Annotated in this window: 54 protein-coding genes and 1 rRNA gene (1 of these 55 running past the window's edge); 24 read left to right on the top strand and 31 right to left on the bottom strand. The window is 55.7% G+C overall.

What is annotated here, in order from left to right; all coding sequences use genetic code 11:
• The 3 genes from G565_RS0101285 to zapE form a co-directional block, all read right to left on the bottom strand.
• Positions 1–113: ribosomal RNA gene (locus G565_RS0101285) — 16S ribosomal RNA — on the bottom strand; the annotation flags it as partial.
• Positions 114–569: 456 nt separating this feature from the next.
• Positions 570–1,664 (bottom strand): glycosyltransferase family 4 protein, encoded by a 1,095-nt coding sequence (locus tag G565_RS0101290; protein ID WP_157599972.1) that lies wholly within the window; start codon positions 1,662–1,664, stop codon positions 570–572.
• Complete coding sequence (zapE, locus tag G565_RS0101295) at positions 1,642–2,745, bottom strand: cell division protein ZapE (RefSeq protein ID WP_028669354.1); 1,104 nt, start codon at positions 2,743–2,745, stop codon at positions 1,642–1,644. The genes G565_RS0101290 and zapE overlap by 23 nt, the downstream gene beginning before the upstream one ends.
• A 198-nt stretch (positions 2,746–2,943) precedes the next feature.
• Here zapE and G565_RS0101300 point away from each other — a divergent pair, with 198 nt between their 5' ends.
• From G565_RS0101300 to cysN, 3 genes are all read left to right on the top strand, one after another.
• The gene (locus G565_RS0101300) at positions 2,944–3,444 is read left to right on the top strand and encodes a Z-ring associated ZapG family protein (protein ID WP_028669355.1); all 501 of its coding nucleotides are present in this window, start codon (positions 2,944–2,946) and stop codon (positions 3,442–3,444) included.
• Positions 3,445–3,533: 89 nt separating this feature from the next.
• Positions 3,534–4,442, top strand: a complete 909-nt coding sequence (cysD, locus tag G565_RS0101305; RefSeq protein WP_028669356.1) for a sulfate adenylyltransferase subunit CysD — start codon at positions 3,534–3,536, stop codon at positions 4,440–4,442.
• 80 nt (positions 4,443–4,522) lie between these two features.
• Positions 4,523–6,142, top strand: coding sequence for a sulfate adenylyltransferase subunit CysN (cysN, locus tag G565_RS0101310; protein WP_028669357.1), 1,620 nt, complete (start codon positions 4,523–4,525; stop codon positions 6,140–6,142).
• Between the two features lie 53 nt (positions 6,143–6,195).
• On the opposite strand, the gene G565_RS0101315 is transcribed toward cysN, so the two are convergent.
• From G565_RS0101315 to G565_RS0101350, 8 genes are all read right to left on the bottom strand, one after another.
• On the bottom strand, positions 6,196–6,945 hold the full coding sequence (locus G565_RS0101315) for a Nif3-like dinuclear metal center hexameric protein (protein ID WP_028669358.1): 750 nt from the start codon (positions 6,943–6,945) through the stop codon (positions 6,196–6,198).
• A 52-nt stretch (positions 6,946–6,997) separates the two neighbouring features.
• Positions 6,998–8,812: a maltodextrin glucosidase gene (gene malZ, locus G565_RS22475; protein ID WP_157599973.1), complete on the bottom strand. Its 1,815-nt coding sequence runs from the start codon at positions 8,810–8,812 to the stop codon at positions 6,998–7,000.
• 113 nt (positions 8,813–8,925) lie between these two features.
• Positions 8,926–10,029, bottom strand: a complete 1,104-nt coding sequence (hisC, locus tag G565_RS0101325; protein ID WP_028669359.1) for a histidinol-phosphate transaminase — start codon at positions 10,027–10,029, stop codon at positions 8,926–8,928.
• Positions 10,022–11,329: a histidinol dehydrogenase gene (gene hisD, locus G565_RS0101330; RefSeq protein ID WP_028669360.1), complete on the bottom strand. Its 1,308-nt coding sequence runs from the start codon at positions 11,327–11,329 to the stop codon at positions 10,022–10,024. Before hisD ends, hisC begins: the two co-directional genes overlap by 8 nt.
• Positions 11,330–11,403: 74 nt before the next feature.
• Positions 11,404–12,081: an ATP phosphoribosyltransferase gene (gene hisG / locus G565_RS0101335; protein WP_037337154.1), complete on the bottom strand. Its 678-nt coding sequence runs from the start codon at positions 12,079–12,081 to the stop codon at positions 11,404–11,406.
• 78 nt (positions 12,082–12,159) lie between these two features.
• Positions 12,160–13,422, bottom strand: a complete 1,263-nt coding sequence (gene murA, locus G565_RS0101340; RefSeq protein WP_028669362.1) for a UDP-N-acetylglucosamine 1-carboxyvinyltransferase — start codon at positions 13,420–13,422, stop codon at positions 12,160–12,162.
• A 3-nt stretch (positions 13,423–13,425) separates the two neighbouring features.
• Positions 13,426–13,668: a BolA family protein gene (locus G565_RS0101345; RefSeq protein WP_028669363.1), complete on the bottom strand. Its 243-nt coding sequence runs from the start codon at positions 13,666–13,668 to the stop codon at positions 13,426–13,428.
• Positions 13,669–13,783: 115 nt separating this feature from the next.
• Positions 13,784–14,446 (bottom strand): MlaC/ttg2D family ABC transporter substrate-binding protein, encoded by a 663-nt coding sequence (locus G565_RS0101350; RefSeq protein WP_028669364.1) that lies wholly within the window; start codon positions 14,444–14,446, stop codon positions 13,784–13,786.
• Positions 14,447–14,664: 218 nt separating this feature from the next.
• Here G565_RS0101350 and G565_RS0101355 point away from each other — a divergent pair, with 218 nt between their 5' ends.
• The 12 genes from G565_RS0101355 to G565_RS0101410 all read left to right on the top strand — a co-directional run bounded on the left by G565_RS0101355 (position 14,665) and on the right by G565_RS0101410 (position 23,182).
• A complete protein-coding gene (locus G565_RS0101355) occupies positions 14,665–15,636 on the top strand; it encodes a KpsF/GutQ family sugar-phosphate isomerase (RefSeq protein WP_028669365.1) in 972 nt (323 codons plus the stop codon).
• Positions 15,636–16,202 carry an LPS export ABC transporter periplasmic protein LptC gene (lptC, locus tag G565_RS0101360; protein WP_028669366.1) on the top strand — a complete coding sequence of 189 codons (567 nt, stop codon included), beginning with the start codon at positions 15,636–15,638 and terminating at the stop codon, positions 16,200–16,202. Before G565_RS0101355 ends, lptC begins: the two co-directional genes overlap by 1 nt.
• Positions 16,189–16,740 (top strand): lipopolysaccharide transport periplasmic protein LptA, encoded by a 552-nt coding sequence (gene lptA / locus G565_RS0101365; protein WP_028669367.1) that lies wholly within the window; start codon positions 16,189–16,191, stop codon positions 16,738–16,740. The genes lptC and lptA overlap by 14 nt, the downstream gene beginning before the upstream one ends.
• Complete coding sequence (lptB, locus tag G565_RS0101370) at positions 16,741–17,466, top strand: LPS export ABC transporter ATP-binding protein (protein WP_028669368.1); 726 nt, start codon at positions 16,741–16,743, stop codon at positions 17,464–17,466.
• 28 nt (positions 17,467–17,494) lie between these two features.
• Positions 17,495–19,003 carry an RNA polymerase factor sigma-54 gene (locus tag G565_RS0101375; RefSeq protein WP_028669369.1) on the top strand — a complete coding sequence of 503 codons (1,509 nt, stop codon included), beginning with the start codon at positions 17,495–17,497 and terminating at the stop codon, positions 19,001–19,003.
• Between the two features lie 163 nt (positions 19,004–19,166).
• Complete coding sequence (gene hpf / locus G565_RS0101380) at positions 19,167–19,472, top strand: ribosome hibernation-promoting factor, HPF/YfiA family (RefSeq protein ID WP_028669370.1); 306 nt, start codon at positions 19,167–19,169, stop codon at positions 19,470–19,472.
• Between the two features lie 2 nt (positions 19,473–19,474).
• Positions 19,475–19,930 (top strand): PTS sugar transporter subunit IIA, encoded by a 456-nt coding sequence (locus G565_RS0101385; RefSeq protein WP_028669371.1) that lies wholly within the window; start codon positions 19,475–19,477, stop codon positions 19,928–19,930.
• 5 nt (positions 19,931–19,935) lie between these two features.
• Positions 19,936–20,814: an RNase adapter RapZ gene (gene rapZ / locus G565_RS0101390; RefSeq protein ID WP_028669372.1), complete on the top strand. Its 879-nt coding sequence runs from the start codon at positions 19,936–19,938 to the stop codon at positions 20,812–20,814.
• Complete coding sequence (locus G565_RS0101395; RefSeq protein ID WP_028669373.1) at positions 20,811–21,080, top strand: HPr family phosphocarrier protein; 270 nt, start codon at positions 20,811–20,813, stop codon at positions 21,078–21,080. Before rapZ ends, G565_RS0101395 begins: the two co-directional genes overlap by 4 nt.
• A gap of 240 nt (positions 21,081–21,320) precedes the next feature.
• Positions 21,321–21,845, top strand: a complete 525-nt coding sequence (gene yjgA / locus G565_RS0101400) for a ribosome biogenesis factor YjgA (protein ID WP_028669374.1) — start codon at positions 21,321–21,323, stop codon at positions 21,843–21,845.
• A gap of 120 nt (positions 21,846–21,965) precedes the next feature.
• A complete protein-coding gene (locus G565_RS0101405; RefSeq protein WP_037337240.1) occupies positions 21,966–22,544 on the top strand; it encodes a sigma-70 family RNA polymerase sigma factor in 579 nt (192 codons plus the stop codon).
• Complete coding sequence (locus G565_RS0101410; RefSeq protein ID WP_028669376.1) at positions 22,541–23,182, top strand: ChrR family anti-sigma-E factor; 642 nt, start codon at positions 22,541–22,543, stop codon at positions 23,180–23,182. The genes G565_RS0101405 and G565_RS0101410 overlap by 4 nt, the downstream gene beginning before the upstream one ends.
• 54 nt (positions 23,183–23,236) lie before the next feature.
• Here G565_RS0101410 and G565_RS0101415 read toward each other — a convergent pair whose 3' ends face one another.
• Positions 23,237–26,050 (bottom strand): FAD-binding and (Fe-S)-binding domain-containing protein, encoded by a 2,814-nt coding sequence (locus tag G565_RS0101415; RefSeq protein WP_028669377.1) that lies wholly within the window; start codon positions 26,048–26,050, stop codon positions 23,237–23,239.
• A 184-nt stretch (positions 26,051–26,234) separates the two neighbouring features.
• Between G565_RS0101415 and G565_RS22480 the strand changes: the two genes are divergently transcribed.
• Positions 26,235–26,972, top strand: coding sequence for a FadR/GntR family transcriptional regulator (locus G565_RS22480; protein WP_037337158.1), 738 nt, complete (start codon positions 26,235–26,237; stop codon positions 26,970–26,972).
• Between the two features lie 7 nt (positions 26,973–26,979).
• Here the strand turns inward: G565_RS22480 and G565_RS0101425 are convergent, their stop codons facing one another.
• The 3 genes from G565_RS0101425 to G565_RS22485 all read right to left on the bottom strand — a co-directional run bounded on the left by G565_RS0101425 (position 26,980) and on the right by G565_RS22485 (position 28,863).
• Positions 26,980–27,456: a GNAT family N-acetyltransferase gene (locus tag G565_RS0101425; protein WP_051207113.1), complete on the bottom strand. Its 477-nt coding sequence runs from the start codon at positions 27,454–27,456 to the stop codon at positions 26,980–26,982.
• Positions 27,453–28,064, bottom strand: a complete 612-nt coding sequence (locus G565_RS0101430) for a riboflavin synthase (protein WP_028669379.1) — start codon at positions 28,062–28,064, stop codon at positions 27,453–27,455. Before G565_RS0101430 ends, G565_RS0101425 begins: the two co-directional genes overlap by 4 nt.
• Positions 28,065–28,125: 61 nt before the next feature.
• Positions 28,126–28,863: a glucosaminidase domain-containing protein gene (locus G565_RS22485; protein WP_169579604.1), complete on the bottom strand. Its 738-nt coding sequence runs from the start codon at positions 28,861–28,863 to the stop codon at positions 28,126–28,128.
• A gap of 243 nt (positions 28,864–29,106) precedes the next feature.
• Here G565_RS22485 and G565_RS22490 point away from each other — a divergent pair, with 243 nt between their 5' ends.
• Complete coding sequence (locus G565_RS22490) at positions 29,107–30,303, top strand: MFS transporter (RefSeq protein WP_037337162.1); 1,197 nt, start codon at positions 29,107–29,109, stop codon at positions 30,301–30,303.
• Positions 30,304–30,733: 430 nt separating this feature from the next.
• On the opposite strand, the gene G565_RS0101450 is transcribed toward G565_RS22490, so the two are convergent.
• The gene (locus G565_RS0101450) at positions 30,734–31,060 is read right to left on the bottom strand and encodes a DUF1820 family protein (protein ID WP_028669380.1); all 327 of its coding nucleotides are present in this window, start codon (positions 31,058–31,060) and stop codon (positions 30,734–30,736) included.
• Positions 31,061–31,304: 244 nt separating this feature from the next.
• Between G565_RS0101450 and miaB the strand changes: the two genes are divergently transcribed.
• From miaB to G565_RS0101475, 5 genes are all read left to right on the top strand, one after another.
• Complete coding sequence (gene miaB, locus G565_RS0101455) at positions 31,305–32,669, top strand: tRNA (N6-isopentenyl adenosine(37)-C2)-methylthiotransferase MiaB (RefSeq protein ID WP_028669381.1); 1,365 nt, start codon at positions 31,305–31,307, stop codon at positions 32,667–32,669.
• A 523-nt stretch (positions 32,670–33,192) separates the two neighbouring features.
• A complete protein-coding gene (locus G565_RS0101460) occupies positions 33,193–34,200 on the top strand; it encodes a PhoH family protein (protein ID WP_051207118.1) in 1,008 nt (335 codons plus the stop codon).
• 8 nt (positions 34,201–34,208) lie between these two features.
• Entirely contained in the window at positions 34,209–34,691 is a 483-nt protein-coding gene (ybeY, locus tag G565_RS0101465) for an rRNA maturation RNase YbeY (protein ID WP_028669383.1), read from the top strand.
• Positions 34,692–34,775: 84 nt separating this feature from the next.
• Positions 34,776–35,645 carry a CorC family transporter gene (locus tag G565_RS0101470; protein ID WP_028669384.1) on the top strand — a complete coding sequence of 290 codons (870 nt, stop codon included), beginning with the start codon at positions 34,776–34,778 and terminating at the stop codon, positions 35,643–35,645.
• Between the two features lie 112 nt (positions 35,646–35,757).
• On the top strand, positions 35,758–37,134 hold the full coding sequence (locus G565_RS0101475) for a class II fumarate hydratase (RefSeq protein WP_037337165.1): 1,377 nt from the start codon (positions 35,758–35,760) through the stop codon (positions 37,132–37,134).
• Between the two features lie 4 nt (positions 37,135–37,138).
• On the opposite strand, the gene G565_RS0101480 is transcribed toward G565_RS0101475, so the two are convergent.
• The 7 genes from G565_RS0101480 to rplU form a co-directional block, all read right to left on the bottom strand.
• Positions 37,139–39,742 (bottom strand): efflux RND transporter permease subunit, encoded by a 2,604-nt coding sequence (locus G565_RS0101480; protein WP_028669386.1) that lies wholly within the window; start codon positions 39,740–39,742, stop codon positions 37,139–37,141.
• A gap of 54 nt (positions 39,743–39,796) precedes the next feature.
• A complete protein-coding gene (locus G565_RS25675) occupies positions 39,797–40,249 on the bottom strand; it encodes a methyltransferase family protein (RefSeq protein ID WP_051207121.1) in 453 nt (150 codons plus the stop codon).
• 125 nt (positions 40,250–40,374) lie between these two features.
• The gene (locus G565_RS0101490) at positions 40,375–40,971 is read right to left on the bottom strand and encodes a DNA-3-methyladenine glycosylase I (protein ID WP_028669387.1); all 597 of its coding nucleotides are present in this window, start codon (positions 40,969–40,971) and stop codon (positions 40,375–40,377) included.
• A gap of 112 nt (positions 40,972–41,083) precedes the next feature.
• Positions 41,084–42,217, bottom strand: coding sequence for a glutamate 5-kinase (gene proB, locus G565_RS0101495; protein ID WP_245584101.1), 1,134 nt, complete (start codon positions 42,215–42,217; stop codon positions 41,084–41,086).
• 85 nt (positions 42,218–42,302) lie between these two features.
• Positions 42,303–43,505: an Obg family GTPase CgtA gene (cgtA, locus tag G565_RS0101500; protein ID WP_028669389.1), complete on the bottom strand. Its 1,203-nt coding sequence runs from the start codon at positions 43,503–43,505 to the stop codon at positions 42,303–42,305.
• A 594-nt stretch (positions 43,506–44,099) separates the two neighbouring features.
• Positions 44,100–44,354 (bottom strand): 50S ribosomal protein L27, encoded by a 255-nt coding sequence (gene rpmA, locus G565_RS0101505; RefSeq protein ID WP_028669390.1) that lies wholly within the window; start codon positions 44,352–44,354, stop codon positions 44,100–44,102.
• Between the two features lie 12 nt (positions 44,355–44,366).
• Positions 44,367–44,678: a 50S ribosomal protein L21 gene (gene rplU / locus G565_RS0101510; RefSeq protein WP_028669391.1), complete on the bottom strand. Its 312-nt coding sequence runs from the start codon at positions 44,676–44,678 to the stop codon at positions 44,367–44,369.
• A 258-nt stretch (positions 44,679–44,936) separates the two neighbouring features.
• Between rplU and G565_RS0101515 the strand changes: the two genes are divergently transcribed.
• Entirely contained in the window at positions 44,937–45,905 is a 969-nt protein-coding gene (locus G565_RS0101515) for a polyprenyl synthetase family protein (RefSeq protein WP_028669392.1), read from the top strand.
• A 16-nt stretch (positions 45,906–45,921) separates the two neighbouring features.
• Here G565_RS0101515 and G565_RS0101520 read toward each other — a convergent pair whose 3' ends face one another.
• From G565_RS0101520 to G565_RS22505, 5 genes are all read right to left on the bottom strand, one after another.
• Positions 45,922–46,587 carry a flagellar brake protein gene (locus tag G565_RS0101520; protein WP_169579605.1) on the bottom strand — a complete coding sequence of 222 codons (666 nt, stop codon included), beginning with the start codon at positions 46,585–46,587 and terminating at the stop codon, positions 45,922–45,924.
• Positions 46,588–46,664: 77 nt separating this feature from the next.
• Positions 46,665–47,843: a hypothetical protein gene (locus G565_RS0101525; protein ID WP_157599974.1), complete on the bottom strand. Its 1,179-nt coding sequence runs from the start codon at positions 47,841–47,843 to the stop codon at positions 46,665–46,667.
• Between the two features lie 20 nt (positions 47,844–47,863).
• On the bottom strand, positions 47,864–48,775 hold the full coding sequence (locus tag G565_RS22500; protein ID WP_051207125.1) for an SDR family oxidoreductase: 912 nt from the start codon (positions 48,773–48,775) through the stop codon (positions 47,864–47,866).
• 12 nt (positions 48,776–48,787) lie between these two features.
• Positions 48,788–49,363 carry a single-stranded DNA-binding protein gene (locus tag G565_RS0101535; protein ID WP_028669395.1) on the bottom strand — a complete coding sequence of 192 codons (576 nt, stop codon included), beginning with the start codon at positions 49,361–49,363 and terminating at the stop codon, positions 48,788–48,790.
• Between the two features lie 262 nt (positions 49,364–49,625).
• Positions 49,626–50,867 (bottom strand): MFS transporter, encoded by a 1,242-nt coding sequence (locus G565_RS22505; protein WP_051207127.1) that lies wholly within the window; start codon positions 50,865–50,867, stop codon positions 49,626–49,628.
• Between the two features lie 413 nt (positions 50,868–51,280).
• Here G565_RS22505 and uvrA point away from each other — a divergent pair, with 413 nt between their 5' ends.
• Entirely contained in the window at positions 51,281–54,130 is a 2,850-nt protein-coding gene (gene uvrA, locus G565_RS0101545) for an excinuclease ABC subunit UvrA (RefSeq protein WP_028669396.1), read from the top strand.
• Between the two features lie 10 nt (positions 54,131–54,140).
• Here uvrA and mazG read toward each other — a convergent pair whose 3' ends face one another.
• The 3 genes from mazG to cysM form a co-directional block, all read right to left on the bottom strand.
• On the bottom strand, positions 54,141–54,962 hold the full coding sequence (gene mazG, locus G565_RS0101550; RefSeq protein ID WP_028669397.1) for a nucleoside triphosphate pyrophosphohydrolase: 822 nt from the start codon (positions 54,960–54,962) through the stop codon (positions 54,141–54,143).
• 39 nt (positions 54,963–55,001) lie between these two features.
• Positions 55,002–57,248, bottom strand: a complete 2,247-nt coding sequence (relA, locus tag G565_RS0101555; protein WP_028669398.1) for a GTP diphosphokinase — start codon at positions 57,246–57,248, stop codon at positions 55,002–55,004.
• Positions 57,249–57,415: 167 nt separating this feature from the next.
• Positions 57,416–57,671, bottom strand: the 3' end of a protein-coding gene (gene cysM, locus G565_RS0101560) for a cysteine synthase CysM (protein WP_028669399.1). 635 nt of this gene lie beyond the right edge of the window; 256 of the gene's 891 nt are visible here — the last part of the coding sequence; the start codon falls outside the window, past its right edge — the gene reads right to left on this strand; the stop codon is at positions 57,416–57,418.

The following is a 57,671-nucleotide window of genomic DNA, read 5'->3' on the forward strand; positions in this document are numbered from 1 at the left end:
CACCCGTCCGCCGCTCGTCAGCGGGTAGCAAGCTACCCCTGTTACCGCTCGACTTGCATGTGTTAGGCCTGCCGCCAGCGTTCAATCTGAGCCATGATCAAACTCTTCAGTTTAAATCGTTCGGCAGATACCCGAAGGCATCCGCCCAATCTTGCTCGACGCAAGCTACCCTCTGGCCGAAACCAAAAGGCGCCTTTCAACAAATGAATTCATTGACAGGTCGCTTACAGATCGAGTGTCTTTCTAGGAAAGACAATTCTTTATGCTTCCTCTTTCACTTAAGACTTCTCACCGGAGTGATCCGTACTAAAGCGTCCGATTCAGCGTCGACCTACAAGCGCCCACACGAATTACTTGATTCCCAATGTTAAAGATCGACGACAGCGCGTTTGGCTTGCCGTTTGAAGAGGCGCGTATTCTACGCCTCCGCTCCAATGTGTCAACTCTTTTTTTAAGAAATGTTCTTTAGAATCAGTTCTTTAGAGTCTTCACTTCATCTGGCATCCGAGCCGGTTGGAGCCGCTGTTCGGTGACAGCGGAGGCGCATTATAAAGATGCAGCCTAGCCAGTCAAGCTTTGTGTGAAGCCTTATGCCATAAACTTTCATAGACCCGGGAAATACCCGCTACTTCGATATCCAGACTAAACTGGTGACGCACCTTAGCGCGACCTGCCTGCTTCAATCGATCCAGTAAGTCAGGATCAGACAACAAGCGTTCGATCGCATCAGCTACCTGGCTAGAGGAATCAAGATCAACCAGAAAACCCGTACCACCTTCATCCACCATAGCCTCGTAGGCACCAGTGCGACTGGCGATAATTGCCGTCCCAGACACCATGGCTTCTATCGGCACCAGACCAAACCCTTCATAACGCGCTGGCGCACAGACGATATCAAGCTGCCCGTATAGTTCCGGCATCTGTTCTGAGCCAACCTCATCCAGAAAAAACACACGATCCAGGATTCCGGCAGCAGCCAGCCTACGCCTAAGTTGGTCAGCAAACCCCTTATATTTGGATGTCACCTTGCCGGCCACAACAGCGCAGGCCAGCGGATGATTTGGTAATGTGCTACAGAGGGCGTCAACAAAGAGGTCAGTACCTTTTTCAGGCCGTACCCGACCAATCATACCCAGCCTCACTGGGTACCGGGCCCAGGCTTCTATATCGCTGGCCATGCCATTCGATTCATGCTTCTCAAACCGTTCGATGTCTACACCATGGGGCACAACTGCCGCCACGTCCGACAGGTATTCGGCTGCCCGATCGCTTGTCGCAATAACGGCGTCCATGCGGGCAATCAATTGTCTCGGATACCAGCTGTGACTGCGGATAGCCGCACTGGTAAATACCAATTTCACCGGCAACCTACAAACATCCCGGGCCAGGATTCCCCAGAACATTTCATTGTTCCGGCGCACATGCCAGATACGAAATGGCCGACCGACGGGTGCCCGGGCCATTTCGCGAAAACCACTCCACAATGAACACGCGGTAACACTACCTTCAGCGCGGCGGGCCAAAAACATCAATGGGTAATGCTCACCCAGTTTTGGCAGTACAGCGCGTATAGACGCACTGACTCCAGTTATCCGGTGGTGCAAATCGGAAAGAACCAGCTCAGGCGTTCCATCAGACAAATTAACCCCGGTGCGCTTTGGCAAGGTATTCCTCCGATTGCATTTCCTGTAGACGGCTGACGGTTCGCCTGAATTCAAACCCAAGACGCCCGTCCTGATAGAGTGACTCAATGTCTGCCTCTGCACTCATCAACAACTTAACCTGGCGATCGTAAAATTCATCGACCAGATTAATAAAGCGCCGGGCCTTGTCATCATTCTTGCCATGAAACACAGGTACATTACTGATCAGCACCGCATGGAAGCATTGAGCTATCTCTATATAGTCGTTCTGGCTTCTGGGCCCGTCGCAAAGGGCATCAAAATCAAACCAGACAACATCTTCGCACAATCGCTGGGTTTCGATGTTCCGTCCAAGGACATCCAGCGGCTGCCGTTCTTCAACTTCTTCCAAATCCGGCGCAAGCTTTTCGAAGCTGGAGGCCAGTGATGCCTCGGCATCAGCATCAGCAGGGGTGTGGAATATCTTCACCTGGGTCAGGGTCCGCAACCGGTAATCAATCCCCCCATCGACATTCATCACCCGCGTATACTTCTTAACCAGCTCAATCGCGGGCAAAAACAAAGCGCGCTGCAGGCCATCTTTATAGAGCCCATCCGGTTCAATGTTGGAGGTGGCCACGAGCGTGACACCTCGTTTGAACAATGCGCGAAGCAGATTAGCCAGAATCATGGCATCACCAATGTCGGAGACAAAGAACTCGTCAAAACAAAGAACGCGCGCCTCGTGACTGATCTCTTCTGCCACCCCTTCCAGTGGGTTGGCCTGCCCGCGATGATCCGTCAACCCGCGGTGCACGCGACGCATAAAGTGGTGAAAATGCATGCGTCGCTTATCGTCAAATGGCAGGGTGTCGAAAAAGGTATCCATTAAATAGGTCTTGCCGCGACCCACGCCACCCCAAAAATACAAGCCAGTGACTGGTTCTTTTTGCTTGATGAACAGGCGGCTAAAGCGACCTGTAATACTGGCTTCTTCAGCCCGCTGCGCTATCAATTGGTCGTAAAGTTGCTGCAATGCCTTGACGGCTTCTTCCTGAGCCGGATCATGGGAGAAGCCCTCTTTGTTAAGATCGGCCTGATAACGCGTCCAGGGTGTACTCATCCGGTGCTCCGGGCAGGGTGTGGAAGGGTCGGAATTTTACGGGAACCATTTGCACAATCAATGACTGTCAGGCACAAATGTTTCTCGCACCACGCATTTTTAAAGGCTTTATACTGACATACCTGCCCTCCGGGGCAGCACGAAAGGCGCTTCGCTTCATCTATACTGTGTCTTAGAAAACGTTTAATGGAGAACACAATGCTTGAATTGGACTGGATCACCTTTATCGTCATTATCGTCATTGCGCTGCTCGCCGGTGCAGTCTTAAGCCGCCTTTGGGGAAAAGCGCAGGGAGAGGATCCAACTGGTCTGAAGCGTCAACTGGAGGACCTGAAGCGTCAACATCAGAACTATCAGATCAATGTAACCGAGCATTTTAGCCGCACCACTGAACTGATCGACAACCTGAACCAGAGTTACGCCAGCATTCGCGATCACCTGAATCAGGGTGCCGATCAGTTGGTTGCACCGGAATATCGTCTGGAATCGGCCAGAGCCGGCGGTGAAGACTTGCAGGATCTGGCTCCTCAGCCTTCAAAAACCACCAATGAGTTCGACATGCCACGTGACTACGCCACGAAAACCCCCAAAGACATCGGCATGTTGTCGGAATCTTTCGGATTTACCCGGGTGGAAGAAGCAGCGGACGCTGGCGACGCCAATGCCAAACAAGAGCAGGATCCTAAAAAGTCGCGATAGATCTATTCCCAAACGATCTTAAAAGCCTAACAACAATAACAAAAAGCTTTGATATAGTTCGCCCAGATCACATCTGCACTGGACGAACTATGTCACACGACGTCTTTACCCATCTCAAACAGCTTGAAGCTGAGAGCATTCATATCATTCGTGAAGTAGCCGCGGAGTTCGACAACCCCGTCATGCTCTACTCCATCGGCAAAGACTCGGCTGTCATGCTGCATCTTGCCCGCAAAGCATTCTTCCCGGGGCGCTTGCCTTTCAAACTGATGCACGTCGATACCGGCTGGAAGTTCAAGGAAATGTATGAATTCCGCGACCGGCTGGTTGAGGAGTATGAACTTGACCTGATCGTCCACCGCAACGAAGACGGCGTCCGCCAGGGCATCAACCCGTTCGACCATGGCAGTGCCAAGCATACCGACATCATGAAGACTCAGGCGCTCAAGCAGGCTCTGGATCTGCACCGCTTTGATGCGGCCTTTGGTGGCGCCCGGCGCGACGAGGAAAAGTCGCGGGCCAAGGAACGGGTGTATTCGTTCCGTGACAGAAACCACCGCTGGGACCCCAAGAACCAGCGCCCGGAGCTGTGGAACATCTACAACGGCAAGATTAACCGGGGCGAGAGCATTCGGGTATTCCCCCTTTCCAACTGGACCGAGTTGGATATCTGGCAGTACATCCATCTGGAGTCTATCCCGATCGTGCCGCTGTACTACTCAGCCGAACGTCCGGTTGTTGAGCGAGATGGCATGTTGCTGAACGTCAACGATGACCGCATGAAGCTGCGCCCGGGCGAGGCGGTGCAGCACAAACAAGTCCGATTCAGAACACTGGGCTGCTACCCACTGACCGGAGCGGTGGAATCGACGGCAACCACACTGCCGGAGATCATTCAGGAAATGCTGCTGACCACAACCAGCGAACGCCAGGGTCGTGCAATCGACCACGATTCGTCGGGTTCGATGGAGAAGAAAAAGCAGGAAGGCTATTTCTGATTCAAGACCGACTCACCCCGACAGATGTCCGTTGAGCGCCAATCCGCATAGCCGGCGCACTGCTTGAGGAACCAAGACCCATGGCACACCAGTCCGATTTAATTGCACAAGACATTGATGAGTATCTGAAGCAACACGAACAGAAAGAACTGCTGCGTTTTCTGACCTGCGGCAGTGTCGACGACGGCAAGTCCACCCTGATCGGGCGACTGTTACACGACTCAAAAATGATCTATGAAGACCAGTTGGCGGCGATCGAGAAAGACAGCCGTAAATCAGGCACAACCGGTGAAAAAATAGATTTGGCTCTGTTGGTAGACGGCCTTCAGGCAGAGCGCGAGCAAGGCATCACCATCGATGTAGCCTACCGTTACTTCTCAACGAACAAACGTAAATTCATCATTGCCGACACGCCGGGCCATGAACAGTACACCCGGAACATGGCAACGGGCGCGTCCACCAGTGACCTGGCCATTATCCTGATCGATGCCCGTTATGGTGTGCAAACACAGACACGCCGGCACAGTTATATTGCCAGCTTGCTGGGTCTGAAACACGTTATCGTGGCGGTCAATAAGATGGATCTGGTTGACTTCAGCCAGGCACGCTTTGAAGAGATTCAGGCTGACTACCTGGCGTTTACCGAACAATTGAACCTGCCCGATATCCGCTTCGTACCTATCTCGGCGCTCGACGGTGACAATGTGGTCACCCTCAGCGAACGCTCACCCTGGTACCCGGGGCCGACACTGATCGAATTGCTTGAAACGCTTGAGATCAATCGTGACAGCGATCAGAGCCAGTTCCGTCTGCCGGTCCAGTATGTCAACCGGCCCGATCTTGATTTCCGGGGTTTTGCCGGTACCGTGGCGTCCGGTGAAATCAAGCCCGGTGATCGAATCAACGTCTTGCCAAGCGGCCTGTCATCTACGGTTGAACGCATCGTGACATTCGACGGCGACTTGCCTCGGGCTCATGCAGGCCAGGCAATCACCCTGACGCTGACGGATGAGATCGACATTAGCCGCGGTGACATGCTTGTTGGGGCGAACCAGGCTCCCCTTGTCGCCCAGGCATTTCAAGCCAAGCTGGTGTGGATGCACGACGAATCAATGGTCCCCGGTCGCCAATACGACTTCAAGGTAGGCACACAGACCGCTACCGGTCAGTTCACCCGACTCGACCGTCAGATTGACGTCAACAATTTGAATACAATGGCAACCGAGACTCTGCCTCTCAACGGTATAGGTGACGTCAGGCTGCAATTGAACAGAACCATTGTTGCCGACCCCTATCGCAGCCATCGGGCGACAGGCGCCTTTATCGTGATTGATCGGCTGAGCAACATCACGGTAGGGGCCGGCATGATCGAAAGCGCGGCTGAAGTTTCCGACAGCCACCCGGTCAGCGAAACCGAGCGCCAGGCACGCTATCGTCAGCAGCCGGTTTCACTGGTTTTGGCGGTCGAGAATGCAGCCGAACAAGCCGTGAAGATCGAGCGGGCTTTATTCGATCTCGGCCATGTCAGTGTGATTATCAGACCAGAGGACGCGCTTGCTGTGGCACCTTATCTTGAAGCGGCCGGGTTGATTGCCATTATCGCGGGTGAATCTGAGGCACCATTTGGCATCAAGATCAAAGAGGCCAACCCCAGGGCCGTAATAGCGCTGTTGCGTGATGAAGGCGTTATCGAAGGCTGAAGCTGTGCAGCAGGACGGCGGTGGCATACCGCCCCCTGCCTTAAGACCACTGGCTAGACGGGAATGGGCAGGTCGATAAATTCCACGGAAAGCCCAAACCGTTGTGCCAGGTGCAAGCCAAGCGCAGCGGGACCTCCCCGTTCCGTGGCATGGTGGCCTGCGGCAAAATAATGAACACCGCTTTCACGAGCCAGATGCACCGTTGGCTCGCTGATCTCCCCGGACACAAAGGCATCGACCCCGGCATCAATGGCCTGCTGCAGGAAGCCCTGAGCGGCGCCCGTACACCAGGCTATGGTCTCAATCGGGTCCTCTGACTCGCCAATGTGCAAGACATCAAACTCCAATGCCTCCGCCAGTTGCTGACGCAGGCTGGCCCCGGTGTGCTCACCATCTACATCACCCAACATCACCAGGCTGTTCTCGATCTGACCGGTTACATTCCACCCCATCAAGCGTGCCAACTGGGCGTTATTGCCAACCTCGGGGTGAGCATCAAGCGGCAAATGATAGGCATAGAGATTGATATTGTGTGCCAGCAACGCAGCCAGTCGATTGCGTTTTATGCCGGTCAGCGCTGCAGCCTCTCCCTTCCAGAAATAGCCATGGTGCACCAGTATGGCGTCGGCCTGACTGTCGATGGCTTCGTCGATCAAACGCTGACTGGCCGTGACGCCCGTCACCAATCGCCGGATGTCAGTCTTACCCTCAACTTGCAAGCCATTGGGGCAATAGTCACTGAACTGGGAGACAGCCAGATAATCATTCAGGTACTCAGACAGCTCGTCACGGTGCAAGGCCATAAGGCTCAACTCTGCTAGATAGAAAACGGACACCCAGTGTACACCAATTCAATCACGTCGCTGACCGTGCCCAGAGCACAATCGACTCAGCAGCCAGAGACAGTATCCAGCTTGAACCCAGGCGGCTCATCGCGCCCTCTCCAGCCTGGAGCTGCCAATCCGATCCGCCGGGTACCAGGGCATCTGCAACATCAACGCCACAGCTTGCCCCCCGGTTAATCGCCACCAGGCACTGGCTGTCAGCCAGCACCCGGGCAAACACCATGACATCACCTTTGGCATAGAGTGGCACCAAAGCACCGGCCTGAAGAGCAGGCAGCTGTTTACGCAACTGAATCCAGGTTTGAGTGAAAGCCAGGGTATCAGGCTGCCAATCCGCTTCATTCCAGGGAAAGCAACGACGGCAATCCGGATCATCACCTCCGGCCAGGGCAATCTCATCACCGTAATACAGGCACGGGGTTCCGATGTAAGTAAGCAGCAGGCCAAGCGCTATTCGGTACTTGCGCTGGTGACCGTTCAATAGCGTAATAAACCGACGTGTGTCATGGCTGTCGAGCTGATTCAACTGCGCCAGTTGCTGGGCAAACGGTATCGGGCTGCGCGCGAGGGTTAGCCATTGTGCCAGCTCCCGGGCATCCAATTGAACCGGATCATAACGATTATCGTACCCGGCCAAAAAAGTGCGTACCGGGTGAGTAAAACCATAGTAGTTCATGGCGGCGTCTTCCTGGTCTCCTTGCAACCAGGGCGTTGCTTCGAAAAAATGTTCGCCAAGAAGGTAGGCATCCGGTGCTTCGGATTTGATCGCCTGGCGAATAGTTCGAACCGTGTCAGCGTTATTCGCGGCACCGGGGCCATGACCCATCATATGAATCACGTCCATGCGCCAGCCATCAATAGCATAGGGTGGTCGCAGCCACTGCTTGATGATGGCTGAGTCCCCCGTCAGCAGATCCTCCACATTGTCCGCGTTGGCCATATCCAGAACAGGTAATCCGACGTGCCCTTTCCAACCGATGTAACCCGTTGGTGACTGTCCGTCAAAGACATAGCGGGCCCGGGCACGGGGGTCGTTTTGCTGTGCAGCCTGAAACCAGGGGTGAAGAACACTGGTGTGATTGAACACCGCGTCCAGTACCAGCCGCATGCCGCGCTGGTGCAGTTGGCTCGACAAATCAGCGAGCGCAGCATCGCCCCCCAGGTGCACATCAACGGTCTGATAATCCTCAGAATCGTATTTATGATTACTGCGCGAACGGAACACCGGGTTCAAATACAGCGCCGTCACGCCCAGTGTTTGCTGCAGATAGTCCAGCTTTTGCGCGATTCCGGGTAAATCGCCGCCAAAAAACTCAACACCTCCTTGCTCCGCTTTTGGCAGCTCGCCCCACCGTCGCCGAACGGTTGCCTGCCCTTGCTGGCCGTCATATTGACCGGACTCAGGCGTCAGCCGGTCATCACCGGAATGAAACCGGTCCGGGAAAATCTGGTAGAACACCTGTGTTGATACCCAGTCCGGAACCCGATGATGCCGTGACACGCGAAAAGCGTTGTCTAGTGGAGGCACCGCGGCACTCAGTCCGGAGGCGCTGATCCAACTGGAGCGTCCTTGCCACACCAGTTTAAAGGCATAAAGCGTAAGGTCCTGATGGGCCACCCAGGCCGCCACCCCCTGATACCAGGTCCAGTTGCCCTCAGTACGCACCGGACACATGTCGGTGAGCACCTCTTCATTATCCGGTTCTGTGCGCAGATAAACGGCGGCGGGTTGATCGCCCGCCACAGCCAGCGTCAAAATCAGGTGGGTGTGAGTTCGGTCAAGATAACCGGCAACAGCCTGGTGAAATGCAAAAACAGTCATCATGGAGCCTCAACCATCAATTGAGGCCATTAGAACAGAGCAACGTAGAAAAACGCAGGGGGAAACACAGGCAGGGAGGATATGACGCCGGGTCAACCCCGGCATCACAGGCACTGTCAGCTGTTTAACAGGTGCTGTTGCAGCGCCTCAAGCAATCTCTGATTTTCGGCCTCAAAAGAGACGGTTATTCGCACGCAGTCGGCCAGCAGCGGGTGGCTGCCATCCAGTTTCTTGATCAGAATCCCGGCGTCCTTTAATGCTTCGTGCAGCGCGGGAGCGTGACCGGGCTCGGTGCGTACCAGCAAAAAATTGGCCTGACTGTCGTAGACCGTCAAGCCTGGCAATTTGGCCAGTGCCTGTTGCAACAGGCTGCGTTGCCGGGTCAGTTCAGCGGTTTGTTGCTCGAAAACTTCAAAATGCTCCAACGCAAATCGCGCAGTAAGCTGGGTCAGGTTATTGATGTTGTAGGGCAACCTCAACTTATTGATCTGCTCAAGCCAGGCCGGATCGCCGATCAGAATGCCGAGCCGCAAGCCTGCCAGGCCAACTTTGGACAAGGTACGCATGATCAGTAAATTGGGGTAGTCCTCCAGCCATTCCAGGTAATCTGCTTCGGTGAAGGCGGTATAGGCTTCATCCATGACCACCAGCCCGGGCGCCGCTTCAATGATCCGGCGCAATTTTTCGTCGCCCCAGAGGTTTCCGGTTGGGTTGTTGGGCTGAGCCAAAAACACGACAGCCGGCTGTTCACGCTCAATTCGGTTGAGCATTAACTCAAGATCCAGCTCGAACGTTGCTGTTAATGGCACCCCGATGTAGTCCATACCCAAAAACCGGGCAATCATCCGGTACATCACAAAACTGGGTTCCGGCGCCAGCAGGGATCGGTCAGGCCCGGAGACCAGCATGGCAATCAGTTGAATCAACTCGTCTGAACCGTTGCCGAGCAGAACATCCCAGCGCGGGTCAATTTTCATGACTGCTCGCAGCGCGACTTTAACCTCTGGCGCCTCCGGATGGGGGTAACGGTTCACCCGGGCATCTGCCAGAGCCTCATGCCACTGTGCCGTCAGAGCGTCCGGCCAACCATAGGGGTTTTCCATGGCATCCAGCTTTAACAGACCTTTGGCGTCTGGCACCGGATAAGCGGCCAGGCTCGCTATATCGGGCCGAACCCAGCGATGAATCCGGGCATCGACCTGGTCACGCACATCAGTCATTCAGGCGCATCTCCGCACTGCGGGCGTGTGCTGTCAGCAATTCACCGCGCGCCAGAACAGAGGCCACCGCACCCAGAGTTTTTGCGCCTTCGGCTGAAACACCAATGATGGAGCTTCGTTTCTGAAAATCGTAGACACCCAGCGGTGAAAAAAATCGTGCGGTGCCACTGGTCGGCAATACATGATTGGGTCCCGCACAGTAATCGCCCAATGCTTCCGGCGTATGGCGCCCCAAAAAGATGGCTCCGGCATGACGAATGCGCGGCAACCAGGCGTGCGGATCCTCAATCGACAGCTCAAGATGCTCGGGCGCGATGCGGTTAATCAACGCTACGGCGTCATCCAGAGCATCCACTTTTATAAAAGCGCCACGAGCACTCAGTGACTTGCGAATGATATCGGCGCGCTCCAGTGAGGGCAGCAGTCGCCCAATCGCGGCCTCTACCGCGTCGAGATAGTCAGCGTCATGGCTGATTAGAATCGCCTGGGCATCGGGGTCGTGTTCAGCCTGGGAGAACAAGTCAAGAGCGATCCATTCCGGATCAGTCTTGCCGTCACAGACCACCAGTATTTCACTGGGGCCTGCGATCATGTCGATGCCGACTTTGCCAAACACTTGCTTTTTGGCGGTGGCGACGAAGATATTACCCGGACCAACAATTTTATCGACTGCCGGAACGGTGTCTGTTCCAAAGGCCAATGCGGCAATCGCCTGGGCACCGCCCATTAGAAATACCCGGTCGATGCGGGCAACGTGCGCAGCACCCAATACAAAGTCATTTACCTTGCCATCAGGTGCCGGGGTCGCCATCACAACTTCCTGAACGCCCGCCACTTTAGCTGGCATGGCATTCATGATCACTGACGACGCGAGAGGAGCCGTGCCACCCGGCACGTAAATGCCGACCCGATCCATCGCCGTGACTTGCTGGCCAAGCACCGTGCCGTCTGCCTCGGTATAACTCCAGCTTTCACTGAGTTGCCGCTGATGATAGGACTCAACCCGTTCAGCGGCGGTACGCAAGGCTTGTTGCTGTTCGGCAGGCAAACGGTTATAGCCCGCCTCAATGGCAGCGGTATCGAGCACCAGTTGTTTCGCTGCAGCAACCTCAAAGCGGTCGAATCGGCGGGAATACTCAAGCAATGCCTCATCCCCCCGGTGTCGGATGTTTTCGATCACCGTCGCTACGGTTTGTTGTACGTCGGCATCTGAAACAGATTCCCAGGACAACAAGGCGTCCAGTTGCTGATTAAAGTCACCGGCCGACGCCTCCAGGCGACGTAACGTGATCTCGGACATTCGATTCAAACCTCTTGAGTGTTACCCACGTTGATACAGCGCAATCGCCAGATCCCGGCAGCTAGTCTTACTGACTATCTGGCGTTGATCACTGTCGATTGTACAGCGGCTGTCAGTGTTTCTATGATGGGGTTGATGCGATCGTCTTTCAATTTAAGCGCCAAGCGACTGGCTACCAGACGACTGCTGATGTCAGCGATATGCTCTTCCACGACCAGGCCGTTGGCTTTTAGCGTATTGCCCGTGTCGACAATATCAACGATACAGTCGGCAAGCTTCATGATCGGAGCCAGTTCCATACCGCCATAAAGCTTGATCAGGTCAACCTGACGGCCCTGTTCAGAAAAGTACTGCTTGGCTACCCGAACGAATTTGGTCGCCACCTTCATTCTACCCGTCATTGCCGGGGCATCTTTAAGGCGAGCGGTCATAAGCCGACAGCGAGCTATGTGCAGATCCAGGACTTCGTACATTTCTTCTGCACCATGCTCCAACAACACGTCCTTGCCTGCTACACCAAGGTCCGCGACGCCGTACTCGACATAAGTCGGCACGTCGGTGGCGCGGATAACGATAAACTGAACATCTGGCCGGGTAGTTTCAAAAATCAGTTTGCGCGAGGTATGAATGTCTTCGAGCGGCTCAATACCGGCAGCAGCAAACAAAGGTAGGGTTTCTTTAAGAATACGCCCCTTGGACAAGGCGATGGTAATGATATCCGACTCGGATGATGTAGCTTGGCGATTCTGCACTGCATTGTCCTTTATTGGATCCTGGCTATCGGCGCTATGGCCCGCCCACCGAAACCCCCGGCAGCGGGCTAAGCTGACTTAACCCGCGACCCGTTTAATAGTGGCACCCAGTTGCTGCAATTTTTCTTCGATGCACTCGTAACCGCGGTCGATGTGATAAATCCGGTCGACCAGGGTATCGCCGTCGGCGACCAGCCCGGCCAGCACCAGCGAGGCCGACGCTCGCAAATCAGTTGCCATAACGGGTGCCCCGGTCAGCTTCTCGCAACCGGTGATGACCACAGTATTGCCTTTTATCCGGGCATTGGCCCCCATCCGCTCCAGTTCATTAATGTGCATGAAGCGGTTTTCAAATACCGTTTCCTCAACCGTTCCAACCCCATCAGCTATGGCATTAAGCGCTGTAAACTGGGCCTGCATGTCCGTTGGGAAGGCCGGATAAGGTGCTGTGGTAATGTTGACGGCCCTGACCCGCTGGCCATGCATGTCGAGCACGATCCAGTCATCACCCTGGGTTATCTCGGCACCGGCTTCGCGCAACTTGATCAGTACGGAGTCGAGGGTGTCGGGGTCAACATCACGCAATTTCACGCGGCCACCCGTGATCGCAGCGGCCACCAGATAGGTACCGGCTTCGATGCGGTCAGGCAATACGGAATAATCAGCTTCATGCAGGCGCTCGACCCCAACCACCGTAATGGTGTCGGTGCCGGCTCCGCTGATGTTAGCTCCCATAGCAACCAGGCATTTGGCCAGATCCACTACTTCGGGCTCCTTGGCTGCATTTTCGATCACAGACGTCCCTTCAGCCAATGTCGCGGCCATGAGGATGTTCTCGGTACCCGTCACGGTCACCGTATCAAAGAAAATACGTGCACCCTGTAGGCGACCATTGGAGCGAGCCTTGATGTAGCCATCGGATACATCAATGTGCGCACCCATGGCCTCGAGCCCCCGGATATGGAGGTCTACTGGCCGACTGCCAATGGCACAGCCACCCGGCAGTGACACATTGGCTTCACCAAAGTGGGCCAGCAGCGGCCCCAGCACCAGTATCGAGGCGCGCATGGTCTTAACCAGTTCGTAAGGCGCAGTACAGTTTTTAATGTTACCGGCACAGACTTCGACACTCATGTCTTCGCCTACGGTCACATCAACGCCCATACAGCCGAGCAATTCGATCATGGTGGTAATATCGTTCAGGTGCGGCAAGTTGCGCACCGTGACCGGGTCTTTTGTCAGCAGCGTGGCGGCAATAATCGGCAATGCTGCGTTCTTGGCACCGGAAACCCGTATTTCGCCATTCAGGCGACTACCGCCCGTAATCAACAATTTATCCAAGATTTATTGCTCCTGGCCGGACCATTCTTCCGGAGTGAACAGCGCCATGGACACTGCATGAATGTCGCCCGACGTGATTTTATCATTCAACACCCCGTAGACTTGTTGCTGACGCTGAACCGGACGTTTGCCGGTAAACGCTGCATCAATGACCCGGACCGTGAATTTGGCGCCGCCCCCGTCGACTTCGACGGTTGCGCCGGGAAAGGCGGCGGCGAGCATGGCCTTAACTTCGTCTGCGGACATGGTACTTCCTGCTTGGGTATAAATGTAAAGGGGCGGGGATTATACGGAAAATACAACCAAATCGAAATGACTTGTCCCTCAAAACCAGGGCCGGCCAGAATGACCGGCCCTCCCGTTATTGAAACTGATCTTCATCAAAGCTTTCAGCGGTTGTGCGCTCCCATTCATCGATCGTTGCGTCCAGGTCGCCGCCACTATCGCGGTAAATTTGATCAAACTGCGACTTGAACGTAACGCCCAGATTTACCCCATTAACAATGACGTTCTGCATTCGCCAGTCATCCGCTTCACGACTGTAGTAAACGCTCTGGATCATTGGGTATTCCTGGCCATCAGGAGAGATCACATTGAGGTTAACCCGTGTGTTGCGTACGGAATTTTCGCTCTCGTTCTCACTGGGCAGTAACTCCACGTCAAATGAGCCAAAATTATAAAGACCGCCTGCATAGGTATTGACCATGCTTCGCTTGAACACCTCAAGAAAGCGCAGTTTTTGCTCTTGCGAAGAGGATTCCAGCAGTTCACTGCCCATTATCCGGCTAACGATAACGGTATAGCCGATCAGAGGGTCAAGGACCTCCCCGACTTCATCCAGGTAGGCCTGCCGACTGCCTTGCCCACCTTCCCCATTGTACTTTTTCACGACTTCCAGCACCGCGTTAACTCCGTCCATAACGCTCTGCCCCGCAGACTTGCTGGGTGTAAAAGCCTGTGACTGACTGGCCATCAACAACGCGCCGATCAGCATCAGCGCACGCACGATTCCAACTTGTTTCATAGCAAGGCTCCCGATGTCCCTTTTTATCCAACCTACAGCTTAGGCCTGAATCCTGCCTGAATCGACCCCCCATCAGTCATAACCCTGCGTAAATAAAGACAAAATCTGCGTTACACCACCGGCGTCCGACCCCTTCAGACTGCCTGTCAATGTGGTATTCTATTCAACTTGAGAGCAAGATCTAACAGTGTCCGACCGGACCAGGCAGCCTTATTACGATGAAACCAAACCAGAACTATCTGACCTCAGCACAGCGTACTCTTGACCTTGAGATCAAGGCTCTGCAGGGCTTAACCGAACACCTGGACAGTGCCTTTGAAAAAGCGTGTGAACGCGTACTTGCCTGCAAGGGGCGCGTGGTGGTTACAGGCATGGGCAAATCCGGCCACATTGGCAACAAATTGGCGGCCACCCTGGCCAGTACCGGCACTCCGGCGTTTTTCGTGCATCCGGGCGAGGCCAGTCATGGGGATATGGGCATGATCACCGAGCAGGATGTCGTCATTGCCCTGTCAAACTCGGGAGAAGTGGCCGAAGTCGTCACCCTGATACCTCTGATAAAGCGCCTCGGAGCCGGCCTGATCGCCATGACTGGCAACCCGGACAGCACCCTGGGACGCTCTGCCGATGCCCATATTTACTGCGGTGTTGAGCAGGAAGCCTGCCCGCTGAACCTGGCTCCAACCTCATCAACAACAGCGGCACTGGTGATGGGCGATGCACTGGCCATTGCCTTGCTGGAAGCCCGGGGCTTTACTGCTGACGACTTCGCGTTTTCACACCCCGGGGGCAGCCTGGGTCGCAAGCTACTGTTGAAAATCGGCGATATCATGCACGGCGGTCTGGATATCCCCAGGGTCGAACCCGACACCCTGCTGCGCGACGCTTTGCTCGAAATGACCCGCAAAGGTCTGGGCATGACCACCATCATCAGCGCTGATGGCGATTTACTGGGTGTCTTTACCGATGGCGATTTACGACGAACTCTGGATCAGGGCATCGACATTCTGACCACCCCCATCAGGGCCGTCATGCACAGCGGCGCTTACACCATGCACCCAGGCCAACTGGCTGCCCAGGCCCTGTATGAAATGGAAGAACGCAAGATAACCTCACTGGTGATCGTTGACGCCGGCGAGACGGCCGGCGTCATTCACCTGCACGATATCCTCCGCGCTGGGGTAGCCTGATGACAAACCGGCGTCCCAGCCTGATTATCGCCTCCAGTCTGGTGCTGATCGCACTGGCAATCTGGTGGCAAACGAGCCGGGATGAAATAACCGGTCAAGCGCGCCTGGAACTGCCTGAAAACGCTCCTGACCTCTACATTGAACAGCCTGATCAAACCCGTTTTAACATCGAAGGCAAGCCCCAAATGCGGGCAAGGGCCGAGTCGCTGGCCTATTATGAGAGTAAGGGTGAGAGCCTGATGAGGCTGCCAGTGATGACGGTATTGTCCAGCCCCGATAAGCCGTGGCGAATCACCTCCGAACAGGCAGTTCTGTTCGATGACGGTAGCATTAATTTTGAACAGAATGTTGAAGTGATCGAGCAGCAGACTCAGGGCGGCATGGAGCTGTACACCGAGTGGCTGCGGGTTGAGCAGAATGGTCGCTTCGTCACAACGCCCAGGCCTGTTAGACTGCTGCAACCCGGACAAGAGGCTCGCGGCATCGGTATGGACGCTGTTCTGACCGGTGATGATTCCGACATAACGCTCAAATCAGAGGTATCGATTCGCTATGACGCGAACTGACACACCCAACATACATCACCACCGCATCGCCCGGACGATGCTGCTGCTAATCACTTGCCTGGTCGTTCAGGGTGCCTGGGCCCTGCCAGGCGACCGTGATCAGCCCATGACCATCACCGCCGACCAGGGTAATTTTAAAAGCAGCCGCGGCGAAGCCACCTTTACCGGTAATGTGTATCTGAAGCAAGGTACTCTGGAAGTCTGGGCAGACACCCTCGATGTGCGTCGTGACCCGGAAACCGGAGACATTACCTTTCTGGAAGCCAAAGGCGAGCCAGCTCGCTATCAGGAACTGCCCAGTGAAGAAGACGGACTGATCGAAGTGCGCGGCATGCGCATCGAATACCGGCCGGAAGAAGACTTGATTATTACCGAGGGGAATGGGCACCTGACTCAGGCAGGCAGCGACATAGAAGCTGAATACATTCGCTACAACCTGCTGGATGAATCCCTGGAGGTGCGGTCACAGCGCAGTGCCGATAACAATGGGGACGCGCCTCAGGCCACCTGGACCCTGCAACCCGGAGCAATGGACTGAATGGCCCTGCTGGAAGCGAGAAACCTGGCAAAAAGCTACAAAAAGCGGCCCGTTGTGCGCGATGTCAGCTTAAGCGTTGAAAAAGGACAGATAGTTGGGCTACTCGGCCCAAATGGTGCCGGTAAGACCACCTGTTTTTATATGATTGTTGGTCTGGTGCCGGCTGACAATGGCGACGTTCTGATTGGCGATAAAAGCGTGGCCCGGCTACCCATGCACGCGAGGGCCCGGCATGGCATCGGCTATCTTCCACAGGAAGCGTCTATCTTTCGCAAATTAACGGTACAGGATAACATTCTGGGCGTTCTGCAAACCCGCAAAGACCTGTCTCGGCCCGAGCAGAAGCAACAGTTGGAGTCTTTGCTGGGTGAATTTAACATTACCCATATTCGTGACAGCCTGGGTATGGCATTGTCGGGCGGTGAACGGCGACGGGTAGAAATCGCCCGGGCACTGGCGATGGAACCAGCGGTTATTCTGCTGGATGAACCCTTTGCTGGCGTCGACCCCATTTCAGTCGGCGATATAAAAGCTATAATCCATCATCTGAAAGATCGCGGTATTGGCGTTCTGATCACCGATCACAACGTCCGGGAGACACTCGACATCTGCGAGAAAGCCTACATCGTGGGTAACGGCCACATCATTGCAGAAGGGACAGCGGAGGACGTTTTAAACAACGCCACCGTTCGTGAAGTGTATTTAGGCGACCAATTCCGCTTATAACCATGGCCAAAGGCACATATAACGCTCTATGAAGACCTCCTTACAACTGAAAATGAGCCAGCAGCTGACCATGACGCCTCAGCTGCAACAAGCCATTCGCCTGCTGCAACTGTCGACTCTGGATCTGCAACAGGAGATACAGGAGGCACTGGAAAGCAACCCCATGCTCGAGGTCCGCGAAGACGCGGAAGATACAGGCAACGCCGACTCAAAAAACAGCCAGTCGGTTGACCAAAAAGCCACCAGCGATGCGGAGAACACCGCAAATTCGAACGACAGTGACCATCGTGAACTGGAAATTGCCGAACACATACCGGACGATCTGGCGGTCGACAGCTCCTGGGACGACATTTACACCCATGCCCCTACCAGCCATGGCCTACCCTCCGGTGACGACGACTTTAACTTCGAGAACGTCTACGGCACCACCGATTCACTCTGGGATCACCTGAACTGGCAGCTCAACCTGACCACCATGACCGAGCGGGACCGACAGATCGCCGAGAGTCTGATCGAAAGCGTCAATGCCGAGGGCTACCTGTCTTCAAGTATGGACGACATTTTCGAAGGCCTGACCGCACATATGGCGAACGACGATGACCCGCTGGAAATGGACGAGGTTGAAGCGGTACTGCACCGCGTCCAGTACTTTGACCCGCCTGGTGTCTGTGCCCGTGACCTGGCTGATTGCCTGACCATTCAGTTAAATCAAATGAGCGAGGATACGCCCTGGCGTAGCGCCGCCCTCACCGTCGTCAACACCTATCTGGACCTGCTTGCATCGCGCGATTACAGCCAATTGATGCGTAAATCCAAACTCAAGGAGCCGGAACTGCGCGACGTCATCGCACTGATACAAAGCCTCAACCCCCGGCCTGGCAACCAGATCGAAAGCGGCAAAGACGAATACGTCGTCCCCGATGTCATTGTTCGCAAAGACATCAAGAACAATCGCTGGCTGGTTGAACTGAACCCGGAAATAGCACCAAAGCTGCGGGTCAACGCTTCCTATGCGTCCATGGTTAAGCGTGCCGACTCCAGCAGTGACAACACCTACCTGAAAGACCACCTGCAGGAAGCGCGCTGGTTCATCAAAAGCCTGATGAGCCGCAATGAAACGCTGCTCAAAGTCGCAACCAATATCGTTGAACATCAACGTGGTTTTCTGGAGTATGGCGAAGAAGCCATGAAACCGCTGGTGCTGCACGACGTGGCTGAAGCGGTCGAGATGCACGAGTCGACCATTTCCCGTGTGACCACGCAAAAGTACATGCACACACCCCGCGGCATCTTTGAACTCAAGTACTTCTTCAGCAGCCACGTCAGCACTGACAGCGGCGGTGAAGCATCCAGCACGGCCATTCGTGCCATCATCAAAAAGCTGGTCGCCGCCGAAAACCCGCGCAAGCCGCTGAGTGATTCGAAAATAGCGACGCTGCTGGGCGACAAGGGCATTCAGGTGGCCCGACGCACCATCGCCAAATATCGTGAAGCCATGATGATTCCTCCTTCAAATGAACGTAAACGGCTGATTTAAATCAAAAGAACGGTCTGACCGATGGTTGAAAGTGGCCAGTCCAGGCGCCAAATTCTCGAATAGGAGCTAGACTGAAAGAGGCAAAGGGAAATCGGATAACATTGCCCTGCAGGCACCCCGGCTTTCGGGTGCAGCAGATCCATCACTGCAAGAGGAGCGGACTATGCAAGTCAACATCAGTGGTCACCATGTAGAAGTTACCGAAGCGCTGAACGACTATGTCGGTCAGAAACTGGACCGGCTGGAGCGACACTTCGACCAGATTGGCAATGTACAAATCACCCTCAGTGTTGAAAAACAGCGGCAAAAAGCCGAAGCTTCACTCAACATCAAGGGAGCCCAGATTCATGCGGACTCTGAACACGATGACTTGTATGCCGCTATCGATATGATGGCGGATAAACTGGACCGGCAACTGCTTAAACACAAAGAAAAGACAGTTGATCGAATGCACGGGAATTCACGTTAATCATGATACCACTGGACCAGGTCCTGACCGTTGAGCGCGTCTTTGTCGGCGCGTTCGGCGCCAGCAAAAAACGCGTACTGCAAACCTTGGCAGAACGTCTTGCCACTGCGGTCCCGGGCGTCACTGAGCTTGATCTGTTCGATCAGCTCATCGCCCGGGAGCGGCTTGGTTCAACCGGTTTGGGGCAGGGTATTGCCCTGCCCCACTGCCGGCTCGCCAACATCGATCGTCCCGTTGCTGCACTGGTAAAGCTCGATGAAGCCGTCGACTTCGAATCACCGGATCGTCAACCCGTCGATCTGATGTTTGCGCTGGTGGTTCCCGAAGCCGCCACGGACGAACACCTTCAACTTCTGGCCGCCGTCGTAGAACGGTTTAACGACTCCGATACGGTTGCCGCCCTGCGCGATACCCGCGATCCCGATGAACTGTACCGGCTTTTTTTCAAGGGATTCTGATCACCATGGCGACGCAGGCCAAACCATTCCGGCTAATATTAATCAGCGGTCGTTCAGGCTCTGGGAAGAGCACCGTGTTGAACGCGCTGGAAGACGCAGGCTTCAACTGCATCGACAACTTGCCACCCGCACTGTTGCCTGAACTGGTGCGTTGGATGTCTGCCAGTACCGAGCAGCCCAATACGGCAGTGTGCATCGATGCGCGGATGTCGCCTGAGGGCATTTCCCGTTTACCTGAGATTCTGGCATCACTGCAAACGGACCTGGTGCCGGAGATTCTTTATCTGGATGCCGACGAAACCATTCTGCTGCAACGATTCTCCGCTACCCGTCGCAAGCACCCGCTAACTGATCAGCACCGTTCCCTGGCCGAAGCAATCGCCCACGAAGCACAGCTGCTCGCCCCGGTAGCGGCACTGGCCCAGTTAAAAATAGACACCAGCAGCCTGTCCTTGCAGGAACTGCGTGACCAGATCCGGTCCCGGGTTATTCGCAAACCCAGAGGCATTGCCCTTCAGTTTCTGTCGTTCGGGTTCAAACACGGTCTGCCGCGCGACGCCGACCTGGTGTTTGACGTACGCTGCCTGCCTAACCCTTATTGGGACAAGGCATTGCGCGTCTACACCGGCCGGGATGAACCCATTCAGGCCTTTTTGCAACGCGAACCGGCCGTTACCGAGATGTTCGAGGACATTCGCCGATTCGTTGATCGTTGGCTGCGACAGTATGAAGCCAACCAGCGTGCCTATCTCACCGTTGCCATCGGGTGCACGGGCGGCCAACATCGCAGCGTTTACATTTGTGAACAACTCTACGGTACTTTTTCCGCCAGGTATCCAAGCGTTCAGATCAGACACCGGGACATGGGGCACGACGAAGCGTGATAGAAGAACAACTGACCATCATCAACAAGCTCGGCCTTCATGCCCGGGCGGCGGCCAAACTGGTCGGCGTGGCCGGTCAGTACGAGAGCCGAATTGTGCTGGTCAAAGACGGCCGCGAGGCCGATGCAAAAAGCATCATGTCCGTGATGATGCTGGCTGCCAGCCAGGGAACCGAACTCGATGTACGCATCGAGGGTACGGACGCCTCCGAAGCCTGGGGGGCCTTGCTTACCCTGGTTCAAAACCGCTTCGACGAATCCGAATAGGCAATAATGGCGGGATACTGACAGCATTTACAGGCATTGCCATCACTACAGTCCGGATAGTTAGAGTTCTGGCTGGTGCCACCCTGCCCTTTCTTTTAAAATCAGGTAAATCGACCCGGCGATGCAAATCAGAGTTATCCCAGCGACGCCTTTACCCCGGCTGGTTTCCTGACATTACCCAGCCGGGCCACATTCTTTCTGCTTTGAACCTGATCGGGCAGCCACCACCGTAGAGCGCTCATGACGCACCCTGAAGACGACAACATCGAATACGAACTGGTCAGCAAATCCGAAATGAAACGGGAAATGCACCGCTGGCAAGCCCTGGGTGAGCGTTTGCTTACACTGCGTGCCGACCAACTGGCCACCATTCCCATGACCGAACGGCTGATTCAGGCTCTGGACGAGAGTAAGCGAGTGACCCAGCGCGAAGCCCGTCGCCGGCACTTGCAACTGATTGGCAAGCTGATGCGCGACAACGATGTCGATGCCATCCGCGATGCCGTCGACCGGCTCGACCCCAGCAGCGATGTCTATAAACGGGATCTGCAACAGGCAGAAGTCTGGCGTGAGCGACTGATTCGCGACGATAGTGCTGAAGGTGACTGGTTCGAGACCTACCCAAACACCGACCGGCAGCCTTTTCGGTCACTGGTGCGAGCGGCGCGCAAAGAACAACCGGACGACCCGGCGGCACCCATACGGGGCGGCAAGAACAGTAAACGCCTGTTGCGCTGGATCAAAGAAACCCTGGCAGAAAAATAATCATCCACCATGATCCGGATACAAATCGCAGACGTACTTTAAGCTGAGACCCCATGTACAGGTTTAAAAATGTCAGCGGCCAATGTAATCTCGATACTCTCATCGAAAAAAGCACGCACTATGACACAGACGAGCCAAACAGCCGACGACTGGGCTGATCTGCTCGAGGCCGTGGCCCGAAGGCAGGACACAAAGGCCTTTGAGGCTTTGTTCAAGCATTTTGGTCCCCTGATCAAAGCCTTTGCATTGTCATCAGGCTTGCACAGTCAGGGTGATCACTTGCCGGAAGAACTGGTTCAGGACGTCATGCTGGCTATATGGCGCAAATCTGCGTCCTATGACCGGCGTAAAGCCGCACCTTCTACCTGGATCTTCACCATCGCCCGTAACCAGCGCATCGATATGCTGCGACGCCTGAACAAGTATCGGGCCGACGTATCGGCCGATGCGATCTGGGACCTTGAGTCTGACACCGAGCTGTTTGGCGAGATTCGTCAATCACGCATTCAGGACAAGGTAAAGTCGGGTCTCTATGATCTACCGGTTGATCAACGCCAGGTAATGGCCAAGGTTTTTCTGGAAGACAAAAGCCACCAGGAGGTTGCTGACGAAATGAAGCTGCCCCTGGGTACCGTCAAGAGCCGGGTTCGCCTGGCGATGAAAAAGATGAAACTTTCTTTAGAGGCACTTGATCTATGAGTCAGTGGCACCCGCAACCCGATCAACTTGTGGAATTTGCAGCCGGTACCTGCCACACCGGCATGAGTGTGGCGATCTCTGTACACCTGCATTACTGCACCCAGTGCCGCACGGCCCTCAGCGAGCTTGAGAGCACATCCGCGGTTCTGTTTGAACAACAATCGGCGGTACCCGTCACCGATTCTGCTTTTGAGCAGCTGATGCAACGCATCCAGCGTGAGCCAGAGGTTGAACCAGTGGTAGAGCCCGTTAACAATCGCTTTCCAAAGGCGCTGTCTACCCTGCTCCCGGCCTCGCTGGATGACCTGGACTGGCGCCAGCCAATGAAAAATCTGCGGGTCAGTCATCTGATGACAGACGAAAGCGGCATGATCATCGGCTTGCACCACATGAAAGCGGGTGCTCGTGTACCGAATCACTACCACCGTGGCGAAGAAATCAGCGTGGTGTTGGAAGGTGGCTTCTCGGATCAATTGGGATCCTATGGCGCTGGCGACTTTATCCTCCGAACACCGGATGACACTCACTCGCCGCAAACCGATGCCCACGAAGACTGCCTGATGCTGTCCGTAGTGGCTGCTCCGGTTAAACTGACCGGTGCATTGGGTTGGCTGCTCAATCCCTTCCTCAAAGCTTAAGCCCGGTTTCACAGGGAAAGCCATGAACCCCGGCCATGCCGGGGTTTTTTATGTCTATTGAGTGTGATCAGATTGCCGGTCGAGTACTTCAAACAGCGAAAAATAGGTCAGCCCGCTGTGCTGGCTCAGCCCGATTTCACAGGTCCGGCTGGTGGAAATGCCATAAAGGCAATCACCCACCGACCCGGCCAAATGACGCAGAGAAGAGGCATTCAATTCCGGTTGGGTAAAACCCTTGTCCCCGGCAAAGCCGCAACAAGCCATACCCTCGGGTTGTACCCAGTGCGGTGTCACTGCGTTCAATACCCGCTGAAAGCTGGCTTCAATGCCCTGTTTTTGAACACTGCACGTTGTGTGTACCGCGACCCGGCCTGCCTCGGGCTGAATGACCAGCCGATCCAGCAAAAACCGGTCAATGAAATCGACACTGTCGTAAAACTGAATGCCGCGCTCCTCAGCCTGGGCCCGGACCCGCAAACTGCAAGGACTGGTGTCAGACAGAACAGGGAATCGCCCGCCACTTGAGACCTCCCACAGTTCATCGACCAACTCCCGGCGCTGCTGTTCGGCCACCTCGACGTGGCCCTTTGAATGAAACGGCTGGCCACAGCACAGTCCCCGGGTTGGCTGCGGCACCACAACCGCCAAACCGGCTTTACGCAACACACTCAGAGCGGCAGCTGGAATCGGCTGGCGTCCGTCGCCAAGTGCTGGCCCCATGGCCTGTGTCACGCAGGCCGCCCAGTAAACAACGGTATCCAGATCAGTGGGGCGTGTCAGGCGCGTCGGTGCATGAACAGGACGGGCAGACCCCGGCGTAGCGGCTGGCCACAGGGGCGTTCGGCCGCCACTGAGTCGCCGCATCGACAGCGAATAACGCTCTAGCCGCTGCGCACCCGCCAGGCGTTGCAAGCCCTGAGCTGTCCACAGCGCGCCGCGCGTAAGAGTGGCCAACGTTGCAAAATGCCGACCCATAAACCGCGCTAGCCGGTCATATCGGTGATTGTTTCGCTGACGCAGAGTGAGCACCAGCTCCCCGGTGTTGATCCCTACCGGGCACCGAAGTTCACACAACCCGGTCGCTGCACAGGTATCGATACCCTGATAATTGAACGCTTGTTGCCACAGTGGATTGACGCCTTCATTGCGGCTCTGCCGCTGCAGCTCCCGATACAATGTAATTCGCTGTCGTGGTGTCAGGGTCAGATCCCGGGAAGGGCATACCGGCTCACAAAAGCCACATTCGATGCAGGTATCGACAATAGGGTCCGCTGCAGGCAAGGCTTTCAGGTGCTGAATATGAGCCTTGGGATCATCATTGAGAATAACCCCGGGGTTGAGGATGCCAGCCGGATCAAAGACCTGCTTTATCCTCTTCATCAGGCCGTAAGCATCCTCGCCCCACTCTTTGGCCACAAAAGGTGCCATGTTGCGTCCGGTCCCATGCTCAGCTTTCAATGACCCCCCAAGTACACCGGTGACCACTTCAGCTATGTCCTGCATAAAGGCATCGTAGCGGGCAATCTCGCTGAGCTCTTCAAAGCCCTGGGTAAACACAAAATGCAGGTTACCCTCCAACGCGTGGCCAAAAATAATCGCCTCTGTGTAACCATGGCGATCAAACAGGGCCTGGAGCGCGGCAACCCCTTCCGCCAGGCGTTCCACCGGAAATGCGACGTCCTCAATAATCGCCGTGGTACCGGTGGCGCGCATCGCGCCAACGGCAGGAAAAGTGCCTTTACGCAAATTCCAGTATTGCGCAATCTGCATACTGTCGCGGGTAAAACCGGTACTGCGCCAGCCCTGGGGAAAACGTTCAAGCGCCGCCATTACCTGGTCACAATGACCGCTGAGTGCGTCGGCTACCTCGGATCGAACATCTACCAACAGCATTCCGCCTTCAGGCGGTAACTGGCGGGCAAAGTCAGGCAGACCCGGCATATGAGCGACTGACTCGATGGCACGGCGGTCGAGCAGTTCGACGGCGTCAACAGGACAAGACCGCAATGACGTGACAGCCTGCGCACACAGGTGCAGATCATCAAATCCGATCATGATAGAAGCTCTGTGTGGCCAGTCGGGCACGGTATTCAGACTGACTTCGCTGATAAATCCCAGCGTACCTTCTGACCCGACCATCAAATGCGTCAGGATGTCGATCGGGTCGTCAAAATCGAGCAGTGCATTGAGTCCATAGCCTGTCGTATTTTTAAGACGATATTTGTGGCGAACTCGCTCGGTCAATGCCGTATTCGCTTTGAGATCGGCCGACAATTGGGACAGCTTATCCAGAAAGCACCCGTGACTGGATCGAAACTCGGCGATGCTCAGCGGGTCCCGGCTGTCAACAATGCTGCCATCGGCCAGCACGACACGCATGCCGGCCAGGGTGTGGTAACTGTTGTGGCGCGTGCCACAGCACATGCCACTGGCGTTGTTAGCAACAATCCCGCCCATCTTGCAACTGCTAATGGAGGCTGGGTCGGGACCTATTTTCCGACCGAAAGGCTTCAGCCGATGGTTAACATCAGCGCCAATCAGGTCCGGTTGCAAATGCACCCGTTCACCCAGGGGGTCAATACGGCATCCGCGCCATTGATCGGTCAGAACCACCAGAACCGAATCGGTTACTGCCTGTCCGGACAAGCTGGTACCCGCCGCACGGAAAGTGACCGGTACCTGGCATAGCTGGGCTTGAATCAGCAGAAAGCTCAGCTCCGCCTCTGTTTCGACTGCAACAACCAATTGCGGCGTCAGGCGATAGAAACTGGCATCTGTTCCCAGGGCAAAACAGCGCACCGGATCGGTCGTCAGGCGCGACTCGGGTAAACGGTGTTTCAGTGCACGAATAAAACGATCAATCGTCATAACCGGTCCTGTTCTGACATTTGTTATTATCATTAGGGCTCATCGGATCGCTAAGGTGCCATCTTAGCCAACAAAAAACCCGCCGCAACAGGCAACCGGGTCCGCAAAAGTGAGTCATGGTGCCGTGAAAAGCCGTAAACTGGGGAGGAGCCAAGGCAATCCTTTTTAAAAAGTGGTCAGACCAATGACAATACGCAGGATAGATCGACTCTGCCAGTTGCTGAACCAGCAACTGCTGGACGGTGACCTGAAGCCGGGAGACAAGCTGCCCTCGGAACGCCAACTGGCAGTGCACTTCGAGACCAGCCGCCCACTGGTGCGCGAGGCACTGCAACAACTCAAGGGCCTGGGTGTCATCGAAAGTCGCCAGGGGGGAGGAACCTTTGTTTGCCAGAACTACGCTGAACCGGCTGGCTCCCCCTTGTCTTCGTTACTCAAGCAGAGCCAAGACCCGCTGCGGCTGAATGCCGAACTGCTGGAATACCGCATCACCATTGAATCCCGGTGCGCGGCTCTCGCCGCTGAACGCGCCACCGTCGACGATTTGCAACGTCTGGATCTGGCCTATCAGCATTTACGAAAGACTCACCAGCAATGGGATCTTGAACTCGAAGCGCAAGCCGATGCCCGGTTTCACCTGGCCATCGCCGCTGCCAGCCACAACCGCGTCTTTCTCCAGACCCTCCAGGGGCTATTTGGACTGCTCAAAAACAACGTCATCACCAATATTGGTGGTCTCAGCAGCCACCCCGACATTCGAGCTCGCCTGATGGGACAGCATGCCCGGCTGTTTGAAGCGATCCATCAGCGCAACCCCGAGTCGGCAAGAGCTGCCATTGAAGCGCATCTGGATTATGTAAAAGAGTTTACAGAACAGCTCAGCCGCAACCGTCAACGGTTGATAGGCAAGGTTGACCCATGAAACAGGGTCAATCGGGTGCTCGCTGCATCCACTGATGCTCAATGCCATCTTCCAGATAGACAGCACCGACGGGGACAAAGCCAAACGCCTGATAGAAGTGAACGAGATGCGCCTGAGCCCCCAGTGCCATGCCAGAGCCCGGAAACAAAACAGCCAGAGCGCTCACGGCTTCACCCATCAGTTCCCGGCCAAGTCCCTGACCGCGCGCGTTTGCGCGGGTGACCACACGGCCAATCGCAGGCCGTTCACCCGCAACACCAGGCGGCAATAGCCGGGCCACGCCCACCAACTCGCCGGCTCGATAGCCAAGCAGATGCCAGGCCTGATCATCCAGACCATCGGCATCCTGGTAGGGGCAGTTTTGTTCAACGACGAACACAGCGGCCCTCAGAGCCAGCACATCATAAAGCGTTCGGGTGTCGAGCTGCTCGAAGGTCAGGCACTGCCAGATGCAGTCCTGCCGGGTAACCGGCTCGTGAATCATAGCTGTCCCGCTGCTTTCATCCGGGACAGTGTGTCAACAATCGCCTGTGTGTGGGCGTCAAACTCCACGTTTATTTTATCCCCGACTTCAGCTTCGCCAAAGGTCGTCACCGCCAGTGTTTCGGGGATCAGGAACACGTTGAATCGATCGTCACGGACTTCACCTATGGTCAGGCTGCATCCGTTCAAACCGACATAGCCTTTGGGAAACAGGTAGCGGCGCTGCTCACCGGTGATGCCAAACCAAATCACGCAGTTATTTTCAGGCCGCTCTATTTCCAGAATGGGCACTGCATGATGAACATGACCGGACATTACATGACCGCCGATGTCATCACCAAAACGGGCTGCTCGCTCGACATTAACCAGATCGCCATCACTCAGATCCGCCAGGTTGGTAACCCTGAGCGTCTCCATCATGACATCAAAATAGGCACGCTCCCCGTGTTGGCGTGTCACAGTCAGGCAGGCACCATTCAGAGCAATACTGGCACCAATGGTGAGCCCGTCACGTTGTTTGTCCGACAGCGGTACCGACAACGTCCAAAGCTGGGGCAAACGGGCTTCGACTGTGACCGGAGCCCGGCTTTGCACAATTCCTGAAAACATGAGATTCCTTGGGATGCGAAACAGTCGCCTGTTTTAAGACTTTCACACCCTAAAGGCAAGCCTAATTGGCCGCATAGAACGGCCGCTGGTCGTATTCGGTCAATTCGTTGTGGGTAATCATTTCAGTCAGTTCACGAATGTACTCTTCACCGCGAATGGAGTAACCCTCCAGCCCCCAGACCAGCATTAGTGCCGATGCCGGCTCACCCAGGTAACGCAGTTCTGAGCGAATGTTGCGCAGATCCCGGTAAGGCGGGTGGGTATTGACGTTCTGGAAGTAGGCGGCCACCGACTCAGCCACATCGCTGAATACCTTAACTTCGTATCGCTCGCCCTCAGGTCGTCCTGCCGGCACCAGGCCACAGCCTTCGGCAAAACACCACTGCCCCAAAAGATTATTGCCTTCCAGAGCGAACCGGCTGGTACCCCAGGCGCTCTCATTGGCCGCCTGAGCAAGCACCAGCGACGCGGGAATGACGTCTACCCGGTTGAGCATCTGGTCGAAGTAGGCCTCGCTGCCAGGGGTTTCCTCTACTTCATACTCATGCCCCAGCTGGGCCAGATAGGATGCCTGCCAAGGCTCCGCCTCTTCGCCCTGGACCAGATCGGTCTGCATCTGCAACAACCAGATACGCTCGGCGACAATGCGCTGATTGACGCGCTGAATGATTGGGTTTAAAAACTCAAAAAATACCTGTTTTTTGGTCGCAACGTCATCAATACTGGCCATGTCTGGTAAATCTGAGTTAACCGTTTCCAATGGCTTGGGCGTTTCAGCCCATAGCAGCGCTACTGGCATTACCAATAGCAGTATAGTTGCGACCCGAATCCCTGGATTCCACATAATCGTTTCCGTTGTTGTTAACGCTGTTAATGAATTTGCAAGCCGCGTGAGTATAGAGTGACCTGTATGATTTTCAACCAACTCTAGCTCCAGCCCTCAAAGGTTCGAAACAGGACCGGACATTGGATCACTTGACACTCCACCCGCTGGAAGGATTATACCGGGTCAGTTGCCCCAGCCAGGAATGAGTAATAGACGATGAACAAACCAAGCCCCGCCCTCTGGACGCTGATCGCCATGCAAGCGCTGTCTATGTGCGCCCCTCCCATGGTAATTCTGATCGGAGGTTTGATTGGAACGCAGCTTGCGCCCAGTCCACAGCTAGCGACCTTGCCCCTGTCGGTTCTGGTGATCACCACTGCCTTCAGCACTTTCCCAACCGCTATGATCATGCAAAAGCTGGGTCGCAAAAAAGGCTTCCTCATCGGCAACCTGATATCAATAGCCGCCTGTGGCATCGCCATCGCGGCCATTTACATCCAAAGTTTCGTCTTACTGCTGGTTGCGACCGGGGGGCTCGGTTTTAACATGGCCTTTGTAAACCAGTTCCGATTCGCCGCCATGGAGCGCGTTGCGCCCGAACATCAGGGTCAGGCCGTCTCCTGGCTGCTACTCGGCGGCATCTTCGCGGCTGTGCTCGGCCCGGAGCTCGGGGCGATGGGGGAATCACTTCTGGGCGCGCCTTACGCCGGTGCTTTTCTGTTGCTAGCGGGCGTGCTTCTGGGGGTCACTCTGCTACTCACGTTTGCCTACCAGGACTTACCATACCAGGCTCCGGTCAAACACGTCGTTGGACGTTCCTGGGGTTCACTGCTGCAACAGCCAGTGCTGTGGCTGGCTCTGCTGGCGGGTGCAATTTCCTACAGCGTGATGACGCTGGTGATGACGGCCGCACCCCTGAGCATGCACGATATGGATCAGCACAGCCTGCACGCCACTAAAACAGCCATTCAGGCCCATATTCTGGCCATGTTCCTGCCATCGCTGGCAACCAGTTGGCTCATTCGGCGGTTCGGCCCGGAACGGTTGCTGATGCTGGGCCTGCTCATTTACGCGCTGATGATTATTGCCGGTCTCAGCGGCCGAGGCGTCAGTCATTACACCACCAGCCTTATCTTGCTGGGTGTCGGTTGGAATTTTCTATTCGTATCCGGCACAACCCTGCTGCCCAGAGCCTATAAGGATTCGGAGCGTTTCAGGGTGCAGGCAGTGAATGAATTTCTGGTGTTTGGTGCCCAGGCACTGGCGACCCTGGGTGCAGCATGGCTGCTGTTCAGGTTTAACTGGGAGGTCTTGTTGTATGCCACTCTGCCCGCGCTGGTTGTTCTGTCGGCCACGCTGATATGGCACAGACGTGCATTGAACGCCACACCGCAAGGCGCGGACCCGGCTTAGCAGGGCTGTTCAGTTGGGGTTATTTCGGCAGGTAAAGGCATGAGGCCCCTCTCAGGGCCTCTGTGGTCAGAAAGACTGCATCGGACGTTACCGCCGGCGGCGTTCATCGTCCTTTTTCACCCGGACAGGTTCCGGCTTAACGGCCGTACCCTGGCCATATACACGCCAGGCAACGATCCCCAGCAACATTGTCAACAACAGTACGGACATAATTTACCCCTCAAAACGGGTGCATTTGCCAACCGGGGTTGGCGCTATCACCTTGGGTGACCCTTTGAAGTATAGCTAATTTGCTTGCTGCGGCCAGATAAAACCCATGTCGATGTCGTGTAAATACCGCCAAATGCCGTCAAAGAGGCTCTCCCGGATTCAACCGGTGTTTGGGCGTGGCGCCCTTTTGCTGCCGATCCATTCCATAAGTGTCAGCCTGTTAGGGCCGTTTCGAGGGGCCGGAAGCGGGAAACGCTATCACCGGGCCACCTTTGCTTTCGCTGATCTTAGCCACGCCCTCCTGCTCGACCTCATCGATCCGTGTGATGGAATGCATGGGAATGAAGCTGCGTTTTACGCCGCTGAACTCTTTCTTGAGACGCTCCTCGCCCGGATCCACCAATAACTGACTGCGCTCACCAAAGATCAGTTCCTCGATCTCAATAAAGCCATACAGATCGCTTTGATAGACCTGTTCACAATACACTTCATATACCTTGTCCTGATTGATAAAGGACACTCTGTAAATAGCCTTGGGTTGTTTCATTCCCGGGTAAGATCCTGACTGATGCTAATTAATCACGGCCGCGAAACACGAGCGCTCACTGCCTCAATGATCCCGCTAATATGGGCTCCGAACCGATCATATTCAATAGCCAGCACCCGGCTGCTGGAAACTGCTTAAATTCTGTGCTCCGGATGGTTGGGTCGGACCCTTGTTATGCGTATAATCCTCGCCCCTTTTGAGCGTCGGCTTCTGAAACGCTCTTGCTGAATAAAACTGCAGGCTCATGACCAAAAAACTCTTTATCAAAACGCACGGCTGTCAGATGAACGAATATGATTCGTCACGCATGGCCGATCTGTTAGGCGACAGCCACGGCTATACCCTGACCGACAACGCCGATGAAGCGGACGTATTACTGCTGAATACCTGCTCAATCCGTGAAAAAGCTCAGGATAAGGTGTTCCATCAGTTGGGTCGGTGGAAGAAGCTCAAGGCTAAAAACCCGGACCTTAAAATCGGGGTGGGTGGTTGCGTGGCGTCTCAGGAAGGCGAGGCCATTTCAGACCGTGCGCCTTATGTCGACATGATTTTTGGCCCCCAGACCCTGCATCGTCTGCCACAAATGCTGGATGCGTCGACAGGCCAGATTGCCAATGCCGCCGGCAATCGCATTGCAATGGTCGATGTGACCTTTCCGGAAATCGAGAAATTCGACCACTTGCCGGCCCCCAAAAGCGATGGTGTCTCAGCGTTTGTATCCGTCATGGAAGGGTGTTCCAAATACTGCACGTTTTGCGTAGTACCCTATACCCGGGGCGAGGAAGTCAGCCGCCCCTTTGACGACGTCATCACCGAGGTTGTGCAATTAGCGGAACAGGGTGTACGGGAAATCAATTTCCTTGGCCAGAACGTCAACGCTTACCGCGGTCCTCGCCACGACGGCGGCGAAGCCGACCTGGCGGAGCTGATCACCCTGGCGGCCCGCATCGATGGCATCGACCGCATCCGCTTCACCACCAGCCACCCGGTGGAGTTTACAGATTCTCTGGTCGACGCTTACCTCGACATTCCAGAGCTGGTTAGCCACCTCCATCTTCCGGTGCAAAGCGGTTCAGACGCCATTCTAAGCGCCATGAAACGCGGCCATACGGCGTCGGAATACGTCGAGAAAATGGAACGTGTCCGGGCCAACCGCCCCGACATCAGCTTCTCGTCGGATTTCATCATCGGCTTCCCGGGCGAAACCGAGGCTGACTTCGAAGCCACCATGAACCTGATTCAGACCATTGGTTTCGACCACAGTTTCAGCTTCGTCTACAGTCCGAGACCCGGCACGCCCGCGGCCAACCTGGAAGACACAACACCAGAGTCCACGAAAAAGCAGCGACTGGCCATTCTGCAAGACAGAATCATCCAGCAGGCGGCCCAGATCAGCCGCCGCATGGTCGGCAGCACCCAAACAATCCTGGTCAGTGAGCGCTCAAAGCGCAATCCAGCCGAGTTACAGGGCCGAACAGAAAACAACCGTCCGACGTTTTTTGAGCACAATGACGACGAATTGATCGGAAAGTTCGTGCAGGTCCGTATTACCGAGGCTTTTGCCAACAGTTTGCGCGGTGAGGTTGTCAATACTGACCTGGCATATTGATGTTCCGTGGTTGAACGGGTGGTTGAACTTTTTTTTGAGCCAAGACCCCGTATCGGGCACCGGGTATGCCTATCCGGGGTCGGCATGAACCCATCCGTGGGGCCTAGACCGCAGCATCCATGCTGCGGACTTCCCCGGATAGGCATACCCGGCACCCGATACTCACGCTGTGGTTGCAGATTATAATCTGCAACCAATAACTAAAATTCCGGAGTTCGCTGAGATGGCAAGCGACGGCTGCCGGTGGTACTCCTGTGGGGTAGTCAGCAGTATGGATCGGTCCGACGCTTCGGCTGCGGCCTAGGCTCCATGGATGGATGAGTGGGCGGCATTCCGCCCGACCCCACAGGGGTACCCCGGTAGCCGCCGCGGATTCCTGGCACAAAGGCAAAATCAACCTGTATAACGGTGACTGAGTAACAATTCGTTACCACCGTTATCGACTTTTTGACATGGCAGGGATGCAGCGTATTCTTAGCTAAATCCGCTGTTTTCAGTGCAACATGAGAGGAACCAGAACACTTTGACTACCCCGTCTAATCTTGAGGCTGCGACAGCAGCGTCCGATCTGCGGCACTTTGAGCTGCAACCCGATAACCCCCAGAGACTGGCCAGCCTGTGCGGCCTGGCCAACGACAACCTCCGGCAGATTGAAGACCGCCTGGAAATTCGCGTCAAGAACCGTGGCAATCGCTTCGAACTGACGGGTGATGGCGGCAGCGTCGCGGCAGCGGAAGACATCATCAAACGCCTGTATCGGGAGACCAAGGGCGGCAAGGATCTGCTGCCAGACACGGTTAACCTCTACTTGCAGCAATCCGAAGTCGAAACCCTGAATGAACAGGACGGTGCCCAGCTGCAAGAGCATAAACTCTATGTCCTGCACACGCCGAAATCCGTCGTCAAGCCGCGCGGGCCCAACCAGCGCGCTTACGTTCACTGCGTGTTGACCCACGACATCAACTTTGGTGTTGGCCCGGCCGGCACTGGCAAAACCTTTCTGGCGGTGGCTTGCGCTGTTCAGGCGCTGCAAAAAGATCAGGTGAAGCGCATCATCCTGGTCAGACCGGCCGTAGAAGCTGGCGAAAAACTGGGTTTCCTGCCCGGTGACCTGAGCCAGAAAGTCGATCCTTACCTGCGCCCGCTGTACGATGCGCTCTATGAAATGCTGGGTCTCGAAAAAGTCGACCGGTTGATAGAACGCAATGTCATTGAAGTGGCTCCTCTGGCCTATATGCGCGGTCGCACGCTCAGCAACGCCTTCATTATTCTGGATGAAAGCCAGAACACCACCAAGGAACAAATGAAAATGTTCCTGACCCGCATTGGTTTTGGCTCCACCGCTGTTATCAACGGTGACCCCACTCAGGTCGATCTGCCACGCGGCAATCAATCCGGCCTCGCCCATGCGCTGAAAGTACTCGATGGCGTGAGTGACATCAGCGTGACCCGGTTCGGCTCCAAAGACATCGTGCGTCACCCGTTGGTGCAGCGCATCGTCGATGCCTATGATGCGCACGGAGACGACTGACCGCAGCCATGAACGCTAACCCGGCCTTACCTGTTGCCGTCGACCTGGATGTCCAGATCGCCTCGGCGGCGACCGACCTGCCTGACTACGATGCCTTGCTGAACTGGGTTTCCACTGCCCTGCATGACCACCAGGAATCTGCCAGCCTGACCATCAGATTGGTTGATGACCCGGAAAGTCAGCAATTGAATCTCGACTATCGAGGCAAGGATGCGCCCACCAACGTGCTGTCGTTTCCGTTTGACTGCCCACCTGACATTGACGACCCCGACATTCAAGCGCTGCTCGGAGACCTGATCATTTGTGCTCCGGTGGTCGCGCGCGAGGCCGCTGACCAGGGCAAACCCGTATTGCATCACTGGGCGCACATGGTGGTCCATGGTACCTTGCATTTACTGGGGTATGACCACATTGACCCTGACGAAGCAGAGGTTATGGAATCACTGGAACGCCGTATCCTGGCCAGGCTCGACATTGCCGACCCCTATTGAATCGAGAACCACTTGCCGACCGGTACCCCCCCTCTATAATGAGCGGACTGAACCGGGAAACACTAGCAGAGGACACGCACTAGCATGAGCGACGAACGACCCACGAGTAGCAACCCCGGTAGGAAATCCTGGCTGGAACGCCTGTCAGATGCCTTCACCGGGGAGCCTAAAGATCGCGACGATTTGCTCAGCATCCTGAACAGTGCCCAGGAAAACGACATTCTTGACGGTGAAGCCTTCAAGATCATTGAAGGCGCCCTGAACGTATCGGACATGCACGTGCGGGACATCATGATCCCCCGCTCCCAGGTGGTCAGCCTGGAAATCAACGACAGCATTCAGCACTGGCTGTCGCTGATCGTAGAATCCGGGCATTCCCGCTTTCCCGTGCTGGGCGAAAACTCCGACGAGGTCGTCGGTGTACTGCTAGCCAAAGATTTGCTGGGTCTGGGCTTGCAGACACAGTTTGATCTCGACGAAATGAAAAAGCGGCTCAAGACTATCATCCGCAACGTCAACTTCGTGCCTGAAAGCAAACGCCTCAATGTCCTGCTCAAAGACTTTCGCAGCAATCGCAACCACATGGCGGTGGTTGTCGATGAGTACGGGCAGACTGCAGGGCTGGTCACCATTGAAGACGTGCTCGAGGAAATCGTCGGCGAAATTGAGGATGAACACGACGACACGGTTGATGCCAACATACGCCCCAACGGCAACGGCGGCTTTCTGGTTCAGGCTTTAACCCCGATCGAAGATTTCAACGAGCATTTTTCCACCGAATTCAGTGACGAAGAATTCGACACCATTGGTGGCATTGTCATGCACCAGTTCGGCAAGGTCCCCCAGCGTGATGAATCAATCACCCTGGGTGAGCTACTGATCCGGGTTGTGAATGCTGACAATCGCCGGGTGCGAGCCTTTGAAGTGAATCGCCTGCAACCACAGGTTGACTGAACTGCGCGGGTCCACCATCCGGACCCGCCTTCCCGCCCTCCCCGCCTGCCTGATTGGACTTCCCTGCTCAGAGCACTAGAGTGTGTGCAAAACTGAACAAAGGAATACCTCCATGCGCATAGAGAAAGACAGCTTTGGCGAGTTATCCGTTCCTGACGACGTTTTGTACGGCGCACAAACAGCCCGGGCGTTGTCGAACTTCGGCTTATCGAAAGAAGTAATGCCCTCTGGCTTCATTGAGGCCTGCCTCAACATCAAGGCGGCAGCTGCGGCTGCCAATGCCGAGCTGGGTGTGATTGCGCACGAAAAAGCCAGCGCCATCCAAAACGCTTGTCTGGCGGCTCGTGAACACATCAATAACCGTCAGTTCCCGGTCGATGTGTTCCAGACCGGGTCGGGCACCAGCACTAACATGAACATCAACGAAGTTGTTGCCCACCTCGCTGCCTCAGCCAGCGGGCTGGACATCAGCCCCAACGACGATGTCAACGCCAGCCAGAGCAGTAACGATACCATTCCAGCGGCGATACAGATCAGTACCGCTTTGGCACTGGAAGAAGATCTATTGCCCGCCATTACCGCGCTGAAAAACAGCCTTAGCCTGCAAGGTGACACCCATCAGAACACCGTCAAAACCGGTCGCACCCACTTAATGGACGCCATGCCGATGACCCTGCAGCAGGAGTTTTCTGCCTGGATAGAAGCCCTGGACAGCTGCCAGCGACGCATCCATCAGTGCCTGCCCCGGCTTAAAGCGCTGCCACTGGGTGGAACCGCCATTGGCACCGGTATCAATGCGCCCCGGGGCTTCGCTGAAGCGGCCTGTCAGCAGCTGAACCATGGTACTGGCAATGATTTCTGTCCGCACAACAACCCCTTCTACGGCATCAGCACTCAGGATGTCTCGGTTGAGGCTTCAGGCCTGCTCAAGGGCCTGGCAACCAGCCTGATCAAGATCAGCAACGACTTGCGCTGGATGAACAGCGGTCCACTGGCCGGCCTGGGAGAGGTGGTATTGCCGGCGCTGCAGCCGGGGAGCAGCATCATGCCAGGAAAAGTAAACCCGGTGATACCCGAAGCCGTGCTGATGGCCTGTTACCAGGTTATCGGACACGACACGGCCATTACCCTGGGGGCGCAATCGGGCAATTTTCAGTTGAATGTCAGCCTGCCGCTGATCGCCCGGAACCTACTCGACAGCATTGCGCTGTTGAGCCGCAGTTGCGAACACCTGGCACATAAAGTCATCGATGATCTCTGGGTCAATCAAGACGCCCTGGCCGAGCCTCTGCACCGCAACCCGATACTGGTCACCGCACTGAACCCGGTACTGGGCTATCTTAAAGCCGCAGAGATCGCCAAAACAGCCTACGCAGACAACCGTCCAATCATCGAGGTTGCGCTGGAAAAAACCGATCTGAGCCGAGAAGAGCTGGAATCACTGCTCGACCCGGCCCGGCTGGCCCACCCACACCGGCAAAACGACTGACCTTTCAGTCTTCGGTGCGATGATGGCCTTCAATGGTTCCGAATGGCCGCGTCAAAACGATCAGGCGCGGCAACAAGGTCAGTGATCCAAGCAACGCGACCGCCATCGCCAGTGCGGTTAGCAAACCAAAATAGAGGGTAGGCCGAAAATTGGACATCATCAGAATGGAAAAGCCCAGAATGATGGTCAGCGAGGTATAGAACATCGCCTTACCAATGGTGTTATGGCTGCGTGACAGCGCCCGAACGTAGTCGCCATCTTTGGCAAACTCACGTTTATACCGGACCAGATAATGAATGGTATTGTCGACCGCCATACCAATGGTGATGCTGGCAATAGTAATGGTCATCATATCCAGGGGGATGCCGAACCAACCCATTATGCCCAGCACAAAGGTCGCGGCCAGTATATTTGGCGCCATGGCCAGCAAACTGAGTTTAAAACTGCGAAACAAAATCATAAACATCAGCAGTATGCCCATGAAGACAATACCCAACGTCAGAATCTGGGAGCCAAAGAGGCTTTGCAGCATATTGTTGTACAATACCATCATGCCAGTCAGCTGAATCTGGCCCGGTTCAAACCCCAATTCATCCATTGCCTCGCGCTCAATCCGCTCAAGAAAAGCGTCACGCTTCAAGCCGTCCATCGAATCCAGAATGCGGACGTTCAACCTCGCCTGGTTGTGCTCAACCGAAACATAGGGGTCAATCACCAGATCGCGAAACTCGCTGGGGATAACGGTATACAGCAACGCCAACTGAACATTCGTTAACGGTTCATCGTCATTGAACCCTTCAGCGATTTCGATCATCGTCGCCAGTGACAACACCTTACCGGTCTCCGGCTGCTCATCCAAATAGCGATGCAGCGCCTTGATTCGCGCTACTTTGGACTGGGTGTACCAATATTTTTCCGGATCTTCTTCCGCTCCAAAATCGTCGCTAAAACTGCCTACCGAGGCACTCCCACCGCCAAAACCTTCGTCTACAAAGCCGTCGTCTTCAGCAAACCCTTCATCGACAAAGCCTTCATTCGTAACACCGTCAGATGCTTCACTGGCCGAGCGGGAACTGGAGTCCGGTACCGGGGTGTCTTCAAAATTAATCAGCACTTCCAAGGGCGTGGTGCCGCCCAATCGTTCATCGATAACGGTCATCCCCTGGTAGATGTCCGTGCTCTGATCGAAATAGTCGATAAAGCTGTTTTCAACCACCAGCCGGGTCACGCCCACCACCGTAAACGCGGCCAGCGCCAGGCTGGCTACCAGCACGGCATTGCCGGATTTCAAAGTAATGCGGGCAAGCAAACGGGTGGTCTTGCCACCGGATGCCTTTTCCGCCGTGCGTTGATCTTTTCCAGCCAGCAACAACAGAACCGGGAACAGCGAAAACGTCACCAGAAAAGCGCAGGCGATGCCCAGTGACATCATCCAGCCGAAGTTAATCACCGGGCGAATACCACTGAATAGCAGCGACATAAACGCCACGCCTGTGGTCAGGGCCATATACAGGCAGGGCACAGCGATGCGTTTGACAGCAGTCATCACCAGTTGAGCCTGATCCCAGTCGTGATGCTTGCGCAACAGCTCGCGGTACCGAACGATCAGATGAATGGACATCGACAGCGTCAGAATCAGCAACAGGGAAATAAAATTGCTGGAAATTACCGTCACCGGCCATCGGCCCAGTCCCAAAATGCCCAGCATGGTCACTACCACTGCGCCACAACAGAGTAGCGGCATGATTACCCAGCGCGGCTGCCTGAAAATCACGGTCAGTGTGGCGATCAGCAAAAACAATACGCCCAGTCCGAAAGTGATCAGGTCATTGCGTACGAAGGTAATGATATCGTCGGCAATCATCGGCACTCCGCCCAGAAACAACTGAGCATCATCCTGGTGCTGTGCCATCACCTCCCGCACAGAAGCAATGGTTTCGTGGACCATGGCCGCCCGCCGGTCACTCTGCTGACCCAGCATTTCATCAACCCGGTTCAGGTCTGCCTGGATCGACTCGCTCACCGGTCCGCCGGAACGAGACTGCTCGGATAACGATTCCTGCAACGTCAATAGTTGTTCGCGAGTCGTGTCGCGGGGCAGATTGATCTGCAATGCTGTGGTGTTCTCTTCAAGGTTAAGCAACAAATTAACGTAGAGAGGGCTGTTGGCCAGCTCGGTCCGCGCCATGGCGACATCCGTTTCCGGGTCTTCCAACGTCTTGATATTGGACACAAGCTCGGTCATTGGCACGGGGGGGTTGGACAACAGCGGCACGTCAAGCACCGTCAGTACCGACTCAACCCCGCCGATCTGACGCAAATCATCACGCAGGGATTCAAGTCCGGCCAGAGAGGCATCGGAAAACAGCGTTGTCGGTGGCGTATAGGTCATCACCAGGAAATCCTGAGCCCCATAGCGCTCAGCGGTTTCACGGAACAGGGCAAGATCTTCGTCATCTTCCAGCAGCAGCGCTTCGGCAGATGCATCAAGACTGAAGTGACGGGCCTGTGTCGCCAGCAGACCAACCACCAGCACCAGACCAAGCAAAACCCAGAGGGTGTACCCTGTTAAAATGCGCTGATAAAGCGCCCACATACGTTGGCCCATATCAGGCTCCCTGTCGATGATCCAAGCAGATGTCGGCAAGTGCCTCTTCTGGCTTCACAGCCAACGACGCACCCGCTGACAATAGGCGGTGTAAGACTGCCCGTGTCGTTCAAGCAATCGCTTTTCTTCCGGCCGGACAAAGAGCTGGTGTAAGGCAAATACAAAGACCGGTAAAACAACCCAGGATGACAGCGTACCCACCCAGATGGCCAGGCCCGCTGCAATCATTATCTGACCGAGATACATGGGGTTTCTACTGAGCCGGTACAACCCACGCTCAACCAGAGGACCCTGGACATTGCCGAACTCCACCGAGGCACCGGCGCGTTGCAGTTCCCGGTCAGCGACCAGATTCAGCCCTGCCCCCAGAACAACGGGGACCAGGCCGACAAAATTCCACGGATACGGGAACAGCAAGGCCAGAGGCTTGATAAAATGCAGTGAAAAAATGGCCAGCATGACCAGCAGACCGAGCGCCGGAGGTAAAAAAGGCGGCTTGTGAGACATGAAACACCACTTATAACAGATTCAAAGCCCATTACAGGCACGATTTGGTATTCGGATCACGTCTGACCAGAACGTAGCCCAGTGTAGAGGCCCTAGCTCCCCGATACAGCCGTCGAAAGTCACCTTTATTGACTCAGCTGAAAGGACGCCGCTTCCTCGCTGCATCTCTGATAACAGTGACAATCGGTCAGGTGGTCCATAACCAGGCCGGTTGCCTGCATAAACGCATAGCAGATGGTCGGTCCAACAAAGTTGAACCCCCGGTGCTTCAGTGCTTTGGACATGGCCCGGCTGTCGGTCGTTTCTGTAGGCACCTGAGCCAGCTCCGACCAGTGGTTGATCAGTGGCCGGTTACCGACAAAACCCCACAAAAACGGAGCAAACTCTTCACCCGCTTCACGCATGGCAACGTAGGCGCGAGCATTACGGATCACCGACTGAATTTTAAGGCGGTTGCGTACAATACCGGAGTCACCCATCAGGCGGTCAACATCGGCGTCGGTGTAGTGGGTTAACGCGTCGGGGTCAAAATTGGCAAAGGCAGCTTCGTAGCCCGTTTGTTTGCGCAGAATAGTGATCCAGCTCAACCCGGCTTGCTGCCCATCCAGACACAACTTGGCAAATAACGATTGTCCATCCGCCACCGGACGACCCCAGACCTGATCGTGATAAGCCTGATACAACGAATCCTGACCACACCAGCCACATCGGTTCAGCGTCACGGAATGTTCATTTTCAACCAATTGTCATCTCCCTGGACCATAAAATGAGCCCATTTCGAAGTGCTGCCGGGCATTCAGAGGGGGGGGGGGTAATGCAAAACACGAGAGGTCATTACAACAGCACCAGATTATCCCGGTGCACCAGCTCAGGTTCGTCGACGAACCCCAGAATCGACTCAAAGGTAGCCGACGGCTGACGACACAGGCGGATCGCGTCGTCCCGGTCGTAATTAACCAGACCACGCCCGATGGCGACGCCCTGTTCAGACACCAGTGAAACACATTCACCCCGGCGAAACAGCCCCTTGGCATCGGTCACGCCCACCGCCAGCAGGCTTTTTCCCTGCTCGGTTAACGCACGCACCGCACCGGCATCCAACACCAGTTCTCCCCGGGTCTGTAATTGACCCGCCAGCCATTGCTTACGCGCCGCAAGAGGCTCAAGGTCAGGTGTCAGCTGGGTGCCCAGCGCCTCACCCTGACGTATCCGGGTTAACACATTGTCGTTGCGCCCCCCTGCAATAATCGTCACCGCGCCACTGCGCGATGCCAGGCTGGCAGCCCGAACCTTGGTCGCCATACCACCGCGCCCCAATTCACCACCACCCGTCGCCATTTGCCGCAACGCCGGGTCGCTGGCCGATGCCTGACTGATCAGTCGGGCATCCGGGTTGGACCGGGGATCTGCGCTGTAAAGACCATCCTGGTCGGTCAGCAGAATCAGAGCATCTGCCTCAACCAGGTTCGCCACCAGAGCACCCAGGGTATCGTTGTCGCCGAACCGAATTTCGTCGGTCACAACCGTGTCGTTTTCATTAACGATCGGAATCACCGGCAGCGGCAACAAGGCACGCAATGTACTGCGTGCGTTCAGATAACGGCGCCGGTCAGACAGATCTTCGTGGGTTAGCAGGATCTGAGCGGTGTGCAAATGGTGATGCTGAAACAGATCTTCATAAGTCTGCACCAGCTTGGTCTGTCCAACCGCTGCCGCTGCCTGCAGCAACTCCATTGATTCAGGCCGGCGACTCCAGCCCAGGCGATGCATGCCCGCCGCAACAGCCCCTGAAGACACCAGAATCAACTCAACACCACTGGCCCGCAACGCCGCCATCTGGTCAACCCATTGACGAATGCGAACCACATCGAGGCCGCGGCCATCATCAGTCAGCAACGCCGACCCGATTTTGACTACCCAGCGCTGCCCCGCCGTTATGGCCGGATGTCTAACCAAGCCTTCAGACACACCTGCTTCCTTTTTCAATCTGCCGTAAACTCCGATTCACCCTGCCTCACAACCGGCATTGTCCGAAATCAAACGCCCGACAGGATCAGGGCGTGTAAATCACTTCGACGTCATAATCATCATCGTCGTCATCTTCATCACCGTCGTCAGCCTGTTCGGCCTTACGCTTATTACGACGACGTTCGGACAGCGTCTGAATGCGCTCACGCGCCTCGCTTTCAACCTGGTCCCGGTGTTCGGTATCCGCTTCCAGCAAATCCGGGTCATCGGCCAATGCCTGGCGGTGCTCCTCCAGCCAGTTCATCAAATCACGCACCAGAGGGTGAGTCCCCTCCGCAGATATCGCGGAAATCACATAGACCGGGCCTTCCCAATCGAGTGCTGACACCACAGAATCGACCAGCGCCTGTCGCTCATCTTCAGGCACCATGTCGATTTTATTCAACACCAGCCAGCGCTCGCGCTGCGCCAGTGATGGACTGAACTGCTCAAGCTCATTAACAATGGCGACGGCATTTTCAGCGGGCGTCGACTCATCAAAGGGGTACATATCGACCAGATGCAGCAGTACACGGGTGCGTACCAGATGCTTCAGAAATCGAATACCAAGCCCGGCTCCGTCAGAAGCCCCGGCGATCAGCCCCGGAATGTCGGCCATAACAAAAGACCGCAGTGCATCCACCCGCACCACGCCCAGGTTGGGCACCATGGTGGTAAAAGGATAATCAGCTACCTTGGGTTTCGCCGCACTGACGGCACGAATTAACGTCGATTTGCCCGCATTGGGCAAACCCAGCAAGCCAACGTCAGCCAACACTTTCAATTCCAGGCGAAGATTTCGGCTCTCGCCCGGCGAACCTTTGGTAAACTGACGCGGTGCCCGGTTGGTACTCGATTTAAAACGTGTGTTACCAACTCCGCGATGACCACCCTGAGCAACCTTGACGGTATCGCCCGCCTGGCGCAGGTCAGCCAGCACTTCTTCGGAGTCGGCATCGATCAGCGTGGTTCCGACAGGCACCACGAGCGTGATGTCGGACCCTTTATGACCGGTCATATCCCGGCCTTTGCCACCCTCACCGTGATCTGCATTGTAAAACCGCACAAAACGGTAATCGATCAGCGTATTCACGTTTTCATCGGCACGCACATAAACACTGCCACCGTGACCGCCGTCGCCACCGTCCGGCCCGCCTTTTTCAATGTACTTTTCCCGCCGGAAGCTGACACAGCCATTGCCGCCTTTGCCGGCTTCCACGGTAATTGTGGCTTCGTCTACGAACTTCATCTGATCAGCCTCTGGGGAATAAAGGCCAGCTCACCTGAACCGGCCCCGAAAATTGGGTTGTTTGCTCGGTGGCTATTGCCACAAAGCGTCAATATAGCATTTGTACAAATCGCACAGACTCCTGGCATTGGAGCAATGGTTAGAACTCAAGTTTCGACGTTCGGGTTGCCTTCGAGGCACTGGCCCGCACCGGATACCGGGTGTGCCCCTGTGGGGTCGGGCGGAATGCCGCCCACTCATCCATCCATGGAGCCTAGACCGCAGCATCCTTGCTGCGGACTACCCCACAGGGGCACACCCGGCACCCGGCGCTAGTCACTTCAACGAACGCCGAAACTTGACTTCTAAATCCATATCCGCGGCTTAAGCAACCACGACCCCAAGTGCCGGTGGCTGGGTAGGCCTGTCCGGGGAAGTCTGAGGCATGGATGCCGAAGCCTAGGCCCCATGGACGGGTTTACGCCGAGCGATGTGTCGCACCACCCGTCCAGGCCTACCCGGCTGCCGGCACGACTTCTGCCACTGGACAACATAAAGCCATCCATAAAAAAAGCCCTGCAGGGCAGGGCTTTTCAGAGTGTGTCAACGTGCCAATCAGGCAACGATGTTCACAAACTTGCGGCTATGCTCGCCCTTGGTAACAAATTCGACCTTTCCGTCTGCCTTGGCAAACAGGGTGTGGTCTTTACCGATACCAACGTTGGCGCCAGCGTGAAAACGCGTACCGCGTTGACGGATAATGATGGAACCGGCTGTGACAGTCTGACCGCCGAAAGCTTTTACGCCAAGGCGTTTGCTCTGGGAATCGCGACCGTTACGAGTACTACCACCTGCTTTCTTGTGAGCCATGGTTTCTCTCCGTTATGCTGAAATACCAGTGATTTTAACTTCAGTGAACCACTGACGGTGGCCCATTTGCTTCATGTGGTGCTTACGACGCTTGAACTTCAGGATCTTCACTTTCTTGTGACGACCGTGAGCAACCACCTCAGCAGTTACCTTGGCACCGCTAACAACGGGAGCGCCAATGTTCACTTTCTCACCGTTAACCACCAACAGGATTTTATCAAAATCAATGCTAGCACCGGTCTCGGCTTCAATTTTCTCCAGCTTCAGCGTCTCGCCTTCGCTGACGCGGTACTGCTTACCACCACTTACGATTACAGCGTACATGTATCTCTCCAATGATTAAAACCAAGACGACCCGCAGCGGTTCATTTCTTAACCTGTGTCTAAAGGCAACGCCTACGCTGGGAGCACCCTATAACAGGGAATGAAGCAGGTCGATCAGGGCGCGAAATGATACGGATTTCCACGCCCGGAAGCAACCCCCAATCAGCCATGATAAGCCGGAGCAGGCCAGCGGTTCTTGACACGGCCGCAGGGGCTACCTAGCATCGCCCGCTGGCGTTTATCACAAAGACCCCCCGCATGGATCAAAAAGCTGTATTTGCCACCGTCAGTCAGGAGTTCGAGGCGGTCAACCAAACCATATTGTCTCAGCTGGAATCCCGCGTGCCGCTGGTTGAAAAGATCGCCGACTACATCATCAGCAGCGGTGGCAAGCGGCTGCGTCCGCTGCTCACGCTACTGGCAGCCGGTGCCTGCGGCGGTATCACTAGCCGCCACTACCAATTGGCCACTGTGATTGAATTCCTGCATACCGCCACTCTGCTGCATGACGATGTGGTCGATACCTCCGACCTTCGGCGCGGTCGACCGACCGCCAATGCGCGCTGGGGTAATGCCCCAAGCGTACTGGTAGGTGACTTTCTGTACGCCCGTGCGTTCGAATTACTGGTCGACATAGGCGCCATGCCGGTCATGAACCGCCTTGCGGTTGCGACGCGTACCATCGCCGAAGGTGAAGTGATGCAACTGATGAACGTGCGCAACCCGGATGCGACAGAAGCCCAGTACATGGAAGTGATCAAAGGCAAAACCGCCATCCTGTTCCAGGCGTCCAGCGAAACCGCTGCACTGATCAACCAGCAGTCCGAAGCTGATATCGACAAGCTGGCCGCCTACGGATTGAATCTCGGTCTGGCGTTCCAACTCATTGACGACGTACTCGACTATGACGGCAATACGGAAGCACTGGGCAAAAACGTCGGCGATGATCTGGCAGAGGGTAAACCCACCCTGCCCCTGATTCACGCCATGCAGCACGCCAGCGCAAACGATGCTCAACTGATCCGACAGGCCATTCGCAAAGGCGGCCTTGACGACCTGGAGGCCATCATCGATATAGTGCATCACTGCGGCTCAATCGATTATGTCCGCAACAAGGCGCTCGCACACGCATCACTGGCACGAGATCAACTGGCCGGCTTTACCGACTCGGTCTATAAAACCGCTCTAATGAGCCTGACCGACATCGCTGTTCAGCGTGACACCTGAACCCAGCCAGGGGTGACTACCGATCCGCACCCCGGGCTATCTGGGCGTTGACAAAAGCCTGCAGCGCCAGAAAGTCCATATCCGAGACAAAATTAAACTCAATACCGTAAGCAGCCATGCTGTTGCTAAGTTCGAACTTGTCGAGCTCGGCTCTGATCCGGCTTTCGATGGTTATAACCCGGGTTACGTGTCCCACCGTCACTTTACCCGTCAGTAACAGGGTGTCTCCGGTTTCACCGCAGGGCTGCAGCGTTTCCAGTCGTGCACCGGTTGTAGACAGATCGACTATGGCACCAAAGGCCCGCTCCTGACCGGGTTGGCTCTGGTTAACTACCGATACCTGAACGTTCGCCAACACTCGCTCAGCTTTGCGAATTTCCCCCGCTTCGACCCGGTTCGGCCAAGTCAAATGCAGATAGGCCGTTGGTATGGAACACAGATGCTGAACCTGAGTGCGGAAAGCACAGGCGTTTTTGTTGGCAAAAAACCGCAGAATAACGGGCTGCTCCTTCCGTACCAGCAAGTGCCGTCCATCTCCTACGACGGGGGTGGTCACTAACACAGAACGACCCTGAATGTGGCCAATCAACTGGCAGTTGTAGCGCTTCTCGTCGCCGGCAATCTCCAGCTTCATACCAAGGCCGACGGGCAACCGCAATGACGGGTAATCAACACTGGCCATGGCCAGACTTCCTTCCATTAGACCGACAAGAAAGGCTCTGGGAGCCTGTCTGGCGGTTCAGTTTGCACCAACTGCGGCTACTTGAACGGCAACTGTTCTCGCGTTGACTCTATCAATTCACGCAATTGTCGCTCGTTCAATGCCGCGCCATTAGACAGCCAGGGTTCCCAGAAATCACGGGATGGCATTAAACGGTCATCGGTCGCTGGCCGAAAACCTTTACGTGTTTGTGCATCGATGCGCCGCAAGTAGCCCAACATCTCCAGCCCGGCAACGTTGGCGACCATGTCTTCGGCGCTGAATCCGGAACTGCGCGTTTCCGCGTCCGACCACTCTTTGTAGGTCGCCAATTCCAGCGCCGCGTCCGGATTCATTTGCGTACCCAGCCACATCGCCAGGGTATAGTGCCGCGCCAGATCATAACGCCCATGCAACGTCAGCCGCTGACCGGGCATACGCGGCAAATCAACGCCGGGCCTCATTCCCGAAACCGAGCCAAGGGTCGCATAGGACAGCGCACCGAAGACAGCACTGCCATCCTGATTGAAATCCAGGTTTGGTCTCTCAGCCAGCGCTATCAACAGGTCTCGCAACGGAATCCGCTGTCGGCCATCAGCGATAAAAAATTCACGGACCCACTCGACTTCTTCAACCAGGCGCTCACGTTGACCCGAACCCGACCAGAACGGGGCAAAATCATTAAGCCAGCCGGTTAACTCAGGATCTGTCCATTCTGTTGAAAATGTCAGGCTGCCATCACCCATCTCAATAACAGGGCTCAATGTCTGCCAAAGTTGCTCGGCATCGCGGACCGCCGACACCTCTGCGAGACGCTCATTGATGCGACTCACAATCCAGCCAGGCATGGCAACGCCACTGATCCAGAAACGCTGCAACCGAAAAGGCTCGTCTGGCGACCAGGTCAGTTGTAACGGTAAAAATCGATCCAGCCAACGGGTTGGGTACCAGGCTTCCAATTGCAAAGCATCCGGCGTAATGCGCGCCCTGAACTGCGTATGAGTTAATACAGCCTGGGTGGAAGCCAGGAGAATGGCGAGTTTTTGCACGTCATCCTGCTGCACCGACAGTGCTACAGTTTGCCCTGACTCCAGCCTGGCCGGATGGTAATCATCCAGCCATTGACGGTACTTGCTCAGGTCAGAGAAAGGAATGATTGTTCGGGGTGCACTGCTGCCTGGCACGGTCACCAGCCAGAACAGCAAAAACAGTAACAGCGCGAGGAGCAGACCCCCCAAGCCCAAACCCCGCAGCCACCTCACGAGGGCGTTCCGCTGCCGGTCGACGGGGGAGGCTCAAAACACATTTTTAACGCATCCTGAACACCACGACGCCAGGGCAACTGCTTGATACCGAAGGTTGCCAGAATCTTACGTGTGCTCAGCTCAAGGTTATGCGGCCGCAAACTGTCATCCTGACCGGCCGGGTAAATGGCCTCGACCGACTCCACCTCAACATCGATGCATGACTTAGTGGCCTTAACGATGGCTTCGGCAAAAATATGCCAGTGGGTCACATCACTGCCTGCATAGTGGTATGTCCCCCACAGCGGAGGATCCACGTCGCAATCGACCTGCTCCAGCATCGCGATGACAACCCGCGCCAGGTCAGCCGCCGCTGTAGGGCACCCGCGCTGGGTATCAAGTATCCGGATAACGTCCCGCTGCTGGGCTTCACTGACAATATGAGTCAGAAAATTGTGTCCGTCCGGACCAAAAACCCAGGATGAACGCAGGATCAAATGGCGTGCACAGCGGTCGCGCACCGCCTGTTCCGCCTCCAAGAAAGCCTGACCCGTCGATGTAATCGGCTGGACCGCATCATGCTCGGCATAGGCCGTGGTCTTGTTGCCGTCAAACACCTGCTCGCTCGACACGTGCAACAGAGCAACTCCGGCCTGTTCACAGGCTTCGGCCATCACCGCAACACCGGTTTCAATCAGGTGCGGCCAACGCGAATCGACAGTAACTCCAGGTTTCAGGTCATTGTGGACATAAGCATTGATGACATAGTCGGGTTGGTGCTGCTTCAACAGCGCCGCTATGGCAGCAGCATCGGTAAGATCCAGCTGTGCGTCAGCAATCAACACAGCGTCCATACCCCGTTCCGACATCAGCCGACCCAGTGCTCGCCCCAACAGACCTTCAGCATCAGTAACCAGTAACTTCACCCGAAAATACCTTTAAAACGGGATATCGTCGTCAAAATCGTCGAAGTTATTAGCAGGCTGATGACCGGTCTGGGGCGCTGGCTGGCTCGGAGCCGGCGCTGGCGCCGGTGACGGTTTGCCACCAAAGCCACCCTGAGGCTGGCCACCACCAAAACCACCCGATGACTGGGGCGTATTACCCTGGTAGCCGGCATTCTGTCCGCCCTGATTGGCAAATCCACCGCCCTGGGCGGCGCCTGGATTGTCACTGCGCCCACCGATAAACTGCATTTCATTGGCCACGATTTCAGTGCTGTATTTTTCAACACCGTTTTGATCCTGCCATTTGCGCGTTTGCAACCGGCCCTCAATATAAACCTGTGAGCCCTTGCGCAGATAGGTCGCCGCGTTTTCAGCCATACGCCCGAAAATCACAATGCGATGCCATTCGGTGCTGTCTGACCGGTTGCCCTGTTCGTCACGAGGGCCCAACTCATTGGTGGCGACATTCAGGTTGACCACCTGGGTGCCGGAGGCGGTTGCCCGAACATCCGGGTCCTGCCCAAGGCGACCGAGGATAATGACTTTGTTAACTGTTCCGCGTGCCATAATGTTGCATCCTATTCTGTAAAAATCGTTTCAGGGCGGACACCCGCGCATCTGCACCCGGAACAAGGGTGTTCCGGCGACATCCATGACTGAGCTGTCATGGATGTCGGGAGGAAAGCAAACATCACGCTTCCTGCTTTCCGTGCTTTGAAAAAGACAGGATGCCTTCTTCAATAACCTGCCAGTGTTCCCCGCGTCGGTTACTGCTATCTTTGAACCGGTTGTGCGATAAATCAAGAGACTGCCGTTCAAGCCTGCCTGATCATGAACGCTGAGTCATGTTCGGATCATCGCCAGCCAGCGGGCGGTTCGAGGCTTCTGTCTTTGGGTCAACAGGGCCGGGCACACCCTGACCAAGGGCCCATAGTAACATCATCCACACCAGCATCGCTGCGATGCCAATCATAGCAATGCCGGCCATTCCCCATTGCTGGTAAGCCCAGCCACCGCTGAGTCCGCCGAGGGCGGCCCCTAAAAACTGACCGGTTGAAAAAACACCCATGGCGGTACCCCGTGCATTTTCGGGTGCTCGCCGGCTAATCAGGGACGGCAGGCTGGCTTCGACGAAATTGAAACCCACGAAAAACAGCCAGACCAAACCGATACTTAACCAGGCTACCGTACTCAGACCCAACCCAGCCATTGCCGCTATAATGAAGGCCCCCGCCAGAATGAGAAAGAGGCGGTGTGCCTTGCGGCGTTCGGCCAGGGCAATCATCGGCACCATACCGAGAAAGGACAACACCATTACCGGCGCATAAACCCAGCCAAGCTGGTCGCCCAGTATACCTTGCTGCACCAGCACGACGGGCAACCCAACAAACATCATGGTCATGGTCAGGTGAAGCACGAAGACGCCCAGATTCAGGGGGACCAGTTGCCGGTCACGAATCACCGGCCCGAGCTGACTGCCCTGCCAGCGGCGCTCTTCATGCACCCGGGCCGGCGGCGGTGCCGGCAGCCAGTAAACAATCACCAGCCCCGCCAAGGCCATCAACGAGGTCGCCCAGAACACCCCTGATAATCCAAAGGCACTGGCGATAACCGGGCCGATTATGACGGCCAGAACGAAGGAGCCACCAATAATGGCACCGACAATAGCCATCGCCTTGGTGCGTTCTTCCGGGCGGGTATAATCGGCCAGCAACGCCAGAATAACACTGGCTATGGCACCCGCACCCTGCAGAGCACGGCCGATGACCACGCCCAACACATGGTCAGACAACGCAGCGATCACCGAACCGACGATAAAAATCAATAACCCTGCGGCAATCACCGGCTTACGACCAAAGCGGTCTGACAGCATCCCGAGTGGAATCTGCAAAATCGCCTGGGTAATGCCATAGATTCCCAGCGCAATTCCCAACAACACCGTAGTAGCGCCGGTCAGAGACTGGCCATACAGAGTCAGAATCGGCAACACCATGAACAGCCCGAGCATGCGCGAGGCATATAGTAGAGCCAGACCTGTCAGCGCCTTTTTTTCAAGAGTATTAAAAGCCATATACCGGCGATGTCCGTAATATCCCGGGTGCGTCACCGGGCAATCAGTTGAGTTTGTTAACCAGCACGGTCACAAAGTCGCGCATGGTACCAGAAATGATCCCCGTTAGGCTTGCCACATGACGCAATTTGCAGGTGTTTTGACTACTCAAATTTTGCGACCACGATGGTCCAGCGCCGGGCCTCGGGTGTGAGGCTGGCGGGCGTCTAGTGCCGCTCGAATGATTCAGAGACGCCCAGCAGCGTCCCGCCAGAGCCACACCCGATGGCTGGCGCGACCGATAGCCACTAAAGCCGGAACAACCATCGTCGAACTTGGGTTCTGTACGTTTATACAGTAAACTGGCCCGCTTGTTTAACTGCCCTGACTGGCAGTAGCAACCATCATCGTAACAGCCGGATAAAGAGGAAGGCATGGACAAGATTTCCGTCCAGGGGGCTCGCACCCATAACCTGAAAAACATCGACGTGGACATCCCGCGCGATAAACTCGTCGTCATCACCGGCCTGTCCGGGTCAGGCAAGTCTTCCCTGGCTTTTGATACCCTCTATGCCGAAGGCCAGCGTCGCTACGTCGAATCATTGTCGACCTATGCGCGCCAGTTCTTGTCGATGATGGAAAAGCCCGATGTCGATCACATAGAAGGTTTGTCACCGGCCATCTCCATCGAACAAAAGACCACTAGCCACAACCCACGCTCAACTGTAGGCACCACCACAGAAATTTACGACTACTTGCGCTTGCTCTACGCACGGGTCGGTGAACCGCGCTGTCCGGAACACGATGAACCGCTGGAAGCGCAAACCATCAGTCAGATGGTCGATCAGGTGCTGGCGCTGCCCGAGGGCAGCAAACTGATGATGCTGGCGCCGATCATTGATGATCGCAAAGGCGAACACCTGCATGTGTTTAACGAACTGCGCGCCCAGGGCTTCGTGCGGGTACGGGTCGATGGCACCGTGATGGACCTTGACGAAGTGCCCGAGCTCGACAAAAAACGCAAACACAGCATTGAGGCAGTGGTTGACCGATTTAAAGTGCGCGATGATCTGAAACTGCGCCTGGCGGAATCCTTCGAGACCTGCCTGACACTGTCTGGTGGCATCGTGAAAATGGTGTATATGGACGGTGACGGGCAGGACATGCTGTTCTCGAACCGTTTTGCCTGCCCGGTGTGTGGCTATTCCATCACCGAACTTGAACCGCGCATGTTCTCATTCAACAACCCGGCCGGCGCCTGCGAGCAATGCGACGGGCTGGGCATGAAACAATATTTTGACGGGGGCAAGGTCGTGCGCGACGCCGGCCTGTCACTGGCTGAAGGTGCCATTCCCGGCTGGGACCGGCGTTCGGTTTATTACTTCAGTCAATTGCAGTCAGTGGGCGAGCACTACGGTGTCGACATTGACCAGCCATTCAATGACCTGCCCAAACGCTTTCAGCGCTATGTACTGGATGGGACGGCTAAAACGGAGATCGAGTTTTCCTACGTCAACAGCCGTGGAACCACCTATTCACGCATTCATGCCTTTGAAGGCGTGATGCCCAACATGGAACGCCGCTACCGCGAAACCGACAGTCAAATGGTGCGCGAGGAGTTGTCGAAGTTCCTTACCGAACAGGATTGCCCCGGCTGTCATGGCAGCCGCTTGAAACAAAGCGCACGCCACGTCTTCGTCAAGGGCATTAATTTGCCCGAAGTAACGCACATGGCCATCGGCGACTCACTCACCTACTTCCAGGAACTGACGCTGACCGGCTCTCGTGCCCAGATTGCCGACAAGATCCTGCGCGAGATCGTGCAGCGCATGACATTCCTGGTCAATGTCGGACTCGACTACCTGACACTCGATCGCAGCGCCGATACGCTCTCCGGCGGCGAGACGCAGCGCATTCGATTGGCCAGCCAGATCGGCGCGGGGCTGGTCGGCGTCATGTACATCCTGGATGAACCCTCCATCGGCCTGCACCAGCGCGACAATGATCGTTTGCTGGAGACCCTGACCAACCTCCGGGACATGGGCAACTCCGTCCTGGTGGTCGAACACGATGAAGATGCGATTCGCGCCGCCGACTTTGTGCTCGACATCGGCCCCGGAGCAGGCATTCACGGCGGACACATCGTTGCCTCGGGCACACCGGCCGACATCATGGCCAACCCCGAGTCCCTGACCGGGCAATACCTCAGTGGCAAACAACGAATTGAGATCCCCAAAAAGCTGACGCCGACGGACCCGAACAAGCTGTTAACCATTAACGGCGCGCGCGGAAACAACCTCAACGACGTCACTCTGAACCTGCCGGTTGGTCTCTTTACCTGCGTGACGGGTGTCTCCGGGTCGGGCAAATCGACTCTGATCAATCAGACGCTGCACCCACTGGCGGCCACCGTATTGAATAAAGCCACCACCTTGACCCCGGCAGCACACGACAGCATCAGCGGACTGGAGCATTTCGACAAAGCGGTCGATATCGACCAGAGCCCGATTGGGCGAACCCCGCGTTCGAACCCGGCGACTTACACCGGTATCTTCACCGCGATACGCGAATTGTTTGCAGGCACCCAGGAAGCACGGTCACGCGGCTATCAGCCGGGCCGGTTTAGCTTTAACGTCAAGGGTGGCCGGTGCGAGGCTTGCCAGGGCGATGGTCTGATCAAGGTGGAAATGCACTTCCTGGCCGACATCTACGTCCCCTGCGACGTTTGCACCGGCAAGCGCTACAACCGCGAAACGCTCGACGTCCGCTACAAGGGCAAGAACATTCACGAGGTACTGGAAATGACCATCGAAGAGGCGCGCAGCTTCTTTGACGCCATTCCGGCGCTGTCACGCAAACTGCAAACGCTGATTGATGTCGGTCTGACCTACGTGAAACTGGGGCAAAGCGCGACAACGCTGTCTGGCGGTGAAGCCCAGCGCGTCAAGCTGGCGCGAGAGCTGTCAAAACGCGATACTGGCAATACCCTGTACATTCTGGATGAACCGACCACCGGTCTGCATTTTCACGACATCAAGCAACTACTGGCCGTACTGCATCGGCTGCGTGACCACGGCAACACTGTCGTGGTGATCGAACACAATCTGGATGTCATTAAAACGGCTGACTGGATCATTGATCTGGGTCCGGAAGGGGGTAGCCGGGGTGGCTATATCATTGCTGAAGGCACGCCCAAAGAGGTGGCCAACAACAAGGCCTCAGCGACCGGAAAATACCTGAAGCCACTGCTGAAAGCTGGCGCCAAAGCGCTGGAAACGGCCTGAAACAACCCCGTTACCGGGGTTCTTTCGCCTTGGCCTGGTTCCAAAACGCATCCAGGCTGTCAAGACTGTGGGTGGACCAATCGCCACCGCCAGCCTGGACCTGCTGTTCGACCCAACTGAACCGCGATTCAAACTTTCGCGCGGCTTTACGCAGTGCCTGCTCGGGATCAACCGCCAAGTGACGCGACAAATTGGCGATCACAAACAACAGATCGCCAATTTCTTCTTCCGTATGGGCGGTATCGCCCGAAGCCGCGGCCGCTCGCAATTCAGCCAGTTCCTCATCAACCTTATCGAACACCCCCCCGGCATCCGGCCAGTCGAACCCGACCCGGGCAGCCCGTTTCTGCAGTTTGCGGGCGCGCAGCAAGCCAGGTAATGATCGCGGTACATCGTCTAGCAGTGACTCAGCACGACCACTATTCTGCTTCTCAACGTCCTTCAACCGATCCCACTGGCCATTCACCGTGCCAGCATCCGTTTGCTGCTCCGGATCTATCCGGCTATCGAGCGTGCCGGCAGGAAAGACATGTGGGTGGCGGCTGATCAGCTTGGCCACCAGGTCGTGTATAACGTCATCGAGGCCAAAGCGTTGTTCTTCAGCCGCGATCTGAGCATAAAACACCACCTGAAACACCAGATCACCCAATTCCTCCCGCAGGTGCTGATAGTCGCCACGTTCAATGGTGTCGATCACCTCATACACCTCTTCCAGCGTATGCGGCACAATAGACTCGTAAGTCTGCTCCAGGTCCCACGGACAGCCGGTACCGGGGGTGCGCAACCGCTGCATCAGCGTTTTCAGATCGTGATAATCGTATCGTTGAGTCAAATTCGCTTACCTGTATTTAGCTCAAGTTTCGGAGTGCCACTAATGCTTCACGCGCGGCATCACCCGGCGCACGTCCGCCACATTGGCGATTTTCGACAGCTGGGCCATCACCTTGCCGAGCGAATCAATGTCTTCAATTTCCACGGTCAGTCGCATGTCCGCCTGGCTTTCGTCCTTGTTCGACAGCGTATTAACCGAGGTCACGTTAATATTGCTGTTGGCCATGATCATCATGATGTCGCGCAGCAAGCCGGTTCGGTCATAGGCCAGAATGTTCAGCTCAACCGGGTAGGTTCGGCGAGTCTCGCCGCCCCAGCTGACTTCTATAATCCGCTCGGGCTCGCGGTCTTTCATCTGCAGCAAATTCACACAGTCCTGGCGGTGAATCGAAACACCCCGCCCCAGGGTGATAAAGCCAACAACAGGATCACCTGGCACTGCCTTACAGCAGTTGGCAATCTGCGTCATCATGTTGCCGACCCCGTGAATCACCAAATCGCCACTGGGTTTCAACTCGGTTGCCGTCGACAATTGAATTTCATCCGGCCGAGCGGGGTTAACCATGGCTTCAGCCGAATGCACCACCTGCATCAATCGCAGGTCACCGGCGCCGATGGCCGCGTACATGTCATCGGCCAACTGAAAATTAACCCTCCGCGCCAACTCATCCATATCCAGCTTGGGCAGGTTAAACCGCTGCAACTCGCGCATCAGTATGGCCTTGCCTTCGCGAAGGTTTTCAGTGCGATCCAGTGATTTGAACCAGTGACGAATCTTGGCCCGGGCGCGTGAGCTGTGCACATACCCCAGATCCGGGTTAAGCCAGTCACGACTGGGAGCAGGGTCACGGCCGGTCAACACAGACACCTGATCACCAATTTTCAGGCGATGGGTCAGTGGCACAATGCGCCCGTTCACTTTGGCACCGCGACAGCGGTTACCGACGTCCGTGTGGATTTTATAGGCAAAGTCGATGGGCGTAGCGCCCTTGACCAGGTCAATCACATGACCTTCAGGCGTCAGTACATAGATCCGGTCGGTGGCGACATCCGCGCCCCACTCTTCAACCATTTCCTGTATATCACCGAGTTCGTCGTGCCATTCAAGCACCTGCCGCAGCCAGTTGACCTTTTCTTCGTAGCCGCGTGAATGCGCCCTGCTTTTAGCATCAGTGCCTTTGTAAACCCAGTGAGCACAGATGCCCAGCTCCGCATCGTCATGCATTTCGTGCGTGCGGATCTGCACTTCCACGACCTTACCTTCCGGCCCGATCACAGCCGTGTGGAGGGAGCGATAACCATTGGCTTTGGGCGACGCAATGTAATCGTCAAATTCACGGGGAATATGGCGCCAGAGCGAATGAACAATGCCCAATACTGTGTAGCAATCGCGCACGTCCGGCACCAGAACACGGAAGGCCCGAATATCATAGACCTGACTGAAGCTGATGCTTTTGCGCTTCATTTTCCGCCATATCGAATAGATATGCTTCGCACGCCCCTGTATTTCGGCCTTGATCGCGGCTTTTCCTACCTCGTCTTGAATGATGTTTTGCACATTTTCAATGTAACGCTGTCGATCCAGTCGCTTTTCATCGAGCAGCTTGGCAATTTTCTTGTAGTCGAGGGGTTCGATGTAGCGGAAGGAAAGATCTTCCAACTCCCACTTAAGGTGGCCAACCCCAAGCCGGTGAGCCAACGGAGCGTATATGTCGAACACCTCACGTGCTACCTTGTAGCGGCGCTGTGCCGGTGCGTTCTTGACCGCCCTAATGGCGCAGGTCCGCTCAGCCAGTTTGATCAGCGCCACACGAACGTCATCGATCATGGCGACCAGCATCTTGCGAACCGCCTCTCCCTGGGTCTCATGCTGGCCCAGAACCGCTCTGCGTGTCGACTTGTGCTTGGTATGAATGGCTGCCATGCGCAGTACGCCTTCGATCAGCATGGCGACCTGCGGACCAAACTGGTCACGCACCGTATCGAGGGGCAGCTCTTCCTCCCGTACCGTGCGATACAGGATAGCGGCGATGATCGCTTCCTGATCCAGGTTCAGTTCCGAGAGGATTTCAGCCATTTCCAGACCGGTTCGATAGGCCGACTCACCCTCACCCCAGTGGTTTTTTGGCGTTTCAGCCTCTTCCTCAGCAACTCTGGCGATGCGACAGGCCCGTAACAGCTCTTCCCGGTCCAATACCGGGTTTTGCTGCTCCACACGGAGCAGCCAGGACTCCAGGTCCACTGTTCCGTCACTGAACACGGGTTGATCTTCGCGTACCTTAACCATCAGCTACTCATGTATCGTTCAAATCATCACATAGCCAAACTATGCACGGACTTCCTGCCATGGGGTGCACCCCGAAACCGGGCGCACCTTAGCCATTGAACCCTCCCGGCGCAAGGCCGTTCTGGTTATGACCCTTCGCCTTAGCCAGTTTCGGGCCAGATCGCTCCTTACCGGAATACCCCAGTCGACAGATACCGGTCGCCCCGGTCACAAATAATGGCCACTATCACCGCATTCTCAAGTTGTTCGCTCAGGCGCAAGGCACCGGCTACCGAGCCACCGGACGAAACGCCAGCAAAGATGCCTTCTTCGGCCGCCAGTCGGCGCATGGACACTTCAGCCTCGTGCTGGTTAATGTCCAACACCTGGTCGACCCGGCTGGCTTCATATATTTTGGGCAGGTAGGCCTCTGGCCAGCGACGA

It is taken from the genome of Saccharospirillum impatiens DSM 12546, from assembly GCF_000423605.1.
Lineage (GTDB): Bacteria > Pseudomonadota > Gammaproteobacteria > Pseudomonadales > Natronospirillaceae > Saccharospirillum > Saccharospirillum impatiens.

Bases quoted from the DNA above. Each gene is read 5' to 3' on its own strand.
- lptA (WP_028669367.1), top strand. From the start codon at position 16,189: ATGACGCGAACTGACACACCCAACATACATCACCACCGCATCGCCCGG.
- G565_RS0101415 (WP_028669377.1), bottom strand. From the start codon at position 26,050: ATGACGATTGATCGTTTTATTCGTGCACTGAAACACCGTTTACCCGAG.
- G565_RS22505 (WP_051207127.1), bottom strand. From the start codon at position 50,867: ATGGCTTTTAATACTCTTGAAAAAAAGGCGCTGACAGGTCTGGCTCTA.
- hisD (WP_028669360.1), bottom strand. From the start codon at position 11,329: ATGTCCGAGATCACGTTACGTCGCCTGGAGGCGTCGGCCGGTGACTTT.
- G565_RS0101315 (WP_028669358.1), bottom strand. From the start codon at position 6,945: ATGGCCTTGCACCGTGACGAGCTGTCTGAGTACCTGAATGATTATCTG.
- yjgA (WP_028669374.1), top strand. From the start codon at position 21,321: ATGACGCACCCTGAAGACGACAACATCGAATACGAACTGGTCAGCAAA.
- miaB (WP_028669381.1), top strand. From the start codon at position 31,305: ATGACCAAAAAACTCTTTATCAAAACGCACGGCTGTCAGATGAACGAA.
- rplU (WP_028669391.1), bottom strand. From the start codon at position 44,678: ATGTACGCTGTAATCGTAAGTGGTGGTAAGCAGTACCGCGTCAGCGAA.
- G565_RS0101410 (WP_028669376.1), top strand. From the start codon at position 22,541: ATGAGTCAGTGGCACCCGCAACCCGATCAACTTGTGGAATTTGCAGCC.
- malZ (WP_157599973.1), bottom strand. From the start codon at position 8,812: ATGATGACTGTTTTTGCATTTCACCAGGCTGTTGCCGGTTATCTTGAC.
- cgtA (WP_028669389.1), bottom strand. From the start codon at position 43,505: ATGAAGTTCGTAGACGAAGCCACAATTACCGTGGAAGCCGGCAAAGGC.
- G565_RS0101300 (WP_028669355.1), top strand. From the start codon at position 2,944: ATGCTTGAATTGGACTGGATCACCTTTATCGTCATTATCGTCATTGCG.
- G565_RS0101405 (WP_037337240.1), top strand. From the start codon at position 21,966: ATGACACAGACGAGCCAAACAGCCGACGACTGGGCTGATCTGCTCGAG.
- ybeY (WP_028669383.1), top strand. From the start codon at position 34,209: ATGAACGCTAACCCGGCCTTACCTGTTGCCGTCGACCTGGATGTCCAG.
- G565_RS0101515 (WP_028669392.1), top strand. From the start codon at position 44,937: ATGGATCAAAAAGCTGTATTTGCCACCGTCAGTCAGGAGTTCGAGGCG.
- G565_RS0101375 (WP_028669369.1), top strand. From the start codon at position 17,495: ATGAAGACCTCCTTACAACTGAAAATGAGCCAGCAGCTGACCATGACG.
- uvrA (WP_028669396.1), top strand. From the start codon at position 51,281: ATGGACAAGATTTCCGTCCAGGGGGCTCGCACCCATAACCTGAAAAAC.
- G565_RS0101475 (WP_037337165.1), top strand. From the start codon at position 35,758: ATGCGCATAGAGAAAGACAGCTTTGGCGAGTTATCCGTTCCTGACGAC.
- G565_RS0101430 (WP_028669379.1), bottom strand. From the start codon at position 28,064: ATGTTTTCAGGAATTGTGCAAAGCCGGGCTCCGGTCACAGTCGAAGCC.
- lptC (WP_028669366.1), top strand. From the start codon at position 15,636: ATGACAAACCGGCGTCCCAGCCTGATTATCGCCTCCAGTCTGGTGCTG.
- relA (WP_028669398.1), bottom strand. From the start codon at position 57,248: ATGGTTAAGGTACGCGAAGATCAACCCGTGTTCAGTGACGGAACAGTG.
- G565_RS0101355 (WP_028669365.1), top strand. From the start codon at position 14,665: ATGAAACCAAACCAGAACTATCTGACCTCAGCACAGCGTACTCTTGAC.
- rapZ (WP_028669372.1), top strand. From the start codon at position 19,936: ATGGCGACGCAGGCCAAACCATTCCGGCTAATATTAATCAGCGGTCGT.
- G565_RS22480 (WP_037337158.1), top strand. From the start codon at position 26,235: ATGACAATACGCAGGATAGATCGACTCTGCCAGTTGCTGAACCAGCAA.
- G565_RS0101350 (WP_028669364.1), bottom strand. From the start codon at position 14,446: ATGAAACAAGTTGGAATCGTGCGTGCGCTGATGCTGATCGGCGCGTTG.
- G565_RS0101425 (WP_051207113.1), bottom strand. From the start codon at position 27,456: ATGATTCACGAGCCGGTTACCCGGCAGGACTGCATCTGGCAGTGCCTG.
- G565_RS0101345 (WP_028669363.1), bottom strand. From the start codon at position 13,668: ATGTCCGCAGACGAAGTTAAGGCCATGCTCGCCGCCGCCTTTCCCGGC.
- hisC (WP_028669359.1), bottom strand. From the start codon at position 10,029: ATGACTGATGTGCGTGACCAGGTCGATGCCCGGATTCATCGCTGGGTT.
- G565_RS25675 (WP_051207121.1), bottom strand. From the start codon at position 40,249: ATGTCTCACAAGCCGCCTTTTTTACCTCCGGCGCTCGGTCTGCTGGTC.
- G565_RS0101450 (WP_028669380.1), bottom strand. From the start codon at position 31,060: ATGAAACAACCCAAGGCTATTTACAGAGTGTCCTTTATCAATCAGGAC.
- G565_RS22485 (WP_169579604.1), bottom strand. From the start codon at position 28,863: ATGCCAGTAGCGCTGCTATGGGCTGAAACGCCCAAGCCATTGGAAACG.
- cysN (WP_028669357.1), top strand. From the start codon at position 4,523: ATGGCACACCAGTCCGATTTAATTGCACAAGACATTGATGAGTATCTG.
- cysD (WP_028669356.1), top strand. From the start codon at position 3,534: ATGTCACACGACGTCTTTACCCATCTCAAACAGCTTGAAGCTGAGAGC.
- rpmA (WP_028669390.1), bottom strand. From the start codon at position 44,354: ATGGCTCACAAGAAAGCAGGTGGTAGTACTCGTAACGGTCGCGATTCC.
- zapE (WP_028669354.1), bottom strand. From the start codon at position 2,745: ATGAGTACACCCTGGACGCGTTATCAGGCCGATCTTAACAAAGAGGGC.
- G565_RS0101520 (WP_169579605.1), bottom strand. From the start codon at position 46,587: ATGGCCAGTGTTGATTACCCGTCATTGCGGTTGCCCGTCGGCCTTGGT.
- lptB (WP_028669368.1), top strand. From the start codon at position 16,741: ATGGCCCTGCTGGAAGCGAGAAACCTGGCAAAAAGCTACAAAAAGCGG.
- G565_RS0101480 (WP_028669386.1), bottom strand. From the start codon at position 39,742: ATGGGCCAACGTATGTGGGCGCTTTATCAGCGCATTTTAACAGGGTAC.
- hpf (WP_028669370.1), top strand. From the start codon at position 19,167: ATGCAAGTCAACATCAGTGGTCACCATGTAGAAGTTACCGAAGCGCTG.
- G565_RS0101385 (WP_028669371.1), top strand. From the start codon at position 19,475: ATGATACCACTGGACCAGGTCCTGACCGTTGAGCGCGTCTTTGTCGGC.
- G565_RS22490 (WP_037337162.1), top strand. From the start codon at position 29,107: ATGAACAAACCAAGCCCCGCCCTCTGGACGCTGATCGCCATGCAAGCG.
- G565_RS0101535 (WP_028669395.1), bottom strand. From the start codon at position 49,363: ATGGCACGCGGAACAGTTAACAAAGTCATTATCCTCGGTCGCCTTGGG.
- G565_RS0101470 (WP_028669384.1), top strand. From the start codon at position 34,776: ATGAGCGACGAACGACCCACGAGTAGCAACCCCGGTAGGAAATCCTGG.